Genomic DNA, 57,671 nt, shown 5'->3' with positions numbered 1-57,671 from the left:
TTCAAAATGAAACTGGTGAGGATTTATATACGAGAGATGGTGCATTTTCCAGAGACAATCAAGGAAATTTAACGACTAGTGATGGGTTGAAGGTCATGGGTCGAGCAGCAACAACGCCACTAACAGAATATACGGATGGAACTGATACAGATGCTGCACTCGCAGCTTCTGGTAATTTATCTGCATTAACGATTCCAAGCACAATTACAGTTAATGGTGAAACACTCAATTATGACTCTGTATCAGTTGATCAGAATGGTCTTGTTATTGGCAAGTATGGTAGTCAAAATTTCGTATTGGGGCAAATTTCATTGGCAACCTTCAATAATGCTGCGGGTCTTGAAAATGTCGGTGGAAACAATTATGCGGTTTCAGCAAACTCGGGAGCGGCCATTGTATCTAATCCAGGTGATACGGGTACAGGGACTGTTGTCTCTGGTGAACTAGAGATGTCTAATGTTGACTTATCCAGTGAATTCACGGAAATGATTATTGCAAATAGAGCGTACCAAGCGAACGCAAAGACGATTACCACATCGGATGAAATGTTACAAACACTGATTAACTTGAAGCAATCATAATGTTTATCAGTCGCTTAGTTAACGTTAAGGAGGTCAAGTTTTGATTGAATTAGTTGGTCTAAATGGTAAAACCTTTTTTCTGAATGCAGATTTAATTTTCAAAATCGAAGAGACTCCAGACACAATAATCACACTTGTGGATGATAGAAACATAATTGTAAGGAATAAAGCGGTCGAGATAAAAAAATTGATAATTGAGTATAGGAGAGAAATTCTTGCGGATTCACAGAACTTAGACTCCATCAATAAGGAGAGGTAGATAGTTACGCATGGCAAAAGAAAAAAGTGAGAAAAAAAAGAAAAGATGGATTTTGTGGGTACTAATACTGCTTTTAGTAGCAATTAGCGGTGGAGTAGTAGGTACAGTTGTTACACCAAAGATAATGAGTGCATTGAACTCGAAGAAAACGACAACTGTTAAGCATCATTCCAAGACAGTTGTCTCAGGGAAACAACAAATAGTTCCCGTTAAAAAATTTGTAATTAATTTGACCAATGAAGACGGATCAAATAACACAAGGTATGCACAAATCACTCTATCACTTTTGGTAGCAAATTCAGAACAAAAAGCCAAGGCCAAAAAGAATGTTGCGGTTATTAGAGATAGTGTTATTAACGTTATCAGGCAAAAAACGGCAAGTGATATTCTCGGATCTGCAGATAGTTTAGCAGGATTAAAAAATCAATTACGGGATACTATTAATAAGTCGTATGGGGCAAAGATTGTAGAAGATGTATTTATTACAGATTTAGTTATTCAATAGAAAAGGGAAAAGATGGATATATATATTACAGTTTTCAAGACAATTGTCTTTTTAATAATTATCATTTTCATGATTAATATTTGCCTAAAGCTTTTAGGAAAATACGCTAATCAGAGCAAAAAAAATTTTAGAATCATTCAAAAAATTGCGGTAAGTAAGACCTCTTCGATTGGCATAGTCCAAATTATTGATACTTACTATGTGATGAGTTTTTCAGAAAATCGCAACGAAATATTGAAGGAATTAAGTGACAATGAAGTGGCACAGCTATTGGACTCGATGGAGAATCCTAAGGAAAGTGAGAATAATGGTAAGAATTTCAAACAAATTCTTCAAGAAATGAACGATAAGATTCAAGAGCTTAAGAAGAGGAAAAGATAATGAAAAAGAAAATTGTCATGGGGCTGACTGTAATTAATATTTGTTTTTGGAAGTTATTCTTATTTCCAACAGTGGTTTCCGCTATTAGTACCAACGATATTACATCAACTGTTAATAATTTGCTGAACAATGATTCCAGCTCCACTACGACCATTAATACTTTTATCTTGCTGACTTTATTATCTATTACTCCAATATTGTTGGTAATGATGACATCTTTTACGAGAATCATAATGGTACTTTCGTTTGCAAGAAGTGCACTAGGGACACAGCAGAATCCACCTAATCAAGTTTTACTTGGATTGGCCTTGTTTTTAACATTTTTTACAATGCGACCGGTTTATACGGATATATACCAAGATGCAATCAAACCGTATAACCAAAACGAGATAACTCAGCAACAGGTGTTTGACCGTTCGGAGAACAGGATAAAGGAGTTCATGTATGGTCAGACAAGAAAAAAAGATATCAAACTTTTTGTTGCTGTATCTAAAGAAAAAGTCAACACTAAAAAGTACAAAGAAATACCATTGACAATAATTACTCCGGCTTTTGTTATTAGTGAGCTACGGACAGCCTTTAGTATTGGATTCTTGTTGTTTATCCCATTTTTGATTATTGATATGGTGGTTTCCAGCATCTTGATGTCGATGGGGATGGTGATGTTATCACCGGTCATGATTTCGTTACCATTTAAAATACTATTGTTTGTGCTTGTAGATGGTTGGTATTTGCTGGTAGAGTCGCTAATCAAAAGCTTTTATTAGGGAGTTAGGTAGATTTTATGACAATCGAAGTAGTTCTACAGGTTATCAGAGATGCTTTTATTCGGATTATTTTAATTTCGGGTCCTGCAGTTGGAATTGGAATGCTAGTTGGACTAATAATTAGTATCTTTCAAGCTACTACCCAAATTCAAGAGCAAACCTTGAGTTTTGTACCAAAACTGGTTGCAATTTTAATTACCTTAATTTTTGCGGGCAACTTCATGATGACGATTCTTCTTGAATTTACGAAAAATGTATTTAAGATAATTTCAAAATTGTGAGGTGGTCAAATGGTTCTGGTTCAAATAGGCGCCCTTCTGTTATGCAGAGTGATGTCATTTATTGTAATTTGTCCACTGTTCTCGCAAAAGGGTTTTCCTAATTTTGCAAAGCTTGTTGTTGGAGGAAGTCTAGTAATTTCAGCATACCCGGCAATTACAGGATACAAGGAAATCACTAATACGGTACTTTTGGGTGAAGTTGCTGTCAAAGAAGTTCTTTTTGGATTGGCAATGGGGTACTTAAGTCAGCTCGTTTTCAGTGGCGTTATGATGGCAGGGCAGATGATTGATTTTCAAGTAGGTTTTTCGATGGCACAAGCATACGATACGATGACAGATATCCAATCTGCTCAGTTCAGTAAACTTTATTATTGGTTGACTGTTTCTGCTTTTTTCTTGCTTGATCTGCAAGATTCTATGATTTACGGTGTCGTTAACTCCTTCAAAATAGTTCCGTTAGGTACTGAAAATATGGGCGGGGCATCAGTAGACGGTGTCGTGCAATTGTTTGAGAAGACGGTCGAGATGTCGGTTAGTCTGGCAGCACCACTAGTAGTAGCAGTGCTCGTGATTGATATCTTACTGGGAGTTATATCAAGATCAATTCCGCAGATTAATATTTTGATGATGAGCCTTTCTGTGAAAACGATTGTTAGCATCATAATATTCTTACTTGCCTTGTCAAGTTTATTAAGCTTTTTGGGGAATAATCTTTCTGAAGGAATAGAAAACATGCTTGAATTTATAAAATCTGTAAAGTAGGAGAGCAAGATGGCTAATAAAGATGGGAAAACAGAAAAACCAACTCCTAAAAGATTAAAAGATGCAAAAAAAAAGGGGGAAGTTCCCAAGACACCGGAACTGAATACCGCGATCTCTTTATTGGCTTTTGCGTTTGTTATTTTGCCCCTATGGGAATTTATTCTTAAAAATCTTTTACCCTACTTAACACAGATGATTGAGCAAATTGCGAATTTTAAGGTGGAGATGAACGACTTACCTAGAGTAGCAGTACAAGCCGTTTTGATGATACTTTTACTCGCAAGCCCATTTATGCTGATGAGCACGTTTCTCGGATCACTTACTAATATTTTGCAGGTCGGGTTATTGTTCACATGGAAACCATTAAAACCTGATTTTAAAAAACTAAATCCGCTGAATGGTTTTAAACAGATGGTAGGCCTTAGATCACTGGTTAACGTAGCAAAAACTCTTGCAAAGTTAAGTGTAATTGTTTATCTATGCTACCAGCAATTTATGTCAGAGATTCCGACAATAATTAATCTGAATGACGTGGGACTCCAAAAAATACTTTATTTTGTTCTGGATTTTACTAGATCATTAATTGAAAAAATATCTTTTTTTCTGGTAGTTGTGGCAATTTTCGATTACGGATATCAAAGGTATACGTATCGTAAGAACCTGAGAATGACTAAGCAGGAGATCAAGGATGAATTTAAACAGCAAGAAGGAGATCCAAAGATAAAGGCACAAAGGAAGGCCAAATATCAGGCAATGTCACGTAATGCAATATCAAAGGTCAAGGAAGCAACTGTTATGGTCACGAATCCGACACATTATGCAATTGCAATAAAGTATGATCCTCAAAAAGAGGGAATTCCGTTGCTTTTAGCAAAAGGTGCAGACGAATTGGCACAGCGAATGAAGGCAGAGGCCAAGAAAATGCATATACCAATGATTGAGAATAGACCTGTTGCTAGAGCTATCTATGCTAAAGTTGAGCCTGGCGAGTTTATACCAGCAGAGATGTATGAATCAGTTGCGGCAATTATCGCACTGGTTTATCAATTGGAAGAAAAAGAAAAAAATAAGATTTAGATCAAGTTTTGGGGGATTAGTAGATAAATGAGTAAAAAGAGGCTTAAGAAGAAAAGAACTTTAAATTATGCTGATGTAATTGTTTCTTTTTTAGTAATCAGTATTATTGGATTAATAATAATACCCTTACCTGCAATAGCGTTGGATATCCTTATTGTTATTAATTTAGCAGTTGCAATTAATATTTTACTTATTACGTTATTTACTAGGAGTGTCCTAGAATTTACAACTTTCCCGACGTTGTTATTAATTACAACAATGTTCAAGCTTGGTTTAAATATGTCTTCAACCCGTTTGATACTGACAGAAGGTAATGGTGGAAATGTGATTGCTGCTTTTGCAAATGTTGTAGCAGGCAGCAATTATATAGTTGGTATTATCTTGTTCATAATTATCATGGTTGTTCAATTAGTGGTCGTAACAAATGGTGCAGGTCGTGTTTCAGAGGTTTCTGCAAGATTTACGCTTGATGCAATGCCTGGAAAACAGATGGCAATTGATTCTGATTTGAATTCTGGATTAATAAATGAAGAAAAAGCTAGAAATCGTAGAAGAGATTTACAAAGAGAAGCTGATTTTTATGGTTCGATGGATGGGGCTAGTAAGTTTGTTAAGGGTGATGCAATAGCCAGCATTATGATAACTTTGATAAATCTGATAGCGGGGACCATCATTTTTACTATGAAAGGTGATATGTCAATAACTGATGCATTAGCCCAATTTGGGAAACTGTCAATTGGTGATGGACTAGTCAGTGCAATTCCTTCACTATTGATTTCGATTGCGTCTGGTATTATAGTCACTCGTTCAGATAACAATAGTTCTTTCGGATTAGATATTTCTTCTGATGTTGTAAGATATCCTATTTTGTTTAGAATCGTCGGTGTGATTTTACTTGTACTATCAATAGTACCAGGTTTTCCTTTCCTGCCGTTCCTGTTTATTGGAATAGGAATGTTTGTTGCAAGTATGGTCATTAAGCAAACAGAACAGAAAACAGCAATTAGAAAAAAAGAAGAAGAACAGAAATTGGCATTAAAACGTAAGAAAAAAGAGCAAGAAGAAGACGAATCTGTTTCCTCCTTTCAGGTTGAACCAATTGCCATTGAGATTGGTTATGGTCTGATTTCATTAGTAGATAGTACAGTGGACAATAGTTTAATGAGTAGAATAGTTGCTATTCGCAAACAAATTGCCAGGGAACTTGGAATTTTAGTACATCCTGTCAGAATTCGAGATAATTTATATCTTGAATCGAATGACTATTCAATCAAGATCAGGGGAAACGAAGTTGGGACAGGTCAGATTTATGCAGACAAATTAATGATTATCAGTCCTGATGATGAACCATTTCCGTTCAAGGGTATTCCAACAAAAGAACCAGCGTTTAATATTGACGCAATGTGGATTGATCAAAAAGATAAGGAAACTGCTGAAATACAGGGATTCACAATCATTGAACCTCTGACGGTAATCGCCACGCATTTAAAGGAAATAATTTCAGGAAATGCGCCAGAATTACTAGGTAGACAAGAGGTTCAAAAATTACTAGAGGGAATAAAAGATCAAAATAATGTCGTAATAGATGAACTAATACCAGATATTTTACGTCTCGGAGAAGTTGAGAAAGTTTTACAAAATTTGCTGGAAGAAAAAATTCCAATCAATGACTTAACAACAATTTTGGAAACATTGGCGGATTATGGATCGGTTACAAAGGATACAGAAGTATTAACTGAGTACGTGAGACAAGCACTAAGAAGAACGATTGCTGCTAAGTATGCTGACGAGCAAAAGAATATTAAGGTAGTAACAATTCATCCAAAGGTAGAGGAATTAATTACACAAAGTATTCAAAAAACGGCGACTGGATCATATCCTGTTTTGAAACCAGATTCGGTTAATCAAATTCTGGAAGCTATTAATAAGGTTCAGCAGGAACTTACACTTAAAAACATCGAGTTTGTAGTGTTAACTTCTCCTAAGATTAGACTGGCCTTCAGAAAGTTAGTTTCTTTTAACTTTCCTAACATGCCAATTTTGTCTTTAAACGAAGTACCTAATGAAATTTCAATTGAGACTGTAGGAACAATTAATGTTTAAAGATTTTTGATGAAGGGAGTATGGAGATAATATGTATGAAGCTAGTCCTGAAGATGAAGTTTTGAAATATCTTCCTTTGGTTGAAAAAGTTGCTAAAAGGGTTCCACTTAAGAGTACTGAGTATGAATACAGCGACTACTATAATATTGGTGTGATAGGTCTGATCGACGCCTTGCACAAGTTTGATGCGACGAAGAAAGTTCCTTTTGAGAGCTATGCAGCAATCAGAATAAGGGGTGCAATCATTGATGAAGTTCGAAAACATTCAAGAATTTCGAGATATAAGATGGTTGCGATTAATGATTTCTACAAGGCAAAACAGGTTCTTGAACAAGATCATAAAAGAGAAGTCACTGATAGTGAAATCTGCAAAAAGATGGGAATATCTATTACACAACTGAATGAGATATATGAAAACATTCATTATTTGGCTAGTATTTCCCTCGAAGGCACTATCTTTCCCACAGAAGGAGCAGGTGGGGTTTCACTAGGAGATGTTATTCCTGACAACGATGGAACTAATGCTGAACAGAAATTAATTGGAGAAGAACGCAAGGCTGCACTTACAAGATGTATACAGAGACTAAATGAACGTGAACAGTTAATTTTGAGTCTGTACTATAAAGAAGAAGCCACCTTGAAAGAAATAGCTGCTATCTTAGATATCTCAATAGCAAGGGTTTCACAGATTCATGGAAAAGTAATTGCAAAACTAAAATTATTGATGGAGGATGAATTGTCATGATACGAGGGTTGGATACGATAGAGCAAAGTCTAGACGTTTTACTCAAAAGACAAGAAAATACTAGCGGTAATATCGCTAATGTTAATACAACAGGATATCAGGCAAAACAGCTATTTCAATCAACCTTAAAAGAAGTTCAATTTGTGAATCATCAAGGAGGATCGACTGTTTCTGAGAAACAAAATATTGGTGGATTTACATTTGGAAATGCCATTGATGGTTCTTATATTGATAGAAGCAAAGGCACAATGAATGAGACTGGAAGAAACACTGATTTTGCGGTTAATAGTGATGGATATTTTACGGTTAGAATGAATGATGGCACGCTTGCGTATACAAGAAACGGTAACTTTAAGCTAAATGACCAAAACCAATATATAACACAAGAAGGATATCAAGTTGTTGGAGCAAATGGACAAGCAGTTAGCGCAAATGATAATCCGGATTTTAGAATAGTGAACGTTGCTAATGAGCAACAGCTAACTGACGCAGGGAATGGCTATTACACTACCAATCAAAATGTGCAAATTGATGCGAATCCTAATGTGATGCAAGGATACTTGGAACAATCAAATGTTTCAATGTCAGATGAAATGGTAACGTTAATGCAGACGGGAAGAGAGTTTGAAGCTAATCAAAAGGTTTTGAGTTCAACGAATGAAACACTAGATAAAGCAGTCAATAGTTTAGGGAAGGTGTAGGGGTGATGTAGATGAATATTTCAGGTATTTTGTCGATTAATAAGTCTGGAATGAATGGTTTACAAAATAATATGGACAACATTGCAAATAATATTGCAAATTCAGATACAACTGGTTACAAGAGTAGAAATACGGCTTTTCAAGAGTTAGTAAATAATCAAACAACCGCTGAAGAAGTAAACTTAACCTCTGGAACATCTCTGGGCTTAAATGCTGGAGTAGGTGTTAATGGAGAATCGATTGCCTTTACACAAGGAAGCTTACAGCAAACTGGGATCACAACTGATCTTGCGATACAAGGACAGGGTTTCTTTGGAGTATATGGTCAAGACGGTCAACTATTATTGACACGTGATGGTAGTTTTAAGCGAGATAGTACTGGACAGTTGGTGGATGCAAGTGGAAATAAAGTAGCAATTGATGCAACAATACCTGAAACAAGTTGGCCAAGCGGTGAGTTAAGTGTTGCTAGTGATGGCAGTATAAGTATTGTGAACAATGGAAACAGTACTGCAGTGGGCAAAATAAGAATGTATCTACCGCAGAACAATGAAGACTTGGTAAGTGCTGGGAATAATAACTATACTGTTGTGAATGGTGATCAGTTACAGGTGATGACAAATCCAAATATAAAGCAAGGATATTTGGAAACTTCAACTGTTGATTTGGCAGACTCCATGACAGACATGATTGCGACGCAAAGGGCATACCAGATGAATGCCAAGGCACTTCAGTCAACTGACGATATGTTTGAAGTGATTGACCGCTTAGCCGATTAATATTTCAAGAGGTGGGACATCAATTGATAGATGTAAGAAAGGTTTCAAAGATATATAAGGGTAACATTCAAGCTTTAAAAAATATCAACTTTTCAATTGACCAGGGTGAATTTGTCTATGTAATTGGTGCCAGTGGAGCGGGAAAATCGACTTTACTGAAACTTTTATATCGTGAAGAAGAACAGACTTCTGGAAGTATCAAGATGGGAAATACTTTTGTTGACCGAATTAACCACAAGCAGCTCTATCTTTTAAGAAGACAGCTGGGAGTTGTAATGCAAAAAGATCTGTTTTTATCTCAGCGCTCGGTATTTGAAAATGTTGCTGTGTGTGTCGAAGCCGTCAGTGGTGTTAATGACAGTGAGGTAGCTGTGAGAACAAAGGATGCGTTGGATGTTGCTGGCATACTGGATAAGAGTGGTAGAAAAGTCAATGAATTATCAATTGGACAGCAAAAAAGGGTCGCGATTGCTAGAGCAATTGTCAATCATCCATCAATTGTTTTAGCTGATGAACCAACCGCAAACTTGGATTCAAAAGCTGCATTAGAGATAATGAAGCTCTTTTTTAAGATTAATAGCATGGGAACAACAGTGATAATGGCGACGCATGATAGTACTATGGTAAATACAGTTCGTGAACGAGTACTTGAATTAAGACATGGAGCATTGATCAGGGACGAACAAGATGGGGGATATACTAGGTATCCTGATAATAAAGACGTATACATCTGGTGATGAAGTCTTAATAATTTTGATAAATTTCCGATATGAGAAGCATAGAGTTGCGTGAGTTTTTAATCATTCTTACTCGAATCTAAATATATGTTGTTCATATCGAAAGGGGTATTGAGTAGTGATGTCAAAAAAAAATTTAAAGAAAGTCCCTAAGAGAACTGCAAAGTTAAGAATAGGTGCGTTAAAGCCGATTCTTTTTACTTTGCTTGTGTTAATTGTTGCTTATTTAACACTGATTAGTGGGAGTAGCGATACCACAATAAGGGCTAAGTTTTTTGTTTTTGCAGTAGTCATTTTGGTGATGCACCTGATTCTGTGTGTTGCCCTGAACTATACCGCAGCAAGTCCTTATAAGAAAGAGCTTGAATATGTACATCAGAAGATCAGCCAAGTAGTTTCAGGAGATTTATCCAGTCTAGATGACCTGACACCATCAAAGAATGATGAACCATTGATCTCCGAAATAAAAGATGATGTACACAGCCTTGCAAATGTTTTTATGGCCGTAATCATCGGAATGAAGAGTGAAAGCACGAAAATGAGCGGAATGGCTGGAAATCTTGTTAAGGTCCTCCAAGACGCAAATAGTTCTGTTGATGGTGTTAAAGCAACGATGGGAAACATTGCAGAAGCTTCAGAATCACAGGCAGCAGAGGCCGAACAAACCTCAAATGATATGCAGGAGCTTTCTCAAAAGATAGAGAAAATATATAGTGAAATTGAATTAATGGACGGATACGTTGAAGAATCAAAGGAAACGAATGAAAGTAATTCAACCATGATGATTCAAGTGTCAAGCAACTGGGAAGAAGAACGAAAGGCCCAGGCACAATTAGTTACAGAGATGGATGAAATGAATAAAGACATTCAGAGTATTGGTAACATTGTTGCATTAATTACGGATATTTCTGAACAGACAAACCTTCTAGCACTCAATGCTTCAATTGAGGCGGCAAGAGCAGGAGAAGCAGGTCGAGGATTTGCAATCGTTGCAGAAGAAGTTAGAAGCCTTGCAGAACAAAGCAGTGAGTCAACTAAGAATATTAGAGAAATAATAACACTGATAAGAAATAAATCAGAACATATGGCCTCCTCTTTGAATACCTCATACGAGAGTGGCGAACAACAAACAAATTATATTGGACAGGCAATTAGCTCGACCGAACAAATTTCAGTCATAGTTAAGAAATTTGTTGATAGTATTCAAAAAATCGAGAAAAATGTATCAGCAGTAGTGGAAGAAAAGAATATGGTTGGGCATTCTGTGGAAAATATTTCTTCAGCTATCTCTGATACGTCAGCAGGAACGCAAGAAGTAACTGCAAACGTTGAAGAACTTCAGTTGAACGTTAGAGAATTTGAAAAGAATGTCAAAGAAATTGAAGATATTGCGGAAGTTCTGAAGTTCCAAGTTGGTAGTTTTAAACTTTAGAAAAGGTTAATTTGAGGGAGATGGCTTTAGGTGGTAGATCAGTATATTGTATTTAAAAGTCATGAGCAAATGTTTGCATTGCCAGTGAGCATAGTGAAAAGAGTAGTGGAATCTCCAAAATTTATAGTGCTTCCAGAGGTGCCCGAATACGTTCTAGGAGCGCTGGAATATAACAATACGATGGCACCTATTATTGATTTTAGAGATAAGCTTTTTGGTGAGAAGATTGAGGATAGTCCTAGTTCCAAGGTAATTCTATGCAATTGGCAAGACAATTCATTGGGATTATTGATTGAAGAGATAGTGGGAATTACGGAATTGACTGAGACAGAGTATGAAGTTGAAATTGAAAGAGCAAATCTAAAAAGAGGCTATGTGGATAAGTTCTTGAAACTTAAGGATGATATTGTAATTTCAATTGATCTAACATACCTCTTTGATAACAAGCAAGAAGATCAAATAATAGATGCACTTGAAGAAACTGCACCAGAAGGTACCTTTGATGACAGCGCTGGAGAATGAAATAAAAGTTGGAATTGCAGAATATAAGCTAGGAATGGAAAATTACAAGCTGGTAACCGTTGGCTTGGGCTCATGTGTTGGGACGATTGTCTATGATAAAAAGACAAGAATTGGAGGACTGAGTCACATAATGCTTCCAGATAGTGTGCCATTTGAAAATAAAGGCGCACTGAATAATGCTAAGTTTGCAAATCTAGCAATTCCAGAGATGGTTGCCCAAATCAAAAAGGAATCACCTAATGCGGATTTGGCTGCCAAAATCGTTGGTGGGGCCAATATGTTTAACTTCAATAATGGAACTGGGTTGAGCATTGGCCAACGTAATGTATTGGCTGTTAGAAATTCTTTAGCTAGTTTGAAAATACCAATTATTTCAGAACATGTTGGGGGAAATAGTGGAAGAACAATGGTAGTCGATTTGAAAGATTTTAAGACGATGGTACGAATTGTTAACCACGAAATCGTATATATATAGAAAGACGGATTTTATGAATATTTTAGTTGTTGATGATTCAGCATTCATGCGAAAGGTAATTACGGATATTGTTGAAAGACAAGCTAATTTGCACGTGGCAGATATGGCACGAGATGGTAAACAAGCGGTCGAATTGATTGACAAAAATAATTACGACTTAGTGCTAATGGATATAGAGATGCCAGTAATGAGTGGATTAGAAGCACTTAAAATCATTCGACGTACAAATGATGTTCCAGTAATTATTCTGAGTGCGTTAAGCAGAAAAGAGAATACAATCGATGCTTTAGCAACAGGGGCTACTGATTTTGTTGAAAAACCAAAAAATCTAATGAATTTGGAAAACGAATGGATAGAGGAGTTTGTAACAAAAGTCAGAGGAATTGATGGTGAAGTAGGAAGTAATTCAGACAATAAAGTGAATCTTTTTGTAAGCCCAAAGAAGACTGAGAAGGACTTTAGTATTCTCAAAGCCATAGTTATTGGTGCATCAACAGGCGGGCCCAAGACATTGCTTAAAATAATCAGTTCACTAAAAAAACCTACAAGGGTACCAATATTAATAGTTCAGCATATGCCTAAGGGATTTACAACATCATTTGCTGAGAGGCTGAACCAGGAAAGTAAAAGTGAAGTTATTGAAGCAAAAGATGGGATGAAAATCGAGTCTAAGATATATATTGCTCCAGGAGATTTTCACATGATAATTAAGAATGGCAAGATATCTCTAAATCAAGGACCTAAACAAAACGGAACGAGGCCGGCAGTTGATAATTTATTTATTTCGGCGGCAGATGTTTACAGAAACAGGCTTGCAGGGATTATCTTAACCGGTATGGGAAAAGATGGGACTATTGGTATGAGCAGAATAAAAGACTTTGGTGGTTATACAGTTTCGCAAGATGAAAAAAGTAGTGTGATTTTTGGGATGCCACGCAGCGCAATTGAAGCTGGGGTCGTAGATGAAGTTTTAAGCTTGGATGAAGTGTGTCAAAGATTGCAACAGATGATTGGGTGAGAGAATGGAACAGAATTTTATTTTCTTCAACAAATGGGTATTAAAAAATGTAGGAATTGATTTAAACAACTATAAGGAAAAACAAATGCAACGTAGGATAACAAACATCATGAATTCCACGGGTGCAAAAACAGTTGAGGAATATGCACGTATTCTTGAAAAAAATCGCGATGCATATAACGCATTTGTAAAACATATAACGATCAACGTTACAGATTTTTTTAGAAATAAAGAAATCTTTGACATATTTGAAAGGTGTTTTATGGAAAAGGTGGTCCCCGAATTTGACCATATAAAAATTTGGAGTGCAGCTTGTTCAACAGGTGCAGAACCTTATTCGCTAGCAATGATTTTAAATAAGAACAAGGTAAGAAATACTAGTATTCTTGCAACCGATATAGATAATAATATCCTCGCAAAGGCTAGACAAGGCGAGTATGCGAAAGCAGAATTAACTAACGTGGCTCCTTCTGACTTGGCGAAGTATTTTAATGAAATAGGATCCGACAAATACGTTGTAAAAAATGAGATCAAGAAATACGTTTCTTTTGAAAGACAGGATTTGTTGGGTACGCAATATCCTAAGAATGTTCAAGTAATAGTTTGCCGTAATGTCACTATTTATTTTAAGTTAGAGGCGCGTGATGATGTTTATCGGAAATTTAGCGAATCTCTTAACAGGGGTGGTCTGCTGTTTACGGGTGCAACTGAAACAATTAATGAACCTAGTAAGTTTAATCTTGAAAAAGTTGATACTTTTATATATAGAAAAATCTAATGTGGAAGGAGATTTGATTAATGGACGACAATAGTGTATATCGTAACCTATTTTTTGAAGAAAGTGATGATAATCTTCAAAAGTTAAACGATGATGTTCTGGAATTGGAAAGTGAACCTGAAAATATAGACTTGATCAATGAAATTTTTAGGGCGGCACATACATTAAAAGGAATGTCTGCAACAATGGGCTATAATGTGATGACTAAGCTCACGCATAAAATGGAAAATCTTTTTGACTTTTTTAAGTCTGGCAAATTGAAAGTCACAAGTGAATACATATCATTGATATTTGAATGCTTGGATAAGTTGTCAGAACTAGTAGAGGATTTACGTAATGACCAAGAGCTGTCAGAAGATCAAATTAGTGAATTACTAAAGAAATTAATCAATGTCGAAGAAAGTGTTAATGGTACAGCAACTGGGGAAGTTCAAAATACAAGTGGAAAAACTGAAAAACTGACTACAGCATTAGAAAGCAGCGAAGATGCGGATATTGATGTTGTGAAGAAGGCAAAATCGCAAGGATATAACGCATTTGTAGTAGCAATTCGAATAGATAAAGAATCAATGCTTAAAGGACCAAGAGCATTCTTGATCATTGAACATTTAGAGCAAGAAGGAGATGTTATTTATACAGAACCTACTGCTGATTTACTTGAAAATGGTGAATTTAATACTGATTTCAAACTGATTTATTTGACAAAGAATACAAAGGAACAAGTCGAGGCAAATATTGATATCAATAGTGAAATTGATACCTTTATCGTAGAAGAATTCGATAGCGCCAAGTCTGCAAATAGTAATGAACACAAACCTTCAGCGGAATCTGCACCTGTTAAACCAACTGAGAGTACTGCCAAAAAAACCAAATCTCCTGATAAAAAAGGAAAGAAAAGCAGTACACCAGGCAAACATCCTAGTGCGGCTAGGAATCAATCAATCAGGGTCGACTTATCACGTTTAGATTCATTCTTGAATTTGGTCTCGGAATTGGTTGTTTATCGTAATCAATTGGATGACGCGAACAAAAGAAATGATGCGATGGAGGTCAAGGATTCATTAGAACAAGTTTCACGTCTGACTTCTGAGCTGCAAGATTTGGTCTTGAAGATTAGAATGCAGCAAGTGAGTGTCGTCTTTAGTCGTTTTCCACGTATGGTTAGAGACTTGGCTAAAGAACTTGATAAAGATATGGAGCTGATAGTTGAAGGTGAAGAGACCGAATTGGACAAGACGGTGGTTTCGGAATTGAGCGAGCCTTTGATCCATTTATTGCGTAATTCTGCAGACCATGGAATTGAGAGCTCAGAAGCACGTAAGAAACTTGGAAAACCAGAAAAGGGAATAATTAAGTTATCTGCATATCAAGAAGGCAACCAAGTCAATATCACACTTGAAGATGACGGTAAGGGAATTGATCCACAGGTCATGAAGGAAAGTGCTGAGAGTAAAGGAATTGATACAACAGGGATGACAGATAATGAATTAATTAATTTGATTTTTCATCCCGGCTTTTCAACTGCTAAAAAGATTACCAATATTTCTGGGCGTGGTGTCGGATTAGATGCAGTAATGGCCAAAATCAATGATTTAGGCGGATCATTAGAGATGAAGACGGAACTGCATGTCGGGACAAGATTTGTAATTAAGTTACCGTTAACACTATCAATCATTCAGGCACTGATGGTAAGAGTTGCTAATGAAAGTTTTGCAATTCCGCTGGATGTTGTTGAACGTGTTGTTGTAATTCAAGAAAAAGAAATAATTACCAGCATGGATAGGGAAGTAGTAGAATATCAAGAAGGATTGATTCCAGTTATCAGGGTAGATAAGGTTTTAGGCTTAACGAATGAGGAGAATACCAAACAGTTTGCAATCGTTGTTAAGAGTGATAAACAATATTTTGCAGTATTGGTCAATGAATTAATTGGTCAACAAGAGATTGTGATTAAAAAAATCGATACCATTATTCAAAAACTTAACAAGTTTCAAGGTGCGACAATCTTTGGAAATGGATCGATTGCACTTATCCTAGATGTTAATGCCATTTGTCAAGGCAAGTTGGTTGAAAGCTAATGGAATATACTGATATTGAATTAGACGCGATAAAAGAAATCATAAATATTGGCGGCGGCAATGCAGCAACAAGTATTTCAAAGCTTGTTAATCAAAAAATCAATATGCATGTTCCTGAAATCAGTTTTCTAAGTTATCATGAATTATACAAAGAAATATATGCTGAGGACGAAGAGGTCCACGCTACTATTAGTAATTTTAGTGGTGATTATAGCGGGATTTTTCTTCTAGTAATACCAGATAAATCAATCCAAAAACTGATTAAGCTGTTACTAGGTGGTGTTTCGGCTTCAGATGAGCTGGAAGTATCGGCGATTAACGAGCTAACCAATATAATAACTAATTCATTTCTAAATGCAATTGAAGGATTGTTGAACACAGAGATGCAAACATCAGTACCACGAACGCAAGAAGATTACTTTGGTGCTATTATTAGCAGTTCTTACCTAGCATTGGAACACTATGATGATCAAATAATGATTATGAGAAATGAATTTATATACGCAGATGAAAAAATTGATTCATCGTTGTTTTTAATCCCAGAGCAGGGTGTTTTGGATAAAATGGTAGAGTCTTTACAAGTTTGAAAGGAGCAATAAAATGGCAAAAAGAGTTCTAATTGTTGATGATGCGGTTTTTATGAGAATGAAATTAAGAGATATTTTAGAAAAGAATGGGTATGAGGTTGCAGAAGAAGCCGAAAATGGACAAGATGCTTTTGATAAGTATCAAGCTGCAAAACCAGATTTAGTCACAATGGATATTACTATGCCCGAAGTAGATGGAATTGAGGCCTTGAAGTTAATTAAGAATTTTGATGGTAATGCAAAAGTTGTAATGTGCAGTGCAATGGGACAGCAGGGTATGGTTATGGAAGCAATTCGAGCAGGAGCTGTTGATTTTATTGTTAAGCCTTTTGATACGGATAGGGTTATCAAGGCTTTAGACAAGGCACTATCTTAAACGTTAGGAGATGTTTGACTGTGCAAATGATTCTCTTTAAAATGAACCAGCAAAATTTTATGGTTTCAGCTGAATCTGTTGAAGAAGTAATAGATACTGTCGAGATAACGGGGATACCCTTAGCACCAAAATGGGTACAGGGGTTGATAAACTTGAGAGGCAGTGTTTTGACGGTAATTGGGCTGGCAGAATTAATTGATCTACCACCAATCAAGAAAAAGATGAATATATTAATAATGAAGAACGAGGATAATCGTAAGGGATTATTGATAGACGAAGTATTGAAAGTTATCGATATAGAAAAAGATCAAATTCAGCTTGAAAGTACTTCAGATAAGAAATATTATATTGGTGCAACAACTGTTGAAGAAAATGTAGCAAGTGTTATAGAGATAAATCAACTGATTTTTTGATAAGTGAGGGATCAAAGTGGACCAAGTATTGACACAACAAGAAATTGATTCTCTGTTGAACGCAATGGACAACGGTGAAATCGTAGAAGAAAAAACTGAAAAAGAAGAAGAACTCAAGGTAAAGAGCTATGATTTCAGAAGACCAACAAAGCTGTCCAAAGAGTATGTCAATACGTTACATATGATTTTTGAAGACTTTTCTAAGGTCAGCAGTAATGTTCTTTCAACGCTCTTGCGGTCAAATATTAATTTTAGTCTGGCATCTATTGAACAAGTCAGTTATGATGAATTTATCCATTCAGTTCCACGTTTTACTTTACTAGGGCTTTTCCATTCCGACCCGCTAAAGGGAATTCAGATTTTAGAGATAAATCCACAGCTCTGCACGGTAATTGTGGAACTACTTTGTGGAGGAGCTGGTGTTGGCAAGCAAGAAAACTTATCTGTAAAAGGAAAGAATTCTTTTACAGATATTGAATTGATTCTTTTAAAAGAAATTGTTATTGAGATGACAAAGATTTATAAGAATGTCTGGAAGGATATTATTGAATTGCAGACTGAATTTGATGAGTTGGTTAGTAACCCTCAATTGCTTCAAAATATGTCACCAAATGAACCGGTTGTTATGATAACATTTACTGTTAAAGTAGGAGAGATTGATAGTTTTATTAATATTTGTGTTCCTTACGTGTTCTTTGAAGGACTTACAGATAAATTAAGCTTTCATAATTGGTTTGATTCGAACCAGGAATATAGTGCAAATGATGAACGTAAGTTAAAAGAAAGCTTGAATAACATTGCTCTTGATTTGCAAGTAGTCTTGGGAGAGTCGGAACTAGAACTATCAAACTTTTTGCACTTAGAGCCAGGTGATATTTTGAAGCTAGATAGTAAGATTAACGAACCGCTTGATTCATATGTTGAAGGCAGTCCGTATTATAATGTTAAATTGGGTAAGAAAAATAATCAGATTGCTGTAGAGTTAATCGATAAGTTGGAGGGGGAAACTCAATGAGTGACAGTCTATCACAAGAAGAAATTGATGCAATGATGGCTGGAGCAGTTACAGATGATACTGCTGAAGCAAAAGATGATATTGATGAAAAAACAAAACAAGATATTATTGGAGAAGTGGGCAACATATCGATGTCCCAGGCGGCAACAACTTTGTCATCTATTTTAAATAAGCGTGTGAGCATTACTACTCCAAGAGTTGAAGCAACGAAATTTGGTAATATTTTAAGTGCAGTAGATACACCTAAGGTTTCAACAGTTGTTGGTTTTAAGGAAGGATTAGTTGGTTCTAATCTGTTACTTCTTGAGGTTAAAGATGCAATTATAATTGCGGATTTGATGATGGGAGGGGACGGCAAAACTGAAAATAAACAGTTTACTGATTTGGAATTAAGTGCAGTAGCAGAAGCAATGAATCAAATGATTGGTTCTGCATCAACATCTATGGCAACGATGATAAATCGCAAAGTGGATATTTTACCTCCAAACGTTAAGTTGTGGGAAAATCCTGAATCCGTTCATTACGATAACCTTGATAAAGATGCTGATGTGTATCGTATTTCGTTTTCACTGTCAGTTGAGGGATTAATTGAAAGTGAAATTATGCAGATCTTTACTGCGGATATGGTGGAAGATATTGCTAAGGCAATGCTTTCTGATAAGGCAACAACTGTTAGAAACGATGAGGAACCTGAGACCAAAACTATTGTTGAGGCAAGTACTGAAGAGCCGATAAAGGCGGCCCCACAGCAACAACAGCAACAGGAAAAACCAACTGTTGAAAAACCAGTTGAAGTAAGTAAACCAGAATTTCAAGTATTGAATGATGAGCGCAAAGCTGAAGGCGACAATCTGGATTTATTACTAGATGTTCCATTGAACTTAAGTGTTGTTTTGGGTAGAAGCGAGAAAAAAGTGCGTGATATTTTATCTTTCGGCACAGGTTCTGTTATCGAATTAGATCGGTTAACCGATGAACCGCTTGAAATATTACTCAATGGTAAACCGATTGCAACTGGTGAAGTAGTAGTGATCAATGAGAACTTTGGTATTAGGATCACGAATATCTTATCACCGACGCAAAGAATAAAACGACTCAAGTAGAATAAAAAAAGTTAAACGAAAGAGGTTTAACTTTTTTTTGTTGTGCCGATACTAAATATATGATACTTTTTGAGGAAAGGAGTTGGACGTTTTGAAAATAGAAGGCTACCAAGGAACTAATATATATGGAGACCAAGCTGCTAAACTCACGAAACATACACAGTTAGCTGCAAGTAAAAATCAAACTAATAATGATTCAACCGGGGAGTCAACAAGCGTTGAATTGTCAGAGAAAGCACAGAAGATAATGCAAGGTGCTCAGGTTGAACCTGAGGTTGACTTGAAGAAAGTTGCGAATCTCAAGAATGCAATTAATAACGGAAATTATAAGATTTCGGCAGAAGATATCGCTAATCGAATGATGGCACAAGTGGACATGCAAAAGGAAGATTAGTATGCAGACAAAAGAATTTGAGCGTCACTTGGGAAGCTTTGTTAAGCTGTTAAAAAAAGAAAAAAACTATTTAATTAAGGACGATGGCGAGAGCCTCACAGATCTGCTACCAGAAAAAGAAGGTTTTGTGGAGATCCTAAAAGAATATCAAGGAGATGTCTCAGAAAAGGCACATGAATTGATTACTGAGATCAAGGCCCAGCAAGAGGAGAACCTTTTGCTTACAAGACAAGCAATTAGCTACCAAAATATGTTGATGGGGGCTGTTAAAAAGAACCTCAGTAGCCCGGCTGGTACATATTCAAAGAGTGCTCAAGTATATGCACAGCCACGCACTAATTTTGTTGATGAAGAAATTTGAGAGGTAATAACTATGGCAGGATTATTTGGAACATTAAATAATGCAACAAGCGGATTGAGCGCAAATCAAGTTGCACTGCAGACAAGCAGTAATAATATCGCAAATACAAGTACGGATGGTTACTCCCGTCAACGAGTCAATTTAGAGACAAACAGTGCATATACAGTTTCAGGAGTTGGAACGCTTGGGACAGGTGTGAAATCAGCAGGAGTCGAAAGAATTGTCGATGATTTTGTACGCGGACAAATTCGCAATGCCAATTCTAACTACCAATTTGCAGCAGAAAAATCAGATGTCTTAGGTGACTTGGAGAATATCTTTAATGAACCATCTGATAATGGACTCTTGACACAATTGTCGACTCTGACAAGTAGCTGGACTGAGCTTTCTAATAACCCTGAGTCCGACACGGCAAAAACATTAGTAGCAGAGAATGCCAGCACTTTCACAGATACACTTAATAGTATGGCAGATGATATTAACAGCCTTACCAACAGTACAGTTCAAAGCGTAAGTAAGAATGTGCTTGATTTCAATAATAAAGTCGAGCAACTGCAGAATTTAAACGATCAAATCTATAATATGTCCAGCAGAGGTGAATCACCTAATGACTTGCTGGACACAAGAGATTCCGTGTTGAAAGATTTATCTGGACTGGCTGATATAACCACTACAACTGATAATTACGGACGAGCTTTTGTTCAACTTGACGGTCAGGACATACTGACTAGTACAAGTATGTCGACTCTAAGTGTAGTTACCACAAGTAATTCAAGCGGATCAACGTTGGCAGTTGGGGGCGATACTAGTGAAGTAGGTACTACAGACACTCAGTATTCGTTGGGGACAGTTGTATTATCTAGTTCTGCAGACTCTACTGATTACCAGAAAATTGATATTTCTTCAGGAACTATTGGAGGTCTGCAAGCCGCGATTGGAGAAACACAGGATCGTTTACAAGATTTGAATGACTTTGCAGAAACAATTGCTAAGACAACGAATATGATATATACGGGTGGATCTTCAAGTACGACAGGTTTCTTTGATTTAGGAGCAGACGAAGGAAGCTATGCAGCAAATATTACACTCAACTCTGATATTAGTAATAATAGTACAGGAATTAGTGCAGGTAAGTCTACTGCATCAGGCGATGGAACAAAAGCTGCAGCAATTGCAGCATTAGCAAACACAAAGCTTGATTATCCTGTTTCTGACACGGAACTTGCAACGTATGATAGTGATTCAATGAGTTTTACTAGTAGCCAAACTGGTTCGACCTTTGCCAATGAATTCAACAATACAGTTACTAAGAATGGTATCTCTAAGCAGGCAGCCGATAACACTGCGACTGCACAACAAAGTGTTTTGACACAACTTGAAGAAAAAGACTCATCTGTTTCAGGGGTGTCTTTAAATGAAGAAATGTCTAACATTATTAAGTATCAGCAAGGTTTTCAAGCAAATGCACGGTTATTGTCAGTTGTTTCTGAGATGCTGGATACTTTAATTAATAATACTGGAGTGTGAGCATAATATGAGAATTTCTAGCAGCATGGTTTATAGTGATTTTTTATCCAACCTTTCTGTTAATTCCAATAAAGTTCAGAAGACAATGAGCCAATTATCAAGTTCTAAACAGGTTAGCAAGTCTTCAGATGACCCCCTTGCTGCTTCTCAGATAATGAATTTAAAGGATTTGATTTCACAAAATGAGAGCGATTCATCGACTATCTCGGATTCATTGACGTGGACTGAGACACAAGACTCTGCTTTAAGTGATGTTAATACTGCAATGTTGAGAATTAAAACATTGATTCAGTCTTCTGCTAACAGCACGGCTGATAGTGACGAATTTGAAGCGAATAAAGATGAAATCCAGCAAAATATTGAAAGTATTGTTGATTCTTTAAATACAAATTATGGTGGTAAATATGTCTTTTCTGGACAAAATACAACCACACAGCCTTTTTCGGTCGAAAAAGATGACAATGGTGATATTACAGGAATTAAATATAGTGGAACAACGGATAATTTGAGTCGTGAAATATCTAAAGGTACAACTGTGGATCTAGTAACTGATGGGAGTCAGTTCTTAGATGAATCAGGGACAACAACAGATCCCCAGAATCTGGGAACCTTTTTCAATGACTTGATTACGGCGCTAAATAATGGCGATACTACCTCGTTATCTGGAGATATAATGACAAAATTTGAAGATTATCGTCAGAACTTTGTTAATATCAGATCCAAACTGGGAGCACTTGAAAATCGGCTCACATCTGCACAATCGCGTAATGAGACAGAAAACACTAACTTGACAGATAGTTTGTCTGATAAACAAGATGTAGATGTTGCTGAAAAATATATTGAGTATACTAATCAAATGGCAACATACCAAGCAACTTTAGCGATGGGAACTAAGGTGATGCAGACATCTGTCATGGACTATATGAAGTAGTACTTGAATAAACTAATGCATATGGTATGGTCAGAGTTGAAACTCTGGCTTTTTTTGCGTATGAAAAAATTGTTGCATATACCTTGTTTTCAGCATATACTTTTCAAATATTAATTTTTACAAAGGAGAGCCATATGTTAACGAATATAACAAATATATATTTTGTTCGTCATGCACTACCTGATTATTCTTGGGCAGATGATGCAATGATGCCATTAACTCAAGTAGGAAAAGATGATTCTTTAGTGGTACTTGATTCTCTTAAGAATCTTTCTTTTGATTTTTGCATCTCGAGCCCCTACAAGAGAACCTTACAGACAATTGAACCACTGGTTTATGAAAAAAAACTTAAAGTACATATAGACGAACGTTTAAAAGAAAGGGTTCGAGGTGATATTGGTGAAAACGGGGATGTTCTGCTAAAAAAAAGATGGGGAAACTTTGATTTTCATGAAGAAAACGGTGAATCAATGAATAGTTTGCAGCAAAGAAATATGGAGGTACTTAGTAGGATCCTTGAACAGCATCGAGGAGAAACTATATTATTCTCAACCCATGGAGCAGCCTTAAGTTCTATGCTTAATCATTTTGATAATGAATTTGGATATCTAGATTTTATCAGATTACAGTGTTTTACTCCATATGTGCTGAAAATAAGCTTCGATAAGAATAACAAGATTGTCGATAAAGAGGAAATTTTAATTATAGACAAGAAATAAGATTATAACAGGTGTGATAGCATGTCTTTCTTGCGATTAGAATAGAGACACATTGATTTTGAGGAGGAGTATATATGGTTCCAAGATACCAGAACTCTTAAAACATAAGCGACAAGAAGATGGATTTACCTAAGCTGCTATTGAAAAAAATTACATGTTTCACGGCAAACAGTCTCCAACTGGAAAACTGGGAGACACTTACCAGATATCGTACTGATTAAAAGTTGGCGAATATTTACGAGACTACAACGGATGAATTAATCAGTGGAGGGGTAAAAAAAGATTAAAAAAGCAATTTTACTATAGCTTCAAATTCACGGGCATTGTTAGTACTCAAATTTTATCGACTCATATCACACTCTGTTTTTGTGATTAGTTCATGAGATAAAATTAGCTATTTTTTACGTTTTTAAAAAACAATGATATGATATAATGCATACTTTAATCAATAAGGAGAAAAATACATGAGAATTGATACATCAAAATACCCAGAAGGAGAAGATGCCGTATCTGCTGATAGAATTAGGCGTCTCAAATTATTAAGTAAATTGGCAACTGTTATGTGCATTGCGATGTATATTTCATATATTCCTCAAATTATCAGTAACTTTTCAGGACACCCAGTAGGGTTCCTGCAGCCATTTGTAGCTATGGTTAATGCTTCTTTATGGACGGGATATGGTTGGAATAAAACGTACAAGGATTGGCCGGTAATAATCTCCAATGTTCCTGGCATCTTTTTTGGATTATTTACAGTTATTACTATATATATTCACTAATACAAAAAAAGAAATATTTTACTGGGTTACCCAGTTAACTTACTATAAAAAACGCCTCAATATCCTGTATTGAGGCGTTTTTTATCTGCGAATCATAGTTTTCCTATGGTATTTATGAAATTGTGAATCAACCATTTATTACAGAGAAACTAAATTATACTTGTTTTAAAGCCTCATCAATATAAGTTTCACCATCACTCATTCGAATTATCTTTTTGGTAGTGTTGTCAAATTTGATAATAGCGGCCAATGTCTCAGCAACGTTTTGAATTGTATTTTTAACGCCACTATTTTCATTAATACTAATTTTGTGAGATCCCTCTTCATCAATTAATGCGGCGGCTTGCAAGATCGTATAGTCTAAGTTGCTTTGATTCACAAGGTAGTTATCTGCAAAAAATTTAGCAATATTATAATCCAAGAGATTTTCCATACCCTTATTCTTCCATTGCTCTGGTTCCATAGAAAAGGCAGAACTAAGCATAATAAAACGATTAATATGATTGTTTTTTGCCGCCAGCATTACTTTAACAGCACCGAAAGCATCAGTTTGCAACAAATCCCTTCCACGTGATCCGGCAACAAAGTAAATCACATCCACACCTTTGACGATTTTTGATAAGGTTTCAAGATCATCATGCAGATCTAATTTTAGCGGTGTAACATGGGGATCTTTTAAAACCTTTTCTGGAGATCTAGCACCAGCAAAAATTTCATAGTCTTCCAGAGCTAATTGTTTGATCAGTTTAGTAGCAACACGACCAGTAGAGCCAACAATAAATATCTTCATCTATACACCCCTTAACGTAGTTTATAAATTATATTTTAACATTTTTAGTTAACAACTGTTAACGATGTTACTTTGTCAAACACATTTTAGTTGCAAAGAAATTTAACGTGAAGGAATAACTGTACCATTTGAACACTGCAGATAAAATCAAAATTTATGAATATTTCTTGATGATAGTATTAAACAATCTATTACTCGACCGATATCTATAAACATGAGGGGGAAGCCTCAAAAAACATGTAAAAATGGAGGAATTAAATATGCGTATAAATACTAATATCTCTGCAATGGATACATTGCGTAACTTAAATGCTGCTACAACAGCTAAGAGTGATTCTTTAGCAAAACTTTCATCTGGTTCACGCATCAACAAGGCCGGTGATGATGCTGCCGGATTGGCTATCTCAGAAAACATGAAGTCACAAATCAGTGGGATGACGCAAGCAACTCGTAATGCTCAAGATGGTGTTTCATTGATTCAAACAGCTGAAGGTGCACTTAGTGAAAGTCAAACAATGATCGAACGTATGCGTGATCTCTCTGTCCAAAGTGCTAACAGTACTTTGTCAGACAGTGATCGTCAAGATATTCAAAAGGAATTCGGTGCTCTTCAAAGCGAAATTACACGTGTTAGCCAAGATACAGAGTTCAATAACAAGAGTCTTTTGAGTGGCAACAACACATTTAGCTTCCAAATTGGTGCAAATGCGGGTCAAACACTTTCAGTTTCGATTAGTGATATGAGTGCTGATACATTAGGAATTGGTAGCTCAACTTTATCATTGACAGCATCAGCTGATGATCTTTCATCAATGGCAAGTGCAGCTGACAAACTCCTTGCTGTTGCAGATACAAGTGCTGCATTGACTGATGGTGACTTAGATACGCTGAAAACATTGGGTGTAGATACGTCAACCTTAACTACGACATCCACATGGAGCTCGGTTTCAGGTTTATCAGACGTTTTAGCTAAGGCAGCAACATTGTCATCAGACGCTGGTAATACAGCGACGGCTACACAAAAACAAGAAGCTGCGGATACTATTAAGGCCTCTCAAGCAATCACAGCTCTTACAAAAGCTGTCAGCACGGTTTCTGGTCAACGTGCAGATCTTGGTGCCGCACAAAATCGCTTGACACATACAATCAACAACTTGGGAACAACTTCCGAGAACTTATCTGATGCAAATTCACAGATTCGTGATGTTGATATGGCTTCAGAAATGACAACATTTACAAAACAAAATATCCTGACACAGGCAGCCACATCAATGCTTTCTCAAGCTAACTCAATGCCTAATACTGTTCTTACTTTACTTCAAGGTTAAGATAATTATTTTAATTTCTAGTTACACAAAAGCGTGCAAAAGTCGAATTTGGATTCGGCTTTTGTCGTATACATAAGGAATACTTATAAACACATAATTTGTTTAATTTAAATACTATAGGACCAATAGAACGAAAGGATTGATATTATGACCAGCGTGACGACAACTGATGGAATTAGTACAACATTAGGGCAATATTCAGGTATCACAGCAAGTACTATTGAGTCTTTATTGCAAGCTGATTCTTCTTATGTAGCCAAGACAAAAGCGCAGACTCAAATTACGACAATCCAATCACAGCAGACAGCATGGGGTGATGTTAAAAGTCGTTTGACTAATTTCTTGACTGATATTCAAGCGCTCGAATCTGATGATGCCTTCAACACAAAGGTCGCGACAACTTCTGATTCGAGTATAGCCACCATTTCGGGAACTTCGGCTGCTGATGAGGGAACATATTCACTCAAAGTCGATCAACTGGCAACTAATACCAAGGTTATTGGTGGCCAAGTTTCTACTGACAAGGATACAGCCCTTGGTATTAGTGGAACCTTGACATTGAAGAGCAGTGATTCAACTTCGACAGATGATGACAGTTCTTCCACTTCGGTTGACATAAGTATCAGTGATACGGATTCATTAGACGACGTAGTTGATAAGATCAATGAACAAACTAAAACGTCGGGTGTCAAGGCTAGTCTAATAGATAATCACTTGGTTCTAACAGAACAAACTGCGGGAGCAAAGACACTTTCTGTTTCGGCAGATAGCGATAGTGTTCTGAGCTCATTAGGGATGAGTAGCGATGCAACAACGACGACAACGGGCCAGTCTGCTAAGTTTGAATTAGATGGAGTATCAATTGAACGTAATACTAATTCGGTTTCTGATGCGATTGATGGGGTTACAATCAATCTTTCTAAGGTCAGTAGTGACGCAGTGACCCTATCTTTGACAAATGATACTTCTAAAGCTGTTTCAGCTGTTAGCACATTGGTCAGCCAGTATAATAGTTTGATGAGTCTTATAAATGATGACTTAGATGTTGGTGATCCAAGCAGTTCAGATAATACACAAGGAGCGTTAGTTGGTGATAGTGAATTAACACGTCTCCAAAGCCAATTAAGCAGTTTAATGACTTCGGCTGCTACAAATGGCACAACTTTGAATGCCAGCAAATTAGGAATATCAATTACCGATAATGACGGGACGGTCGGATTTGACGAGGATAAGTTTAAGGAACAATTAGCTAGTGATCCTGAGGCAGTAAAGAACTTTTTCTATCAATCAACTAAGAGTGTTACTGGAACGACCACTTCAGAGTCGGGTTACGCTGCAAGCTTGGGAAGCCTAGCGAACAACTATCTATCAGACACATCAGCAAATAAGGGAGTTATTGCGGTTAAGCTAGCAGGATATACCTCTTCAATCTCTAGCTTAAATGACCAGATCGATAAATTTACCACGGCACTTGAGGCCAAGAAAGAACATTATGTTGATATCTATACACGACTTGATACTGCGATGATGAAGGCTGAAACACAGCTTAGTTATATAACTAGTCTGACATCTTCAACATCGAGCAGTAGTAGCAGTTAAGAGGTAAGCAAGTGAATGATTATAAGAAAACAATAACGCAGATAAACGAACTGATTGAAAACAGTTCGTATCAAGAAATATCTGAGTACGAGGAAGTACTTAATGAAACTAATACAATGTTAGATACTTTGAAAAGTCTTACTAGACCAGATGGGTTAGCTGATATGGCTGAGTATAAACGAGTGCAGCATAATTATGAATTGCTTATCTCACAACTTAAGGAAAAGAAACACGAGACTTTGAACCATATTCAGAAGTTAAATCAATCGCAAAAAAGTACTGTAATGACCTATTTGCAACAAGAAGAAGGACCATCGCTGATTGATATGGACTTATAGTATTAAAGGAGTATAAGTATATGTATACAGATAATCGCAGAGCAAAAGATGTTTACCTAGGCAGTCAGATTTTAGGAGCATCACCCGAGAAGTTAGTCATTTTCTTGTATGAGGGCGCAATCAAGAGTCTCAAACGTGCGGAGTTCGCATTGGATAATTCTGATAACAAGAGTGCTCATCATGAATTGGTTAAGGCACAGGATATTATTAATGAATTAAAGCAGAGTATTAATCAAGAGGTCGCTGGAGAGCTGCCAGCAAATCTCGTCAGTCTATACGACTTCATGCTAAATGAACTAGTCAAAGCAAATTTGGGTAAGGATAAGGAACCGATTGGACCAGTTATCGACATGCTAAGTGAATTGCTTGAATCGTGGCGGGAAGTGTTGTCTCAGCAAAATAATATTTGATAAAAGGAATGGGTTAGATGGAGCGAATTAAATGGAGTCAGCCAGTGTTAACAATTTCTTTACTTGTTTCCAATCACCTAGATAGTGTGCAAAAATGCATGGATTCATTATTGCCAATCTTGAACCAAGTCCCTAGTGAACTGATTGTGGTCGATACTGTTGGGGCTGAAAAAAGTGATGGATCGCTGCAAGTTGCAACAGAATATGCTGACTTAGTTGTGTCCTATGAATGGAATAATGACTTTGCGGCTGCACGTAATGCAGGTCTTAAAAAAGGACGGGGTAAATGGTTCCTCTTTCTAGATGATGACGAGTGGTTTGATGATGTTTCAGAGCTAGTTGCTTTTTTCAATAATGAAAAGGAATACTCAAAATATGGTTCACTTTCGTATATTAGAAGAAATTATCATAATTTAGAAGGTACAAATTATTCCAAGAACATTGAGACACGTTGTGTTCGACTGACTGAAAATACGGAATTTAAGAGTCCAATTCATGAATATTTGTCTCCTATCTATGTTCCCACCAAAGCTACAAATGTGTTTATGCATCATTTTGGATATGTGGGTAAGAGCCTTGATGGCAAACTTGAGCGTAATGAAAGCATTATGCGAGAAGGACTTGAGAGTAATCCTTATGATATGCATTTATGGGCACAGTTGGTTGCTGGTATGGGTAAGAATACCAAGAAACAACGAGATACCGTTTTTGAGACTGCACAAGAAGGGCTGAATAACTTCTTTGCAAAAGATAATAAGAATCCGATGAACAAAAATGATGCATTCACCCTCATGTGCTACATGATTCAGGCACGTTTGCGTAATGAACGTTGGCAAGATGTGCTGCATATTAAGGAAGAATATGCTGGTGAGTTTAAACTTAATCAATATCAAAGATGCGTCCTTGATCAATTAATCTTCGTTAACTTACTGAGTATGGAAGATTTCCCTCAGGCTGCTAACTATTTAGAAGACTATATGCTTAATATACGGTGGCTGAGTACTCATCAAAGTGAATTTGTTAATCAATCATCTTTTTACTTTAGAGAACTTGTCAGTGTTGAGATGGGGATAAAGATGATTATGAAGATCTTTATCAAGGCAATGGTCGAGAAGAATTATCGCACCGTAATTCATTTTGCCAGATATGTTCCTTGGAAGTATGATTTTAACAGTACTGCTAGATTGTTGGGGACCATATTAGAGGCATTATTTTTAGAGAATGATTCTAAGGGGTTACAGCAATTACATGATGTGCTGCTTAACAATGATGGACAGTTGCCAGATATTTTCGGGCGCGACATAGTTATCTTGAAGCAAAAGGATGTAACTGAAGCAAAAAAACTCGCAGCTTTTGTTGCTAAACTGAATTCAGATGATGATTTTGTATTGCTCCAGCGCTTATTGATTGCACGCAATCAAGGAGAATTTGATGTTCTTTTACGGACAATCAAAAAAAGAAATATAACATGCGCATTGCCTAATGAAGAATTATTTGTAGAACTGGTTACTAGAGGAATTGATCCGGCCTTTACGATTGACAGAATAAGTCAAGAAGATTGGTATGGGGCTTCACTTGCAATAGTACATAAGATGAGTTCGAAAAAGGGTGAGATTCCTGAGTTTGCGCGAAGTATCGAGAGTGCTTGGCCAAAATCACAACGCAGAGAGTCTTTATTGCAGCAGTTGTATCATGAATTTGTCTTCAGTGAAGAAATCCTACCGGAAAATATTGAAGAGCAGCTTCCCTTTTATGCGCGGAGTGTTGTGAATTGTGCACAGTACCTGTATCATAAAGAACTTTTGTCGGGGGAACCGTCTAATTTATTGCCTGCCGAAACAAGATTTGGTATCTTTCTTGCTCGAGCTTTGGAAGAACAGCAAGAGGGCAATTACTCATTGTACTTTGCCAATCTTAGATGGGGCCTGAATTGTTATCAGGATTCAAAAATAATTGTAGATCATCTTGTAAAGAAGTATCAAGGACTCGAAATAAAGCAGAAACAGATTGCTGCCGAAATGCAGCGCCTAGGTAATCAGGTTAAGACACAAATTTTGGATATGATCCGCCAAGGGAAAACCGAGGGCGTACTGTCCATGATTAATCAGTTAAAAGAATTGCTGCCAGAAGATAGAGATGTCGATCGATTACATGAATTGTACGAGAGGTTATTATAAATAAAGTGTATCTGCAAAACAATAGTAAAAAAAGCTTGCCGACTTGGCAGGCTTTTTCTAATTAACAAACAAGAAATCAATAAGATTGTTATTCATAAGACCTTGAATTAACCTTAAAAGTATCATAAACTAAGAGTAGTTCGTGAAACAATTGTGTTTCACAAAATGCAATCAGATATTAAAAAGGAGCAATATGAATCCAACAGAATTTAAACAGGCTCTTTTAGACCTGGGAATAAAACTAGATGCCCATCAGATGGAGCAATATGAAGATTATTTTCAGTTGCTGGTAGACTTCAATGCACATACTAACTTGACAGCAATTACCGAAAAAAATGAGGTGTATCTAAAACACTTTTTTGATTCAATCTTGACAGGTGTGGCCGTTTCACAGTTACAAAATATGCCACTGACCTTATGCGATGTCGGTGCTGGAGCTGGATTTCCGTCAATTCCATTAAAAATAGCCTTTCCGAACCTTGAGGTAACAATTGTTGATTCTTTGAACAAGCGCATTCTTTTTTTGGATCAGTTGGCCAATAATCTTGGATTGACAGGTGTGTCGTTCTATCATGCGCGTGCAGAAGAATTTGCAGGTAAAAAGAGTCAATACCGTGAAAGTTTTGATATTGTGACTGCTCGAGCCGTTGCGCGTCTCAATGTCTTAGCAGAGCTATGTTTGCCTTTAGTTAAGGTTGGCGGAAGTTTTGTTGCCCTAAAAGCTCAAAAAGCACACACAGAACTTGACGAAGCACAATTTGCAATTAAGACATTAGGTGGAGAATTCGTACAGGATAACAAGCTGGTACTTCCCATAACAAGCGATGAGCGTCATATTATTAAGATCGATAAAGTCAAAAAGACACCGGCAAAATATCCAAGAAAAGCAGGGACACCTGGAAAGCAGCCTCTAGTAGGATAGACTAGGATAGACATTCGGGGAGGAAACAATAGTGGCATTTTCATTTTGGAATAAGGATAAGAAACCAGAAGCCCAAACGCAATCTGTAAGAGAAATTGAACTCTCACAGATTGTGCCTAATAGATTTCAACCACGTAAGGTTTTTGAAGAAGAAAAAATAGTCGAATTAGCAAATACAATCCGTGATCATGGTTTGTTGCAGCCAATCATTGTAAGAGAATTTCAAGAAAATAAATTCGAGATTATCGCTGGTGAACGGCGCTTCAGAGCTGTATCGTTGCTACAATGGAATAAGATTCCGGCAATCGTCAAGAAAATGACAGACACTGAAGCTGCATCACTCGCTGTAATCGAGAACCTGCAGCGTGAGGGCTTGACTGCAATTGAAGAAGCCAAGGCTTATCGTGAACTGATGGAGTTAAACAAGCTGACACAAGTAGAGCTAGCCAAGGCACTTGGCAAGAGTCAATCATTTGTTGCAAATAAGTTGAGATTACTCAAGTTGGCACCTTATGTGCAGCGCGTAATCATGCAGCGCAAAATTCTGGAACGTCATGGACGCAGTGTATTGAGCTTGGATGATGAGAAACAGATTGCGATAATAAAGCGAGTTATTGATAACCAGCTGACAGTTAAGGAAACAGAAGCACTTGTTCTTAAAGAACTGGAAAAGGAAGAAAAGACTGTTAATAATACGACTAAGAAGCCACGGCGTAATAAGGCACTTCATGATACACGGATCGCAGTAAATACGATCAAGAAATCGGTTAAGCTGATTAAGGAGAATGGAATGAAGGTCAAGACACATGAAGAAGATGTTCCAGGGTTCCATCGAATCGTAATTGATATTCCAGTTGATAAAGAACAGCAAGACAATAAATAATGTCATAGGAGGGTCAGAAAACATGGGGATTGTAATAGCGCTTGCCAACCAAAAGGGTGGTGTAGGCAAGACAACAACAAGTGTCAATTTGGGAGCTTGTCTTGCAGACTTGGGCAAGAAAGTCTTATTGATTGATTCAGATGCACAGGGTAATGCAACTAGCGGTGTCGGAGTTAGAAAGACGGAGATTGAGAAAGATATTTATGATGTTTTAGTTAATGAATATCCAATTGCTGATACGATTATCGCTACAAGTCATGAAGGGCTTGAAATTGTTCCTGCAACAATTCAATTATCAGGTGCAGAGATTGAACTAACATCACAGATGGCACGTGAATCACGACTTTTGGATGCTATTAAGCAGATTAGGAATGATTATGATTATATTCTAATTGATTGTCCTCCTTCTCTTGGACTATTAACGATCAATGCATTTAGTGCTAGTGATTCAATCTTAATTCCAGTTCAAAGTGAGTACTATGCACTGGAAGGTTTGAGTCAGCTGATAAATACTATCAAATTAGTGCAGAAACATTTTAATCCACAACTGGCTATCGAGGGTGTTTTAATGACTATGTTGGATGCACGTACCAATCTTGGCTCACAAGTTGTTGAGGAAGTTCAGAAGTTCTTTAAGGACAAAGTCTATCAAACAGTGATACCAAGAAATGTCCGCTTATCAGAAGCACCAAGTCATGGGCTTGCAATTGTTGATTATGACCCCGCATCAAAAGGTGCCAAGGAATATATGGCATTGGCAAAGGAGGTTTTGGCTAATCATGGTGAATAAAAATAATAAAGGGCTCGGCAGAGGAATTGAGGCACTTTTCCAAGATTTAGAACAAGTTGATGATGGTCAAGAAGTTGTCACGGAATTAGCTTTGGACGATATTCGACCAAATCCCTATCAGCCTCGCAAAATATTTGATGAGGCATCATTGTCAGAGCTTTCGGTTTCAATTAAAAAGTCAGGTGTTTTTCAGCCAATTATTGTCCGTAAATCAAGCGTCAAAGGGTATGAGATAATCTCCGGCGAGCGACGCTTCAGAGCTTCTAAACTGGCAGAAAAGAAGAACATCCCTGCAATTATTCGTGAGATTGATGAGGCAAGCATGATGGAAATTGCAATCCTTGAAAATCTGCAGCGTGAAGATTTAACGCCGCTTGAAGAGGCACAGGCTTACAGCACTTTGATGGACAAACTGCAACTTACACAGGCACAAGTTTCTGAACGTCTTGGGAAAAGCAGGCCATATATTGCAAACTATTTGAGACTCCTTGGATTGCCAAAAGAAGTTAAGGATATGTTGCAAAATGAGGAATTATCAATGGGACAGGCTAGAACTTTACTAGCTTTAAAAGATAAGAAACACGTTATCTCTGTTGCGAAAAAGACAGTTGCTGAGAATTTAACTGTGCGACAGCTCGAACAATTGGTTGCTAAGATAAATGGTGATGAAACAAAAACTGCTAAAAAGGTAAAAAAAGATCCCAACGCAGTTTACTACGAGCAAAGTGAAAATGCACTACGTGAGAAGTTTGGGACAAAGGTTACAGTTAAAACAAGCTCTAGACAAGGCAAGGGCAGGATTGAAATTGATTACTTGTCGACATCTGATTTTAATCGAATTATGGATATACTTGGAGTAAATCTTGATTAACCATTAGAATAAATGGAGGTGTGAGAATGCAAGCTGAATACGAACTGCATGATGTTGTTGAGATGAAAAAGCCGCATCCTTGTGGTACCAATAGTTGGGAAATCATTAGGTTAGGGATGGACATTAAGATTAAATGCACGGGATGCGGTCATTTGGTAATGCTGCCTCGCCGGGAATTCAATCGCAAGTTAAAGAAGATACTAAAAAAAGCAAATATTGAAGAATAAGAAAGAGTGAAATAAATTATGTCATTAACAGCTGGAATTGTGGGATTACCCAATGTTGGAAAGTCAACATTGTTCAATGCTATTACTAACGCGGGAGCAGAGATGGCTAACTATCCGTTTGCTACAATTGATCCTAATGTGGGGATGGTTGAAGTACCTGATCAGCGTTTAGCAAGAATTGATGAACTTATCCCAGCAAAGAAAATCATTCGGACAACCTTTGAATTCACTGATATTGCGGGAATTGTCAAAGGTGCAAGTAAGGGTGAAGGTTTGGGCAACAAATTCTTGGAGAATATTCGTCAAGTTGATGCAATAGTTCATGTTGTCCGTGCCTTTGATGATGATAACATTACACATGTCAGCAATAAGGTCGATCCTTTAGATGACATTGATACTATTAATCTGGAATTAACTCTGGCAGACTTAGAAAGCATCAATAAGAGATATGCTAGGGTCGAGAAAGTTGCGCGAACAAAGGATAAGGAAGCAGTTGCTGAATTCAATGTACTGAAGAAAATTAAACCGGTTCTAGAAGCTGGGAAACCGGTTCGTTCACTTGAATTCGAGGAAGAAGAACAAAAAATTGTTAAGGGATTGTTCCTTCTTACATCGAAACCAGTCTTATATGTTGCTAATATTGCTGAGGAAGATATGGCAGATCCTAGTTCTAACAGCTATGTTCAGCAAATTCAGAAATTTACTGAAGAAGAAGGCTCACAGATGCTGGCAGTTAGTGCAAAGACAGAAGAAGAAATTGCTCAATTAGATGACGCGGATAAGAAAGACTTTTTAGAAGCAGAAGGTGTTGAGGAATCCGGCCTAGATCGACTGATTAAGGCAGCGTACAAGTTATTGGGACTTGCGACATTCTTCACTGCTGGTGGAAAAGAAACGCGTGCATGGACATTTAAACAGGGTATGAAAGCACCTCAGGTTGCAGGAATAATCCATTCGGACTTTGAACGTGGTTTTATCCGTGCCGAGACATTTTCATTTGAAGATTTGGATCAATATGGCAGTGTGGCTGCAGTACGTGAGGCTGGACGTCTCCGCTCTGAAGGAAAAGAATATGTGGTTCAGGACGGCGACATTATTGAATTTAGATTTAATGTGTAGTAATTATGTAAAAGGATGGGGATTATCTTGGCAGAAAATAATAAAGAAACTGAAAGTAAACAAACTCTTCCCAATACGGAAAATGTAACGGAAAAAGTTGAAAAAAAGGACACTGCTGATTTGACGAAACGCAATGTAGAATATTTGTTCAAAATAAAAAAGGTTCTCGAAGAAAAGAATGTTGCAAGTCAAAAGATCGAAGATGCTCTGCAGGCGATGGCCGAAGAACTTAAAGAAAAGCAGCGTCAGGGTATAACTGCTACAAAACTTTACGGAACTGTAAATGAAAAGGCTGAGGAAATTATCAAAGGGCCGAAGAAGGCACCCACAGCAACACCTTTTTGGAAAATCGCATTGGATAATGGATTGATGATGTTCATAATGTTTTGTATCATGTATGCAATCTTGCAACAATTTTCACCAAATTCTTCTCAAATTAATGGTGGATTCTTGACACTTATTGTAACATCGGTTATCGCCGGTGTTGCGATGGCATACTTTTATCGTGCTGCAGGTGATCGCAGAACTAAGGGCAAAAAAGTACCTTTTTGGAAGACCATGCTATTATCGCTTCTCTTGGTTATCATCTGGGTATCAGCGTACACGCTTGTCGTGAATGTCTCTGGTGTGATCAATCAGACACTTGAGCCTATTGTATATGTTATTTTAGCAGTCTTAGTGTTTGGGCTACGTTACTTCTTAAAGAAGAAGTATGACATTAAGAGCACACCATTTTAAAATGGTTATCCGTTTTTTGTCACACACTAAAAAAGCTTTCACTCATCAAATTATGTGGTTGATACCACTTTTGATTGAGTGGAAGCTTTTTATTTGTGCAAATTAACTGTCATCATAATAAGTTACATGAAAATCCGATTTTGATATTTAATTGTTAATCTCGACGACCTTGTTTATTTTCATCTTATTGTCGTGGCTAATCTCCTTATTTAGAAGGATTGCAATTACGATAGACAAGATTGCAAATACGCTTGCACCAGGACCGATTGCAGATAATCCATGACTTGCAACTAGAACCCCACCAGTTGCAGAACCGAGGGAAATTCCAAAGTTAAAAAAGATAGAGTTCAGAGAAGAGGAGAGAACCAACGATTGCGGGTAGTCCTTTTCCGCGACACTAAAGAAGTGTACTTGAATAGGTGAGTTTAATAGATACATTGTGGCTCCTAAGAGAAGAATTACTAGCAATCCCGGCCACTTCATATAAGGCAAGAATATCATCAGGATAAATAAGATTACCTGACAAGAATATACAAGTGGCATCTTCAAAAGCCCATTATTTTCTGCAAGATATCCACTAGCACGGTTACTGATGATTGACATCAACCCAAAAATAAACAATAGCATGCTTAGACTATCTGTTGAAAAATTCAGTTCGGTTGTCAAGATTGGACGTAAATAAGTGTAAAATACATAAATACCACTTGCACTGAGCATTACAAGTAAGGCTCCCAACCAGACACGAGAATCACGTACAAGACTAAGCTGTTCAAGTATTTTACTGCTCTTTGCAATAGGGGCTACAGGCATACTCAAAGTAAAGAGAGCCAATGTTATGATACTGACAACCGCGATTGCAGCAAAGGAAATGCGCCAATTAAAGGTAGTGCTGATCCAAGTACCTAACGGAACCCCGAAAACTGAGGCAATACTAAACCCCGAGAAAACCCATGAAACCAACCATGCACGTTTTTCCAGGGGTGCAATCAGATTGGCAAATGTTAGGGCAAGAGAAACAATAATACCCGAAACCAGCGCAGTCATAATCCGTGAGACTACTAGAATTTCATAATTGGGTGCTATAAAACTCAGTAGATTGCTTAGAATAAAAATAATCATAAACCAAAATAATGACCAAAAATAACGAAATTTTCCAATTAGAGCAGTCAATATGGGAGTTGAGAAGGCATAGACAAAAGCAAAGATCGTTACTAAATAACCAACAGTGGTTACTGGTTTATTAAATTGGTGTGCAAGGTCATTCAAAATGCCAACAATAATGAATTCACTACATCCTAAAACAAAGGCAATTAAAATAAGAATAATAGCTCTGAAATTAAAAGTTCTCACGACAGTGCTCCTCCTCTGAAAAATAATGACACAATCATAATAATATATTTTTTACTCACTAAAAGAAAGCTTTATTTTAATTTTATTGATTTTAGTCGTAAAGTTTCTATTTTTTGCGAAATATGTTGAAAATGTGCTCTTTTTATTATAATATTTTCATGTTATACGAATTATATTTGGCTTAATGGTTAATAATATATGTTTATTGGAGGATGTTTATGCATTTGTTATCAGATTTAATGGCTGCTATTGGAGTAGTATTAAATGGTATTCCACAAGGAATCATGGCAATGGGGCTGGGATTTGCCGTTTTTCCAACAACTTTTTCATTTGTTTTTGCCTCAGCAGTTAATGGAGCTTTTGGCTCAGTAGCCCCGATCTCGTTTCAGGCTGAATCGCTGGCTTTGACTGGGAACTTGGGGAAAGACTTACGGGAACGAACATCCATTATTTTTGGCGGTTCAATAATTATGGCTATTATTGGTTTTACAGGATTATTGCCTAAGATTGTCTCGGTATTAGGCAATAATATTATTGACGGTATGATGGCAGGTGTCGGACTAATGCTTGCCAAGATAGCCGTAGATATGAACAAAGAAAGTAAGAGCAAAACTGGTTGGATTTCAATTCTAGTTGCAGCTATTACATATGTAATTTCGAAAGATTTAGTTTGGACGATTGTTTTATCAGTAATTGTCTCGAGTGCATTTGCGGTTTTTGTAGAACATTATCGTAAAGAATTACCAACTAGCGTGACGGAACGCAGATTTAGATTTTTAAAGCCAACCTTTAGCATGCGAGTAGTCCGCGGAGCACTTGGATTGGCATGTCTCAATATTGGAGCAAATCTGTCATATGGTTTGATAACAGGGCAGATGACTGGAATCAAGCCAAATCCGGTAAACTTGAACCTGTTGACGATTACGCAGTCGCTTGCGGATATGGGAACTAGTCTCCTAGGAGGAGCACCAGTAGAAACAATTATTTCTGCGACGGCAAGTGCACCCGAACCCGTGATTGCTGGAATAATGATGATGCTCATCATGGCACTTATTTTATTTGCTGGCTGGTTGCCTAAAATCGGCAAGTTTGTTCCAAGTTCGTCGATTGCAGGTTTCTTATTTATTTTAGGTGCAGTTGTTATTTTCCCTGAGAATGCTGCAGCTGCATTGAATGGATCAAATAGTCTTGTAGCAGGGATTACATTAGTTGTAACCGCAATTTTTGATCCATTCGTTGGAATAACAACAGGAGCCTTCTTAAAATTCTTATTGCCGTTGATTGGATTGGGGTTATAGAGATGTCAAAATATTACGAATTAAAATTAGGTAATCTTACACGTAAATTGCCATTAATTAGGTTGAATCCGACTCTTACAATTGCTTCTTTTGTGTTGCTGGGGGATGCAGAATTAACTCATTATGCTGCTCAGAAGTTGAGCAAAATGATTAATGAACCATTCGACTATATAGTAACGATGGAGAGTAAGGGAATTCCATTGGCACAAGAACTAAGTCACTGTATGGGGAAAAAACGATACATAGTTCTTAGGAAAAAGGTTAAGGACTATATGAGAGATCCACGTGTTTTGGCGGTCAATGCTATTACCTCTAGTCAGGAGCAAGTCCTAGTGTTAGATGGTGAAGATGCACAAATGATTTCTGGAAAGAAAATTCTACTTTTGGATGATGTAATTAGCAGTGGCGGTTCAATGGCTACTGCAAAGAAATTAGTTGAGGATGCGGGAGGACATGTAATATCGGAAGCTGCTATTTTAGCAGAAGGTGAAGCCAGCGAGCGAAAAGATATTTTATATCTGGAAAAATTACCATTGTTTGATTAGTTCGTTATCAATTGTATTAGGTGAGGCATATTTACTATAAATTTATCTTTTTCGACTATGATTATATGTTAATCAAAAAAAGCGACTACTCACGTCGCTTTTTTTGATTCTCTAAATTTTAACTTCATTCGGATATAGTGTGGAATATGTGACAATGTACCTGAAACATTTCAGGTTCAAAGTTACAGCAATCTAAATATCTAAAATGAGCCAAAAAAGATATGAATTTAATTGTAGACGGATAACATGGTACCGCCTAGTAAATGTAGAGTTTCTCCAATATTTTTTCACCTAATTGTCATTAACAACTTTAATTTCAATCGATTATCTAATTGTGGGGATCAATAAACCTTGGATAACGCTTTATCAATTTAGTGAGGCGTGGAGCTAGCAAGGGATAAATAATAATGTTGCCAAACGCGTGCATTGCGTCAAATGGAATTCCGACTAACCAATAGGCGAATGCAGCAGGGAACCCACCGAGAATTGGTGCTTGAAACAGGCTAACGGCAAAACCATAGACAAAGCCCATGCATGCGGCTATTATGCTGTGAATCAAGAGTGGATGCGAACAATGCCATTGTCCTAACAATGCTACCAGCAAGACAACTGTGAAGTATGCAGCTAGTTGTGCTAATGTCCAATATCCCATACCCATAAACAGGTTGGTAATCAACATACTCAGCATGGAGACCACTGTACCGTCAAAAATACCCATCGTTAGTGTTAACCACACAACAATTGCCGTTATTGGTTGTACATTAGGAATAGAAACGAATGCAAAGCGGCCTACCACACAGAGCGCCGTCATCAAGGCCAAAAATGTTAGACGCCGTGTGCCTATGTGGTTACTTCTGTGCATTGAGTGTAAATGCAACCTTATCGCCCTTGTGTATGGTAGTAGCATCGGCACCTTTGGATGCAGTTTTACCGTTGACCTTATACATCCAATATTTATTTTTCTTCGTATTCTGTGTGTGACCATTGATTGAGGTAATGAATCCCTTTGTAGTTTTTACCTTAAATTTGGACCTAAGTGCTTTTATTATAGTTTCTTTTTTAACCACTACCACATGCTTCTTGGCAACTTGTTTGTGATTTACGATCAATACTATGGTGGCGTGATCGCTATTAGTTTTACTAGTTGATTGTTGAGTACAACCAGCGACACCTGTGGTTATCACCAAAATAGTGAGCATGGTAACGACGAGACGTTTCAAAAAAGACATAATACTATCCTCCATTCTTTAAAGTACACTTATTTAATTGGACATGAACCGTCAACACAATCCTGTTGGCCGACAATTTCCAGGTCCTGATTTTCCAGTCCATGTTCACGGGCATAGACCATTTCAACATCATCGGTAATTTTTGTCAGGCATGCTTTATATTCTGTATTTGTGATTGGTTGTTTCGGTGCCTGCTCGAAGGCATCACCAGCATATGGCAGTAATGATGTTGACTTAATGGCATTTCGATATTTAGCCAATAGGGGAGCAATTTGCTGTGTTTCGCTTGGTTGGAATGTAATCGTGCAGGAAACGGCATTATCTGACCAATATTTTTGTAAAAATGCTTGAGTGGCAAGCTGTTCAGCAATTGATACATTACCTGCACTAGCAAAATGTTCGCTGTCTGCATGTGCGGATTTTACTGGAAACTCGACACACTTAGTATTTTGGGTGTAAACATCTGGTTCAATGTGGTATCCACATTTTTGTAGTACCGGAAGAAGCGGATCACTTTCCTGAAAGCGGATTCTTTGAATCAGATAGTTACTATAGTGAAAGTGCATGCCCTCAGAGACACCAGCGAGTTTTGATACGGTTCCACTGGGTTTAACTGTGGTGTGCTTGATTGATCTATTGCAGGCCAACACAGCAGAATATTCATTGTCAGCTTGTACAACGTTATGGTAAAGCTCATCAATAGCATGAACAATTCGCTTATCAAAGATAGCGTCACCCTCAGTGTTAAATCCTGTCACAACTCGATTACCGAAGTCTTTTAGAAACCAATCTTGAATGCCGGAAAGGGAGACACCAATTCGCCGATTTTTGGCAATACTTTGCCGCGATACCTCCCAGTCGTAGTGACTGAAAGTTATTCTTTTAGTATAACGGGCAGCTAAAGTGACAACGTCTTTTAGTTTCCATCCTTGTTCTTCAGCTATGCTCGGGAATACTTCAAAAAGGTTGCAAGGCTCACCATTTGATAACGAAATTTCACCACAAGGGTTAGTCCCTTCTACAGATGCATCGACATTATTTTGCCGACCATCTGCGATCCGTCCGTAATTTCGTGACATATCTAGATTGAAGATTCCAGGTTCACCATTTTTTGCGACGGCTTCTGCTACGTCACCATAATTTGCGTACTTTTCGTCAGTGATAATACTATTGTTTGAAGCCCAGCGATGGTGATAAAGCTTATCTTTATTTTGTTTCATGGTAATAAAATTATAGTCATTACTATCCCCAAGAGCAATTTCGGCGGAACGTCGCACGTTACCAGCAACAACTGCTTTACCAATCAGGTTACTAATGTCTGTGCAGTCGACCGAGTTGAGCTTTGCGCTGACTTTGTTGTTAATGATGGCGTTTACATCCTTCAACATTTCAATTAATGGAGCAGGTCCTGATGCGGTTCCTCCGAACCCATGAATTCGTACACCCCGTGCACGAATTTTGCTTATGTCAAACACGATCTCCTTGTAATTTCCAATAAAGTGGGCATCAATGAGTTGGGCTAATGCCTCTACCCATCCTTCGCGCGTGTCTGGAAGCACATAAATAAGGGCATCACGGGCAATCAATGCTTTGTCACGGTCTTTAGCTCCTGTTGCCAGGGACTCATCATATGCAGCACTGTCGTGACTAATAATAATTTGCAAATTTATGGCATGATCAACGGCTGGAATCTTTGCAACATTATTTTTTTCAACTGAAAAACCAACGCCACCGCCTTTCATTAACTGGTCAAATAGAAAAGCGAAGGGCATTGAAACAGCTTTTTCGGTCTTTGATACCATAATTGGCTCAATATGGCTATTACCGTATGCTTGTGGACGAATCGCAATAAACCAGCAATTATTAAGTGAATCACCGTTACGCTGCTGATAATCAGTTCCAGAAATCCATAGATTTCGGCCGCTAGGTGTTGCTGCCAAACCATAGATCATCTTAAATAGTTGTTGTGCCTCCATAGACAAAGAATGGACAACTTCTGGGTTTGGATTGTCTTTATGCAAACGAGGATCTAGATTAATATTGCCTTCAACCACCCGTTTCACTGTTTCCGGCCACTCTTCACTGCGGTTTTTGTTAGATATCCAACGTGCATATGTTCGTTTGTATGTTACCCAACCAAGTGGGCCCCAATGTGGCGCAACGTTTTGCATAATGTTGTTAATGACAGTATCTGGTATGGTAATTATTTCTTTCATAACTGTTTCCTCCTAAATAAGCATTTTAATTAAATACAACATATTGTGTACAAAAATCATTATACACACAATATACTGTATTTAAAGTCTTGACTTTTAAAATAAATGCTTTTAACATGATACTGTTTGAAGTGAAATACAAAATATGATTGGAGGACTAAAGATGAAACTGTACACGAAACGTGGCGATCAAGGAACTACTATTCAAATAAAAGGTGGGCAGATACCTAAATATGACCCTCAAATTAAGGCTTTGGGTGATATTGATGAGTTAGATTCGTGGTTAGGTGTTGTTCGTGCTCATATAGATTATGATGGATATGCCAAGTGGTTAGGTAATGAACTTTTAATGTTGCAGACAGAATTATATGAGTTGCTAGCGGATATAGGTGTGCCACGCCATCAAACAATTACTGATACCCACGTAATGCGTTTGGAAGTTAAAATTGATAAATGGATGGGAGAAGTACCTCCATTGAAGGCCTTTGTGTTACCCGGTGGTAACTCAGTTGCTGCTGAAATTCAGTATGCTAGGACCCTTGCACGGCGGGCTGAACGATCAGTGGACTTTTTAGCTACTCAAGATGAATCAATAACAGCATCAATTTTACGGTATACAAATAGATTGTCTGATTACTTGTTTGCAATGGCTCGTTATGTGAATTGGCAAGCAGGTATATCGGAAAAACAGGTATAAATAAAGAACTTAGTTCAAAGGTTAGATAATTTACCTGTTGGATTATAAAGAAATCTAACAGTAGAGTTGGGTCATATTACAAAATAGAGGGGCCGGGTCAAAAGTTATAATTTGAACCGGCTCCCCTATTTACTCCATATAAATTTGTTCCATAAGTCAAAATTTTCCATCTGATTTTGAATTACTCATAGCAAAGTACGCGAAATGTTTGCAATTCTGTATTAATACTCAAGTTTCCCGACTTATGCCACACTTCTTCTTTTTTGTACTTTATCCATTTTATAAGATGGACATATTAGTAACAGGTAGATTTTCTGTCTTTGATCTTGTAGTCACCGAAATAGCATAGGCTAAGTGATATTATTGGGTCAAGTTAATTCATATAGTGATTTCGGTATTCAGTAGGAGATATCCCAGATATTTTAGTAAACACATGATCAAAGTGACTCAAACTATGAAAACCCATGTCAAAAGCAATATGTGTAACTGGATAATCTGGTTTACTGATTAATACTGTTTGTGCCTCCCCAATTCGTCTTGAAATCAGGTAGTTGATGGGTGTACGTAAAAAATTATTTTTAAATTGATGCTGAATATATGAACGTGAGGAATTATTTTCCGTAGACAGGCAAGCAATATCTATGTTCTCCTGAAAATGACGGTCAATATATTGTTTGATTAAGGTAATTTTTTGTGTACCTTCACTAGGAACAATCAATTTTAGTCTTGAATAATTTTGGTAAATTAGCGAATTCAATTGTTGAATAATTAAATTCAATACTAGACTTTCAGCCATTTCTACTTGATTTGACCTTACCAAATGATAGGCATTTTGGGCTAATTCGGCAAGAATAGCAAAATCTTCTTCATCAAGATGCAACAAAAAACTTTTACCAAGCGTTGAAAAAATGTCACCATACAATCCAATACATATCGAAGGTAGGCAGTTTCCTTCTTCGTGAATAACTTCCTTGTTGTAGAAGAGAACATCATTAGCGTATACATTGAAAAAAGTATCCTCTAAGAAATAAGTATTTTGGCCATCTAAAATAAAAGTGATCTCAGATACTGTTTCATGTGAATGAGCTCCACGAAAAAAATAGTGTTCCTCGGTAGTTATTTTATAAATATAAGCCAAACAGCCTTTATCATTATTAAATTCGATTTCTTTATCATTTTGCCAAAAAACTTGTTTCATGAAGTTTCATCTCCTTCTAAATTTGCATAACATAAAAAGATGATTTAGATAAGCATTCAATAATAAAATTAAATGCTCACTAATTAACAAAATGCACAATATAACAATACCATTTCACTGATTATGATACTATGTATCCGTTACCAAGTCCAATTTTTAAACACCTTTAGTTTTAGATTTTATTGTGATTTATTTAATATAGGAGGCGAGAGTATGGGTCTATTAATCGGTTTAATCCCAGCATTAGGTTGGGGATTTCAGTCAATTGTTATGCAAAAGGTTGGTGGCAAATTTACCAACAAAGTAATGGGAATGGTAATTGGCACAACTATTATGGCAATCATTATTTTTATGTTCCATCGACCAGTTGTCACTGCTGATTTGCTTTGGGGATCAATTTTATGTGGAGTTTTCTGGAGCATCGGGCAAATCCTACAGGTTAAATCCTTTGACTTGCTCGACATTTCAATGGCAATGCCAATTAGTACTGGGGAACAATTGGTGGGGGCCTCGCTTTTTGGAGCCATCGTTTTTCATGAATGGACTAGCGGTTGGCAGTATGTTTTGGGTATTGCATCATTAATTATTATTATTATTGGAATTTGGTTGACTACTTTTCAGGAAAGTAAGGTTAACAAAAATAAAAATGTTAAAAGTGGTGTGATTATTTTAACCGTTTCATCACTTGGTTTTGTGGGTTATGCATTACTACCACAAATCTTCAACTTAAATGGGTGGGATGTTTTAATGCCGCAAGCAATCGCAATGCTGATTTCTACAAGTATTCTAGTTGCTTTTCAAAAGGATAATCAAATGTTTGGTAAAAAGACGTTTCAAAACTTGCTAACAGGTGCTTGTTTTGCTGCAGCTAATCTAGCAATTTTGTTTAGTAACGCAATGAATGGTGTGGTAGTTGGTTGGACACTTTCACAATTAAATGTTGTCGTTGCTACTGTTGGTGGGTTACTGATACTGCATGAACATAAAACTAAAAAAGAGTTGAAGTTTACATTGTTTGGATTAAGTCTCGTTGTCCTTGGTGCAATTATGATTGGAGTTACTAAACAATAGATTTAAGGAGGAATTTTAAATGTTAAGACTAGGTTTAGTTGGTTGTGGTGCAATCGCGCACACTCATACAGCAAATATTGTTAATAAATTAAAAGGCGCACAAATTACGTTTGTATTTGATGTTTTCTCAGCCGCAGCTCAAAAAATTGTTCGTGATTATAATTTGACAGCAAAAATTGCTTCTTCAATTGATGAGTTGGTAAATTCTGAGGAAGTTGATGCTGTCTTGGTTTGCAGTCGAAATGATGCACATGTTGAGCCAATCCTAGCGGCAATTAAGGCCCATAAACCAGTTTTTTCTGAAAAACCATTGGCTACTACCTATGAAGATTGTCAAAAAATTGTGGCAGCCGAAATTGAGGAAAATCAGCGCTTTTTGCAGGTTGGTTTCATGCGGCGTTATGATCCGTTCTACCAACAGTTAAAACAAACTATTGATGGTGGGAAAATTGGAAAACCTTTAATGGGATATTGTCGGCATTTTACTGCTGAACCAGCAACAAATTACTTTGAAACACCTAATATGATCAATGATGCTTTTATCCATGAGATTGACATTATTCATTGGCTGTTTGGTGATGATTATGTTTCTGTCCAAGTACAGTATGCTAGACAAAATTCTTTAAACAAAAATGATAATCTTGTTGATCCGCAAATAGCTACAGTAAAAATGAAACAAGGGGCTATCGTCAATACCTATTTAACTCAAAATTCGCAGTATGGGTATGATGTTAAGTGCCAAATTATTGGTGAAAAGGGAATCGCTGAATTACCAGATATGCCGAAATTGGAGATGCATTCAGTAGGCAAAATTTATCATGAAATTGATCATGATTGGACTTATCGCTTTGAGGAAGCATATCAACTTGAAATGCAAGATTTTATTGATCAGGCAACAAGACATGAGGCACCTGCTGGACCAACCGCATGGGATGGACTAGTTGCAGCTTTAACAGCGGATAATGCGGTCGAAAGTCAGCAAAGTCAGCAAGTTGTTGAAATTAAATTACCTGAACGACCTGTACTTTATCAATAAGGAGGTAAAATTATGACTGAAAAAAAACTAAAAATTGCTGTTGTTGGTCTAGGAACCAATGGCTCGATGCACTTTAAGCAGTTACAACACATGGACTCAGTCGAAATCATTGCTGTTGCCGATCCTTTGATCGAATCGCGAAAAGAAACACTTAATTTGTCAGGGATTCCGTTGTTGACTAAGGATTATCATGATATTTTAGTTAATGATGAAGTTGCAGCCATTTTCTTCTTTACACCTTCGTCACAGCATCTACAAAATATTGCAGATGCAGCCAAAGCACACAAAAATATTTTTTGTGAAAAACCTCTTTCAAAAGATGGATCAATCGCGGAATGTAAAGCAACCCTAGAAAAAGTAAAAGAGGCGGGAATTAAACTCCAAATTGGTTTTAATCGTCGCTTTGATCCACAATTCAAACAGATTCATGAACGGGTTAAAAATGGCGAGATTGGAACACCGCAAATTGTTAAAGTTGTTGCGCGTGATCCGTTTGTTATTCCCTATGATTTCATCAAGAACTCTGGTGGATTGATTCAGGATTTTACTGCTCATGATTTTGACATGTTACGTTATCAGGCTGGGAGTGATATTGATGAGGTCTTTATTGAATCATCGATCCTTATAGATCCCAAACTTGCAGAATTTGACGATGTTGATACTCTAACAGCTTCAGTCAAGTTTAAAAACGGGGCTTTAGGTTTGATTGATGAAAGCCGTAAGGCAGTTTATGGGTATGATCAAAGAGTAGAGGTTTTTGGGCCAAAGGGTATGCTGAAGGCCGAAAATGTTTCTAAATCAACTGTTGAATATTATAATGAACAAAATGTTGCTTTGAAAAAACCGCTTGATTATTACTTAAATCGTTTTGAAGAAGCATATCTAGAAGAAAAATCATTATTTGTTAAATCAGTACTTGAAGACTTGTCAGTTATCTGTACTGGTGAAGATGCTCTAAAAGCAATGTGTTGTTCTAATGCGGCTTTAGAATCGCAAAAAATTGGTCGACCGGTAAAAATCCAATATTAATGATTTGAGGGGACTCGCTGTAGATTTACAACAATACTCCGGTTTTCTTCATGTAATTGAACCATTATTTAAGTTTCAACAATTGTGTAAAGTAAAACAAATCTGACTTGTTAGCAAGTAAAAAGTGAGGCCATTGTTATGAAAAAAATAAAAATTGCGGTAATAGGTACAGGTAGAATCGGACAAATGCATATTGAGAATATTGCTAATTTAAGGGAATACTTTGAATTGATAGCGATTGCGGATTCATATAATGATCATCTGGAAGAGATTGCTGAGAAATATCAGATTCCGGTATTCACAAAAAATTATCAAGATGTTCTTACTAATAAGGATGTGGAGGCAGTGTTGATAGCTTCTTCAACTGATACACATGCCGAGATCATAATGGCCGCTGCAGAAAATGGTAAACATATTTTGTGTGAAAAGCCAATTGATACTGAAATAGAAAGAATAAAGAAAGTACTTGCAGTAGTAAAAGAGAAAAATGTCTTTCTTCAAATTGGTTTCAATCGTCGATTTGATCACAACTTCCATAAAATTCACGAGTATGTCACGAATGGATCTTTGGGAGATCCCCAAATCATAAAAGTTTCTTCCAGGGATCCTGAACCCCCTTCGCTTGAATATGTTAAAATTTCCGGTGGACTGTTTAGTGATATGATGATTCATGATTTTGATATGGTAAGGTATCTGAGCAACAGTGAAGTTACCGAAGTTTTTGCTAATGGAGCAGTTTTAGTTGATCCTAAAATTGGAGATGCTGGGGATATTGATACTGCGATTGTAACTTTAAAATTTGCCAACGGGGCTCTTGGTGTTATCGACAATAGCCGCCAAGCTATTTATGGCTATGATCAAAGAGCTGAAGTTTTTGGTTCCAAAGGACAGGCTTTTTCTGAAAATGATCGTTTAAGTAATGTCGAACTTGATAATGCTACAGGTGGGCATGTAGATAAAATTCCAGTCTTTTTTATTGAACGTTATACCCAAGCATATGTTGATGAACTTAAGGCTTTTTATGCGACTGTTACTGAACGCAAGGAACCTGCGATAACAGGATTCGATGGGCTTCAGGCTGTTAAAATTGCACAAGCTTGCCTAGAATCATTGAACACACACAAACCTGTAGTACTTAAATGACGAAACTAAAGATAACGACAATGCAACATACAGCGTTACAAGCAGTAAATGTAGATTCAAATTTTTGATTATCTTTTTTCGTCGCAGCCAGACTTAAAATAAAAGTAATCAGTGGTACGATACATGTTGTTGATTAATGCAGCAAATTACTTCGTTAACTAATAAGCGGTTTTATGTAAATAAAAACTAAATTTTTAGGGCTATATTACTTTTACCGAGCTTGAATAATTTGCCTTCCTGTCTCATTGATAGGGGGGCTGTTTGTTTGGAAACAACTACATGTTTTAGCTTTTAATGATATTTATCTCGCTAATAAGAATATACATATATATCAAAGTCATCTCAAATAATAGTAGAAGAGGGATAAAAAGTGGTGAATTATGTCTTTTACTTTTTATATATAAATATGATGGATTTCAATATTGTGTACAAAGAAAATTATTTGCCCTAGAATTAAAGTAGTAGACTTTTATTTTATTGTTGTGTAATTGAGTTTATAACGGAGAGGCGATTATTGATGGATAGTGACAACCAAGATAAGAGTCAAACCAGTTTTTTGAAATATTGTGTGTATGTTATTTCGCTGGGAGGCTTTTTATTTGGATATGATACGGGAGTTATTAATGGAGCTTTAGCATTTATGAGTAAGTCAACTGAGCTTAATCTAAACCCAACATTACAAGGTGTAGTTTCAAGTTCATTGATTCTGGGAGCTTGCATTGGAGCGTTAGGATGCGGCCGAGTTGCCGATCATATCGGGCGTCGGCGAACATTAAGACTTATTGCCATCGTATTTACGATTTCTACGATTTTATGTGCGTTTGCAATAAATTTTTGGTTGATGGCATCTTTTAGATTTATTCTGGGTGTTGCGGTTGGTGCAGCATCAGGCATTTCGCCAATGTATTTGGCAGAGATTTCTCCCAGAGCCGTCAGGACGGTCAACGTTAATAAAAATGCTATTGCAATTGTTCTAGGTCAGCTCGTTGCTTTTGTTGTTAATGCGATTTTAGGAAATGTTTGGGGAGATTGGTCTCCTATCTGGCGAGTAATGATTTTTTCAGCAAGTATCCCTGCAGTAATTCTATGGATTGGATCATTCAAAATTGCTAATAGTCCAATTTGGATTATGGCTGAGAAACAGTATAAAAAGGCCAAGGGTATTTTTAAGAAATTAGGCTTTAACAAACTAGCTTACAATAAGTTAAAGGAAAATTCTGTAGAGGAAGAGGAGACCGAAGTTTCATGGAAAAATATTTTAAAGAATAAGAGTCTATGTTATCTGCTGGTTTGCGGAATGTTGATTGCTTTAATTCAGCAAATCTCAGGTGTTAACGCGGTGATGTATTACGGTACCATATTGATGGAAAAGGTAGGAATGGGGCAAGGTGATTCTTTATATGCCAATATTTTAATTGGTTTTGTTTCACTTATCGCAAGTCTTGCAGGCACAAGATTGATTGACAGGTATAATCACAGAAAGATGCTTGTAGTAGGTTTGATAGGTAACGTTTTATTCTTATTTTTACTTGGAATGACTATGAAAACTGCATTATTTTCACAGATGGTTACTAATGTTTTGGTTCTGGTATTCTTGGCACTCTTTCTTGCGTGCCATCAAGGAATTGTCAGTCCGGTTACATGGTTAATTTTGACTGAGATTTTTCCAAATAGGATTAAAGCACGACTAATGTCCGTTTCTACGGCGACAGTATGGCTTTCTAATTTTGTGATTAGTCTGATTTTCCCAGTTCTTATATCTGTTGTTGGGACTGCAACGGCCTTCTTTGCATTTGCAATCACAAATAGTATAAGTATTGTTTTTTCAACGCTTGTTTTAAAAAATAACAAATTACGAAAAGCATACAAGGCAGGTATGGAATTAAAATAGTTAGTATCAGTAGATAAAGAAAGTAGGAGATATTATGGTTGAATTCTACATTAAAGATGAAGTAACTCATGAATTGCCCGCAAATGATTTGCCAAAATTTTACTCTTTTGGTGTACCTACATATACTAATTTGGGTGATCAAGCGGTGTCTTTGGCCCAAAAAAAGTATATTGAACATGAGTTTCCAGAATATCAATTCATTGAGATTCTGGAAGATGATAATGATGAGGGAATTGAAATAGTCAAAAAGGCTATTAGACCAGGTGACATTGTTTCATTTGTTGGCGGAGGGAATATGGGCAGCTTGTATACTGACCATGAAGAGGCTCGTCGCAAAGTATTTTCAACATTTGTTGATAATCTGACAATTTCATTTCCACAATCAATGCATTTTGAAGATAACGAACATGGTAAGGCTGAAGAAAAGCTGAGTCAAGAAGCCTATGCAAAGAATCCGCATCTTTTTCTAATTGCACGGGATGCACAGAGCTATCATCGGATGCAGACAACTTTTAAAAATAAGGTCTTGTTTACACCTGATATGGTTTTGTATATGAAACCTGTGAAACATGAGGTTGAGAGGTCGAGTGCACTGATCGTGTTGCGGCATGACAGCGAAAAAATTGTGAAGCAAGAAACTGTTGATGGAATAAAAAATATGTTGAGTGAGAATCATAGCGTAGACGAAACAGACACAGTTCTTGACACGGTCAAGCGAATTACTCCGATTAATCGCGAAAAATTGTTCAAACAGGAGTTGGAACTCTTCGCAAAACAAGAGATTATTGTGACCGATAGGTGGCATGCAATGGTATTCTCTGTATTGACAGGTACGCCTTGCTTATTGTTTGGAAATAGTTATGGTAAAGGGAAACACGCTTATTTTGATTGGTTAGAGCATATTAATTGGGTAAGCTATACTGATGAGGACGATCTGGAGAGGATTCAACAGCAAATCAATGAGCTTATGCAAGTTCAAACACATGAATACGATATTAAGGATGATTTCAATCAACTAAGACATGTAATACAGTTAAATTCAAATAAGTATGATCTATAATTTTTCAGAGGAGAATCCATCTCTGATAAAGACCCAAAAAATACCATAAATAAATAATAGTAATAAATTCTGAGAAGTTTGGTAATTAAAGATGAGAATTAATTCACCGACAGCGAAGAAAACTGAGCAGGTAATATATGCGGATTTAAAATAATCACGATTTTTTGATTTGTAGGCATCATGTTTTTTCTCGAACAGATGAAAAAAGATGAGTAAAAATAAAATTAGAATTATAGATATAGCCAGGGCTAGGGAAATTGAATTTTTAAAAAAAAGTAGCATAGGAACAAAAGCCAGAAAGTATATATTAGCATAAAGGCCATATTTCCAATCAAATGTTACTTTTTTTCTATTGTTTTTCATTTATAACTCCCCCTTTAACCTATTCTATATTATATCTTTGGATTCAAAATTAGTGAAGTAATTATTTAAAGAAATAATTCTTTTCCGAGAGAATAAGAAATAAGATTCAGGTCAAAATGTAATTTCTTGACCTGAATCTTATTTCTTATATATGGATATGTTTCATAAGTTGAGTTTTCCAGTTAGTCTTCAATCACTCATACAACTCATACAATTAGTGAGGCATAACAACTATTAGTGGTTTATACCTATAAATTCTCCCAAGCAGCCGATCCGATTGTTGGGAAAATATGGATAATTCTTTCAACTTGTTCAGGGGTTAGCTTTAGTTCAATTGCCGGTAACAGAGTGTTAATAACATCCTCAGCATGATTACTTATTTCTGTCGCACCCACAAGCTGGTGAGACTTGGTGTAGATTAATTTATTTTCACCAAATGTTTCTTTTTCAACATTACGATACCAATTATCTAAAACATTGTTCGTTGAAACAGTTAAATTATCATCCTCGGCCGCTTCTTCCGGTGTAATACCAATTCTTGCAATTCTAGGGGTAGTGAAAACGGTTGAAGGAATTGCCGGATAGACAATCGGTTGTTTTGTTGCACCGGTGAAGGTCTTCATCAGATAAAGTGATTCGAAAATAGCAGTAGGAGTTAGCTTGGGCTGATTCTTCTTTATAACATCACCGCTCGCATAAATATGGGGAATAGTTGTTTGTAAGTAGTCGTTTACAATAATTCCATCCTTGTCATAGTCCACTCCAATTTCTTCTAGACCAAGACTTGTTGTGTTGGGAATGCGCCCAGTTGCATCTAAAATCCAATCAGCTTCGATTTTTTCCGTATCATTGTAATGAATGGTTTTATTACCAAAGTCATCTGAAAATGAGTTAATGTTTGCATTTTTGATAAAACCTACGCCAGCATCACTGAGTTTGGTAATTATTTTTTCTACAAAAGGTTGATGAAATCTTCTTAATGCTTTATCTGCACGCATAATAACTGTGACTTGAGAGCCAAATGCAGATGCGATTGAAGCAAATTCCATTCCAATGTATCCCGCACCAATAATAGCGATACGCTTAGGCAACTTTTTTAAATTCATAAAGGCATTGCTGTTATTTACAATTTGACGACCTGGTAAATCAAGTTGATGCGGATGCATGCCAGTAGCAATCACAAATTTTTCTGCAGAGATTTTCTTTCCATTCACTATAATAGTGTGAGAATCGATAAAATGTCCGCGACCTTTAATCAGGGTAATCCCGTTATTTTTCATTAAATCAGCGATAAATTCAGGAAGAGCATCGATTACTTCATGCTTGTGTGCAACTGTATTTTGCCAATTCAGCGTTAAAGATGGATTGACAAGCCCTTGCATCTCACTTACCTGATTAGCGAGTGCAGCGGGAGCTTCAAGTGTGATTTTTGCATTGCACCCTCGGTTAGGACAAGTACCACCAACCAATCCGCTTTCAACAACAGCAACTTTGACACCTTGTGCAGCTAGTGGAATTGCACCATCGAATGTACCATGACCACTTCCAAGATATAAGACATCGTAGTCATAAGAATTTGTGGACATAAAAAGACCTCCTCGCTTTAAACAGACAGTTACTAGTTAATATAACCATATCGCAGCGGGAGGTCTTAAACAAAATAAATGCCTAGTTATTTTGCTGATTGTGCACTCAAAAAAGTTATTGCGAAATCTTGATAAAAATCAATTGCTTTTAGGTAAGAATCAATAGCAACGTACTCGTTGCTTTGATGTGAAGTATTGGAACCTGGTCCTATAACGATACTGTTGAATGAACCTTTTGCCTGCAAGAACTCTGCACCATCATTAGCGCCTAAACTACCAGTAATTGCTGCTGGTTTTTCCCAATATTTTGAATGAACCTTCTTAGCAATTTGAATTATCGGTGAGTCAGGACTACCGGGAATGGCTTCTTCAGGAAAACTATATGTGATTGCGAGACTAAAGCCCTTCTGTTTATTTAGTTCGGCAATAATTTGCTCAAGTTCTGCATAAAATAATTTGTTCGGATATTGAGGAATCGTACGGATATTTCCCAAAAGTTCTGCGTAGGAAGGAATATTGTTAACCTGTTCGCCACCGTGGATAAACGTAATATTGTGGGTAACACCACCAAGAACTTCATCTGTTGCAGTAAATTTAGCCAAACGAGCTTTTGCAAGTTTGTAGAACTCAACTAAGTTATCGATTGCATTGATTCCATATTGTGGGCGAGCGCTATGAGCAGATTTCCCTTTGGAAGTTACTTTGTAATCAATCACCCCGCGGGCTGTATAAACAATTCTTTGCATGTTATCAGTTGGTTCTGCGATTAATAACCCGGCTAATTTATCTGCATAGCCCAGCTTGGTTAGCTGAGCAGCGCCATACTCGCCAGTTTCTTCACCGACTGTTGCTAGAAGTCGAATTTGGCCAGGAAGTTCGCTCTTTTTTTCGAGTAATTCAAGCAATGCAACAACCAAAGCTGCTAAGCCACCTTTCATGTCAGCAGCACCACGTCCAAAAACACAATTGTTCTTGATTGTTGGTTCGAAAGGTGCAGTTGACCAGTCAGTTAGATTGCCAGGTGCAACAACATCCATATGTCCAGAATATCCCAAGATGGGTCCAGAATTGCCAATAGTTATTACCAAATTATCACGGTGAGGAGCGTAAGAAACTTTTTCGATCTTTGCAGTCGAATAGTTAGCAAAAAGTGATGCAATATAATCGGCCACCTCTGTCTCATTATCATTAACTGACTCAATTGCCAAAATTTTTTTTAAAATTTCAATTTTTGCTTTTTTATCCATTTTTAATCACCAGTCATTCTTCATATTTGTATGATAGTATTATAGCACCTAAATGCATAAAAATTAATTTTAAAATCAATTTATCGATACTATTGAGTAAAAATGTCGTTTATCAAATTACATAGTGAATATATATGTAATCGACAAAAAACTGAATCAAAATATTATTCTTGATTCAGCTTCATTTTTGTTATTCTTTGTAGTTTTAAAAGACAGTAGCTATATTTTTAATGTTTGTCCAACATAAATTAGGCTAGTGTTGGAAATGCTGTTCAAAGAAGCCAGCTTGCTAACAGTAGTACCATATGCTTTAGCGATAGCAGACAGAGTATCACCCGATTTAACAGTGTAAGTTGACGCTGAACCGGAACTAGTTGACGAAGAAGACGAGCTAGCGCTGGATGATGTTGCTGTTGAACTACTGCTCAGTTTTAAGACTTGTCCAACATAAATCAGACTAGTATTAGAAATGCTGTTCAAAGAAGCAAGAGCACTAACGGTAGTGCCGTAAGTTTTGGCAATACTGGATAAGGTATCACCTGATTTTATTGTGTAGGTTGCCGAAGAACTAGAACTAGTTGCCGAAGAAGTCGTTGAACTAGAACCGGACGACGATGCTGAACTAGAACTACTGTTTAGTTTTAAGACTTGCCCAACGTAAATCAGACTAGTGTTAGAAATGCTGTTCAAGGAAGCAATAGTGCTAACAGTAGTGCCATAAGCTTTAGCAATGGCGGACAAGGTATCACCTGACTTAACGGTGTAAGTTGATGCCAAGCTAGTTGCCGAGGAAGTCGTTGAACTAGAACTGGATGTTGCTGAACTAGAACTACTGTTTAGTTTTAAGACTTGCCCGACGTAAATCAGACTAGTGTTAGAAATGCTGTTCAAGGAAGCGAGCGCACTAACGGTGGTTCCGTAAGTTTTAGCAATGGCGGACAAGGTATCACCTGACTTAACGGTGTAAGTAGATGCCGAGCTAGTTGCCGAGGAAGTCGTTGAACTAGAACTGGATGTTGTTGAACTAGAACTACTGTTTAATTTTAAGACTTGTCCAACATAAATCAGACTAGTGTTAGAAATGCTGTTCAAGGAAGCGAGCGCACTAACAGTAGTGCTGTAAGTTTTAGCAATGGCGGACAAGGTATCACCTGATTTAACAGTATAAGTAGATGCCGAACTAGTTGACGAAGAAGTCGTTGAACTAGAACTACTCTTTAGTTTCAAGACCTGCCCCACATAGATCAGATTCGTGTTAGAAATGCTGTTCAAGGAAGCGAGTGCACTAACAGTAGTGCTGTAAGTTTTAGCAATGGAAGACAAGGTATCTCCCGATTTGACAGTATAGGTAGTCGCTGAACTGGAACTAGACGCAGATGGCGTAGAAGTAGATGAACTGGATGAAGAAGTTGTTGTTCCACTGTATTCGAATGCCAATTCATCCCAAGCGGTCAAGTTATATTCCTCTATTAGTTCTTCAAGCTTTGAGGTATAGTCAACATCAGTTGCATATCCATCTTCATAAATCAATGTTGCAACGGTATCTGCATCGGTCTCTCCAACTAAGTTACTGTATCTGGAGCTACTTGCTAATAATTCAGAATGGTCAGTTATACTGTCATTGTCGCTATCGTATACACGAAATTCGGCATACACCGTATGATAAGAGCCACTGTAATATTCAGAAGTTTTCAGCGTTACTGTTGTTCCAGTCCAAGAACTACCAGCTTTGATACCAAATAAGTTGTGGTATGTACTAGCTAATGATGATGTTCCCCAGCTACTTTCGAGAATTGCTTGGGCTGCAGTTACCGACGGAAGTATCTTATATTTAATCCATCCTTCAATTGCACCAGAAATGATTTCGTTAAGGAAAGAAGAGACTTTTGAGCTGTAAGTAGAGGTATTGGAAGCCTGAATTTTTTCAATCGCTGCTTCAAGCTCACTTTCTGTTAACGTTCCTGTCGTACTGGTTGTACTAGAAGTGCTAGTTGTTTCAGAAGCTTTAGTCGCGGCAGAACTAGAAGTAGAACTTACACTGGAAGAAGTGGCAGCAGACTCAGTACTTTGAGAGCTGGCAGCGCTACTTGACTCAGAAGTTTGACTAGCATCGGAGCTAGAGGTATCCGCTGAACTAGAAGTAGAACTTACATCGGAAGAAGTGGCAGCAGACTCAGTACTTTGAGAGCTGGCAGCGCTACTTGACTCAGAAGTTTGACTAGCATCGGAGCTAGAGGTATCCGCTGAACTAGAAGTAGAACTTACATCGGAAGAAGTGGCAGCAGACTCAGTACTTTGAGAGCTGGCAGCGCTACTTGACTCAGAAGTTTGACT

The 57,671-nt window shown here is 37.1% G+C and carries 61 protein-coding genes (1 of these 61 running past the window's edge); 51 read left to right on the top strand and 10 right to left on the bottom strand.

Features of this window, described 5'->3' with window-relative positions; genetic code table 11:
* From IV36_RS04500 to IV36_RS04355, 30 genes are all read left to right on the top strand, one after another.
* A protein-coding gene (locus tag IV36_RS04500; RefSeq protein ID WP_056990994.1) for a flagellar hook-basal body complex protein crosses the window boundary here: on the top strand, positions 1-581 show its 3' portion. The gene continues 310 nt to the left of window position 1, outside the view; 581 of the gene's 891 nt are visible here — the last part of the coding sequence; its start codon lies beyond the left edge, outside the window; it ends in the stop codon at positions 579-581.
* A gap of 40 nt (positions 582-621) precedes the next feature.
* Entirely contained in the window at positions 622-840 is a 219-nt protein-coding gene (locus IV36_RS04495; protein WP_056990993.1) for a flagellar FlbD family protein, read from the top strand.
* Between the two features lie 10 nt (positions 841-850).
* Entirely contained in the window at positions 851-1,345 is a 495-nt protein-coding gene (locus IV36_RS04490; RefSeq protein WP_056990992.1) for a flagellar basal body-associated FliL family protein, read from the top strand.
* A gap of 12 nt (positions 1,346-1,357) precedes the next feature.
* Complete coding sequence (locus tag IV36_RS04485; protein WP_056990991.1) at positions 1,358-1,726, top strand: flagellar biosynthetic protein FliO; 369 nt, start codon at positions 1,358-1,360, stop codon at positions 1,724-1,726.
* Positions 1,726-2,493 carry a flagellar type III secretion system pore protein FliP gene (fliP, locus tag IV36_RS04480; RefSeq protein ID WP_156648633.1) on the top strand — a complete coding sequence of 256 codons (768 nt, stop codon included), beginning with the start codon at positions 1,726-1,728 and terminating at the stop codon, positions 2,491-2,493. The genes IV36_RS04485 and fliP overlap by 1 nt, the downstream gene beginning before the upstream one ends.
* 17 nt (positions 2,494-2,510) lie before the next feature.
* Positions 2,511-2,774 carry a flagellar biosynthesis protein FliQ gene (fliQ, locus tag IV36_RS04475; RefSeq protein ID WP_003686911.1) on the top strand — a complete coding sequence of 88 codons (264 nt, stop codon included), beginning with the start codon at positions 2,511-2,513 and terminating at the stop codon, positions 2,772-2,774.
* 9 nt (positions 2,775-2,783) lie between these two features.
* Positions 2,784-3,536, top strand: coding sequence for a flagellar biosynthetic protein FliR (locus IV36_RS04470; protein ID WP_056990990.1), 753 nt, complete (start codon positions 2,784-2,786; stop codon positions 3,534-3,536).
* A 9-nt stretch (positions 3,537-3,545) separates the two neighbouring features.
* Positions 3,546-4,613, top strand: a complete 1,068-nt coding sequence (gene flhB / locus IV36_RS04465; RefSeq protein ID WP_056990989.1) for a flagellar biosynthesis protein FlhB — start codon at positions 3,546-3,548, stop codon at positions 4,611-4,613.
* Between the two features lie 27 nt (positions 4,614-4,640).
* Positions 4,641-6,716 (top strand): flagellar biosynthesis protein FlhA, encoded by a 2,076-nt coding sequence (flhA, locus tag IV36_RS04460; protein ID WP_056990988.1) that lies wholly within the window; start codon positions 4,641-4,643, stop codon positions 6,714-6,716.
* Between the two features lie 31 nt (positions 6,717-6,747).
* On the top strand, positions 6,748-7,461 hold the full coding sequence (locus tag IV36_RS04455; RefSeq protein WP_056990987.1) for a sigma-70 family RNA polymerase sigma factor: 714 nt from the start codon (positions 6,748-6,750) through the stop codon (positions 7,459-7,461).
* Positions 7,458-8,162, top strand: coding sequence for a flagellar hook-basal body protein (locus IV36_RS04450; RefSeq protein ID WP_056990986.1), 705 nt, complete (start codon positions 7,458-7,460; stop codon positions 8,160-8,162). The genes IV36_RS04455 and IV36_RS04450 overlap by 4 nt, the downstream gene beginning before the upstream one ends.
* Before the next feature lie 11 nt (positions 8,163-8,173).
* Entirely contained in the window at positions 8,174-8,941 is a 768-nt protein-coding gene (locus IV36_RS04445) for a flagellar hook-basal body protein (RefSeq protein ID WP_056990985.1), read from the top strand.
* 23 nt (positions 8,942-8,964) lie between these two features.
* Entirely contained in the window at positions 8,965-9,678 is a 714-nt protein-coding gene (locus tag IV36_RS04440; RefSeq protein WP_056990984.1) for a cell division ATP-binding protein FtsE, read from the top strand.
* 121 nt (positions 9,679-9,799) lie between these two features.
* The gene (locus tag IV36_RS04435) at positions 9,800-11,110 is read left to right on the top strand and encodes a methyl-accepting chemotaxis protein (protein ID WP_056990983.1); all 1,311 of its coding nucleotides are present in this window, start codon (positions 9,800-9,802) and stop codon (positions 11,108-11,110) included.
* 84 nt (positions 11,111-11,194) lie between these two features.
* A complete protein-coding gene (locus IV36_RS04430; RefSeq protein WP_415586643.1) occupies positions 11,195-11,632 on the top strand; it encodes a chemotaxis protein CheW in 438 nt (145 codons plus the stop codon).
* Positions 11,613-12,107, top strand: coding sequence for a chemotaxis protein CheD (locus IV36_RS04425; RefSeq protein WP_056990981.1), 495 nt, complete (start codon positions 11,613-11,615; stop codon positions 12,105-12,107). The genes IV36_RS04430 and IV36_RS04425 overlap by 20 nt, the downstream gene beginning before the upstream one ends.
* A gap of 13 nt (positions 12,108-12,120) precedes the next feature.
* Complete coding sequence (gene cheB / locus IV36_RS04420) at positions 12,121-13,125, top strand: chemotaxis-specific protein-glutamate methyltransferase CheB (RefSeq protein ID WP_056990980.1); 1,005 nt, start codon at positions 12,121-12,123, stop codon at positions 13,123-13,125.
* A 4-nt stretch (positions 13,126-13,129) separates the two neighbouring features.
* Entirely contained in the window at positions 13,130-13,903 is a 774-nt protein-coding gene (locus IV36_RS04415; protein ID WP_056990979.1) for a CheR family methyltransferase, read from the top strand.
* A 20-nt stretch (positions 13,904-13,923) separates the two neighbouring features.
* A complete protein-coding gene (locus tag IV36_RS04410; protein WP_056990978.1) occupies positions 13,924-15,981 on the top strand; it encodes a chemotaxis protein CheA in 2,058 nt (685 codons plus the stop codon).
* Positions 15,981-16,568, top strand: a complete 588-nt coding sequence (locus IV36_RS04405; protein WP_056990977.1) for a chemotaxis protein CheC — start codon at positions 15,981-15,983, stop codon at positions 16,566-16,568. The genes IV36_RS04410 and IV36_RS04405 overlap by 1 nt, the downstream gene beginning before the upstream one ends.
* A 13-nt stretch (positions 16,569-16,581) precedes the next feature.
* On the top strand, positions 16,582-16,944 hold the full coding sequence (locus IV36_RS04400) for a response regulator (protein ID WP_056990976.1): 363 nt from the start codon (positions 16,582-16,584) through the stop codon (positions 16,942-16,944).
* Positions 16,945-16,964: 20 nt separating this feature from the next.
* A complete protein-coding gene (locus IV36_RS04395) occupies positions 16,965-17,357 on the top strand; it encodes a chemotaxis protein CheW (protein ID WP_056990975.1) in 393 nt (130 codons plus the stop codon).
* Between the two features lie 16 nt (positions 17,358-17,373).
* Positions 17,374-18,372: a flagellar motor switch protein FliM gene (gene fliM, locus IV36_RS04390; RefSeq protein WP_056990974.1), complete on the top strand. Its 999-nt coding sequence runs from the start codon at positions 17,374-17,376 to the stop codon at positions 18,370-18,372.
* Complete coding sequence (gene fliY / locus IV36_RS04385) at positions 18,369-19,475, top strand: flagellar motor switch phosphatase FliY (protein ID WP_056990973.1); 1,107 nt, start codon at positions 18,369-18,371, stop codon at positions 19,473-19,475. Before fliM ends, fliY begins: the two co-directional genes overlap by 4 nt.
* Before the next feature lie 91 nt (positions 19,476-19,566).
* Complete coding sequence (flgM, locus tag IV36_RS04380; protein WP_235810241.1) at positions 19,567-19,869, top strand: flagellar biosynthesis anti-sigma factor FlgM; 303 nt, start codon at positions 19,567-19,569, stop codon at positions 19,867-19,869.
* A 1-nt stretch (position 19,870) separates the two neighbouring features.
* The gene (locus IV36_RS04375; protein ID WP_056990971.1) at positions 19,871-20,230 is read left to right on the top strand and encodes a hypothetical protein; all 360 of its coding nucleotides are present in this window, start codon (positions 19,871-19,873) and stop codon (positions 20,228-20,230) included.
* 12 nt (positions 20,231-20,242) lie between these two features.
* Positions 20,243-21,757, top strand: coding sequence for a flagellar hook-associated protein FlgK (gene flgK / locus IV36_RS04370; protein WP_056990970.1), 1,515 nt, complete (start codon positions 20,243-20,245; stop codon positions 21,755-21,757).
* A 7-nt stretch (positions 21,758-21,764) separates the two neighbouring features.
* Complete coding sequence (gene flgL / locus IV36_RS04365) at positions 21,765-22,688, top strand: flagellar hook-associated protein FlgL (RefSeq protein WP_056990969.1); 924 nt, start codon at positions 21,765-21,767, stop codon at positions 22,686-22,688.
* Between the two features lie 134 nt (positions 22,689-22,822).
* The gene (locus IV36_RS04360) at positions 22,823-23,407 is read left to right on the top strand and encodes a histidine phosphatase family protein (protein ID WP_056990968.1); all 585 of its coding nucleotides are present in this window, start codon (positions 22,823-22,825) and stop codon (positions 23,405-23,407) included.
* Positions 23,408-23,871: 464 nt separating this feature from the next.
* On the top strand, positions 23,872-24,186 hold the full coding sequence (locus IV36_RS04355; RefSeq protein WP_056990967.1) for a SemiSWEET family transporter: 315 nt from the start codon (positions 23,872-23,874) through the stop codon (positions 24,184-24,186).
* 154 nt (positions 24,187-24,340) lie between these two features.
* Here the strand turns inward: IV36_RS04355 and IV36_RS04350 are convergent, their stop codons facing one another.
* Positions 24,341-24,976: an NAD(P)H-binding protein gene (locus IV36_RS04350; protein WP_056990966.1), complete on the bottom strand. Its 636-nt coding sequence runs from the start codon at positions 24,974-24,976 to the stop codon at positions 24,341-24,343.
* Positions 24,977-25,236: 260 nt separating this feature from the next.
* Between IV36_RS04350 and IV36_RS04345 the strand changes: the two genes are divergently transcribed.
* From IV36_RS04345 to IV36_RS04290, 12 genes are all read left to right on the top strand, one after another.
* Complete coding sequence (locus tag IV36_RS04345) at positions 25,237-26,304, top strand: flagellin N-terminal helical domain-containing protein (protein ID WP_056990965.1); 1,068 nt, start codon at positions 25,237-25,239, stop codon at positions 26,302-26,304.
* 147 nt (positions 26,305-26,451) lie between these two features.
* The gene (fliD, locus tag IV36_RS04340) at positions 26,452-27,903 is read left to right on the top strand and encodes a flagellar filament capping protein FliD (RefSeq protein WP_056990964.1); all 1,452 of its coding nucleotides are present in this window, start codon (positions 26,452-26,454) and stop codon (positions 27,901-27,903) included.
* Positions 27,904-27,914: 11 nt separating this feature from the next.
* The gene (locus IV36_RS04335; protein WP_056990963.1) at positions 27,915-28,241 is read left to right on the top strand and encodes a hypothetical protein; all 327 of its coding nucleotides are present in this window, start codon (positions 27,915-27,917) and stop codon (positions 28,239-28,241) included.
* Between the two features lie 20 nt (positions 28,242-28,261).
* Entirely contained in the window at positions 28,262-28,651 is a 390-nt protein-coding gene (fliS, locus tag IV36_RS04330) for a flagellar export chaperone FliS (RefSeq protein ID WP_056990962.1), read from the top strand.
* Between the two features lie 17 nt (positions 28,652-28,668).
* On the top strand, positions 28,669-30,828 hold the full coding sequence (locus IV36_RS04325) for a glycosyltransferase (RefSeq protein WP_056990961.1): 2,160 nt from the start codon (positions 28,669-28,671) through the stop codon (positions 30,826-30,828).
* Between the two features lie 193 nt (positions 30,829-31,021).
* Positions 31,022-31,750 carry a 16S rRNA (guanine(527)-N(7))-methyltransferase RsmG gene (gene rsmG, locus IV36_RS04320; RefSeq protein ID WP_056990960.1) on the top strand — a complete coding sequence of 243 codons (729 nt, stop codon included), beginning with the start codon at positions 31,022-31,024 and terminating at the stop codon, positions 31,748-31,750.
* Positions 31,751-31,781: 31 nt separating this feature from the next.
* Entirely contained in the window at positions 31,782-32,633 is an 852-nt protein-coding gene (gene noc / locus IV36_RS04315) for a nucleoid occlusion protein (protein WP_056990959.1), read from the top strand.
* A 22-nt stretch (positions 32,634-32,655) separates the two neighbouring features.
* Positions 32,656-33,423, top strand: coding sequence for a ParA family protein (locus tag IV36_RS04310; protein WP_056990958.1), 768 nt, complete (start codon positions 32,656-32,658; stop codon positions 33,421-33,423).
* A complete protein-coding gene (locus IV36_RS04305) occupies positions 33,413-34,294 on the top strand; it encodes a ParB/RepB/Spo0J family partition protein (protein WP_056990957.1) in 882 nt (293 codons plus the stop codon). Before IV36_RS04310 ends, IV36_RS04305 begins: the two co-directional genes overlap by 11 nt.
* 26 nt (positions 34,295-34,320) lie before the next feature.
* Positions 34,321-34,521, top strand: coding sequence for a DUF951 domain-containing protein (locus tag IV36_RS04300; RefSeq protein ID WP_010078087.1), 201 nt, complete (start codon positions 34,321-34,323; stop codon positions 34,519-34,521).
* A gap of 18 nt (positions 34,522-34,539) precedes the next feature.
* Complete coding sequence (ychF, locus tag IV36_RS04295) at positions 34,540-35,640, top strand: redox-regulated ATPase YchF (RefSeq protein WP_056990956.1); 1,101 nt, start codon at positions 34,540-34,542, stop codon at positions 35,638-35,640.
* Between the two features lie 27 nt (positions 35,641-35,667).
* Positions 35,668-36,378, top strand: coding sequence for a DUF1129 domain-containing protein (locus tag IV36_RS04290; protein WP_056990955.1), 711 nt, complete (start codon positions 35,668-35,670; stop codon positions 36,376-36,378).
* Between the two features lie 147 nt (positions 36,379-36,525).
* On the opposite strand, the gene IV36_RS04285 is transcribed toward IV36_RS04290, so the two are convergent.
* Positions 36,526-37,728, bottom strand: a complete 1,203-nt coding sequence (locus IV36_RS04285; RefSeq protein WP_056990954.1) for an MFS transporter — start codon at positions 37,726-37,728, stop codon at positions 36,526-36,528.
* Between the two features lie 218 nt (positions 37,729-37,946).
* Between IV36_RS04285 and IV36_RS04280 the strand changes: the two genes are divergently transcribed.
* On the top strand, positions 37,947-39,026 hold the full coding sequence (locus IV36_RS04280) for a hypothetical protein (RefSeq protein ID WP_056990953.1): 1,080 nt from the start codon (positions 37,947-37,949) through the stop codon (positions 39,024-39,026).
* Positions 39,027-39,028: 2 nt separating this feature from the next.
* Positions 39,029-39,571, top strand: coding sequence for a phosphoribosyltransferase family protein (locus IV36_RS04275; protein WP_056990952.1), 543 nt, complete (start codon positions 39,029-39,031; stop codon positions 39,569-39,571).
* A gap of 328 nt (positions 39,572-39,899) precedes the next feature.
* On the opposite strand, the gene IV36_RS12535 is transcribed toward IV36_RS04275, so the two are convergent.
* Genes IV36_RS12535 through nrdJ form a run of 3 tightly spaced genes read right to left on the bottom strand, consistent with a single transcriptional unit; the run spans position 39,900 to position 43,016 of the window.
* A complete protein-coding gene (locus IV36_RS12535; protein WP_056990951.1) occupies positions 39,900-40,433 on the bottom strand; it encodes an ECF transporter S component in 534 nt (177 codons plus the stop codon).
* On the bottom strand, positions 40,420-40,800 hold the full coding sequence (locus IV36_RS04265) for a DUF4430 domain-containing protein (RefSeq protein WP_010078094.1): 381 nt from the start codon (positions 40,798-40,800) through the stop codon (positions 40,420-40,422). Before IV36_RS04265 ends, IV36_RS12535 begins: the two co-directional genes overlap by 14 nt.
* 29 nt (positions 40,801-40,829) lie before the next feature.
* Positions 40,830-43,016 (bottom strand): ribonucleoside-triphosphate reductase, adenosylcobalamin-dependent, encoded by a 2,187-nt coding sequence (nrdJ, locus tag IV36_RS04260; protein WP_056990950.1) that lies wholly within the window; start codon positions 43,014-43,016, stop codon positions 40,830-40,832.
* Positions 43,017-43,179: 163 nt separating this feature from the next.
* Here nrdJ and IV36_RS04255 point away from each other — a divergent pair, with 163 nt between their 5' ends.
* Complete coding sequence (locus tag IV36_RS04255; RefSeq protein WP_056990949.1) at positions 43,180-43,713, top strand: cob(I)yrinic acid a,c-diamide adenosyltransferase; 534 nt, start codon at positions 43,180-43,182, stop codon at positions 43,711-43,713.
* 373 nt (positions 43,714-44,086) lie between these two features.
* Here the strand turns inward: IV36_RS04255 and IV36_RS04250 are convergent, their stop codons facing one another.
* A complete protein-coding gene (locus tag IV36_RS04250; protein WP_056990948.1) occupies positions 44,087-44,911 on the bottom strand; it encodes an AraC family transcriptional regulator in 825 nt (274 codons plus the stop codon).
* A gap of 213 nt (positions 44,912-45,124) precedes the next feature.
* Here IV36_RS04250 and IV36_RS04245 point away from each other — a divergent pair, with 213 nt between their 5' ends.
* The 6 genes from IV36_RS04245 (at position 45,125) to IV36_RS04220 (ending at position 52,141) form a co-directional block, all read left to right on the top strand.
* Positions 45,125-45,982 carry a GRP family sugar transporter gene (locus tag IV36_RS04245; RefSeq protein ID WP_010078098.1) on the top strand — a complete coding sequence of 286 codons (858 nt, stop codon included), beginning with the start codon at positions 45,125-45,127 and terminating at the stop codon, positions 45,980-45,982.
* A 19-nt stretch (positions 45,983-46,001) separates the two neighbouring features.
* Positions 46,002-47,018 (top strand): Gfo/Idh/MocA family protein, encoded by a 1,017-nt coding sequence (locus IV36_RS04240; protein ID WP_056990947.1) that lies wholly within the window; start codon positions 46,002-46,004, stop codon positions 47,016-47,018.
* Between the two features lie 12 nt (positions 47,019-47,030).
* Positions 47,031-48,047 (top strand): Gfo/Idh/MocA family protein, encoded by a 1,017-nt coding sequence (locus tag IV36_RS04235; protein ID WP_056990946.1) that lies wholly within the window; start codon positions 47,031-47,033, stop codon positions 48,045-48,047.
* Between the two features lie 138 nt (positions 48,048-48,185).
* Entirely contained in the window at positions 48,186-49,190 is a 1,005-nt protein-coding gene (gene iolG, locus IV36_RS04230) for an inositol 2-dehydrogenase (RefSeq protein ID WP_056990945.1), read from the top strand.
* A gap of 517 nt (positions 49,191-49,707) precedes the next feature.
* Entirely contained in the window at positions 49,708-51,081 is a 1,374-nt protein-coding gene (locus IV36_RS04225) for a sugar porter family MFS transporter (protein ID WP_056990944.1), read from the top strand.
* A 34-nt stretch (positions 51,082-51,115) separates the two neighbouring features.
* A complete protein-coding gene (locus IV36_RS04220; RefSeq protein WP_056990943.1) occupies positions 51,116-52,141 on the top strand; it encodes a polysaccharide pyruvyl transferase family protein in 1,026 nt (341 codons plus the stop codon).
* Here IV36_RS04220 and IV36_RS04215 read toward each other — a convergent pair.
* The 4 genes from IV36_RS04215 to IV36_RS12525 all read right to left on the bottom strand — a co-directional run.
* Positions 52,136-52,504, bottom strand: a complete 369-nt coding sequence (locus tag IV36_RS04215) for a hypothetical protein (RefSeq protein ID WP_056990942.1) — start codon at positions 52,502-52,504, stop codon at positions 52,136-52,138. The two genes, IV36_RS04220 and IV36_RS04215, sit on opposite strands and share 6 nt — an antisense overlap.
* Positions 52,505-52,752: 248 nt before the next feature.
* Complete coding sequence (locus tag IV36_RS04210) at positions 52,753-54,090, bottom strand: dihydrolipoyl dehydrogenase family protein (RefSeq protein WP_056990941.1); 1,338 nt, start codon at positions 54,088-54,090, stop codon at positions 52,753-52,755.
* A gap of 86 nt (positions 54,091-54,176) precedes the next feature.
* The gene (locus IV36_RS04205; RefSeq protein ID WP_056990940.1) at positions 54,177-55,337 is read right to left on the bottom strand and encodes an ArgE/DapE family deacylase; all 1,161 of its coding nucleotides are present in this window, start codon (positions 55,335-55,337) and stop codon (positions 54,177-54,179) included.
* A 219-nt stretch (positions 55,338-55,556) separates the two neighbouring features.
* Positions 55,557-57,671, bottom strand: a 2,115-nt coding sequence (locus IV36_RS12525; protein WP_082623711.1) for a LysM peptidoglycan-binding domain-containing protein, incomplete at its 5' end; no start/stop codon positions are given.

It is taken from the genome of Liquorilactobacillus mali, assembly GCF_001437155.1.
In the GTDB taxonomy this organism is placed as follows: Bacteria; Bacillota; Bacilli; order Lactobacillales; family Lactobacillaceae; genus Liquorilactobacillus; species Liquorilactobacillus mali_A.
Note: the sequence above shows the minus strand (reverse complement) of the source record. Positions and strands in the feature narration are given on the sequence as shown.

What these genes read in the sequence shown, in the direction of transcription:
- IV36_RS04490 (WP_056990992.1), top strand. Translation starts at nt 851, where the DNA reads ATGGCAAAAGAAAAAAGTGAGAAAAAAAAGAAAAGATGGATTTTGTGG.
- IV36_RS04485 (WP_056990991.1), top strand. Translation starts at nt 1,358, where the DNA reads ATGGATATATATATTACAGTTTTCAAGACAATTGTCTTTTTAATAATT.
- fliP (WP_156648633.1), top strand. Translation starts at nt 1,726, where the DNA reads ATGAAAAAGAAAATTGTCATGGGGCTGACTGTAATTAATATTTGTTTT.
- fliQ (WP_003686911.1), top strand. Translation starts at nt 2,511, where the DNA reads ATGACAATCGAAGTAGTTCTACAGGTTATCAGAGATGCTTTTATTCGG.
- IV36_RS04470 (WP_056990990.1), top strand. Translation starts at nt 2,784, where the DNA reads ATGGTTCTGGTTCAAATAGGCGCCCTTCTGTTATGCAGAGTGATGTCA.
- flhB (WP_056990989.1), top strand. Translation starts at nt 3,546, where the DNA reads ATGGCTAATAAAGATGGGAAAACAGAAAAACCAACTCCTAAAAGATTA.
- flhA (WP_056990988.1), top strand. Translation starts at nt 4,641, where the DNA reads ATGAGTAAAAAGAGGCTTAAGAAGAAAAGAACTTTAAATTATGCTGAT.
- IV36_RS04455 (WP_056990987.1), top strand. Translation starts at nt 6,748, where the DNA reads ATGTATGAAGCTAGTCCTGAAGATGAAGTTTTGAAATATCTTCCTTTG.
- IV36_RS04450 (WP_056990986.1), top strand. Translation starts at nt 7,458, where the DNA reads ATGATACGAGGGTTGGATACGATAGAGCAAAGTCTAGACGTTTTACTC.
- IV36_RS04445 (WP_056990985.1), top strand. Translation starts at nt 8,174, where the DNA reads ATGAATATTTCAGGTATTTTGTCGATTAATAAGTCTGGAATGAATGGT.
- IV36_RS04435 (WP_056990983.1), top strand. Translation starts at nt 9,800, where the DNA reads ATGTCAAAAAAAAATTTAAAGAAAGTCCCTAAGAGAACTGCAAAGTTA.
- IV36_RS04425 (WP_056990981.1), top strand. Translation starts at nt 11,613, where the DNA reads ATGACAGCGCTGGAGAATGAAATAAAAGTTGGAATTGCAGAATATAAG.
- cheB (WP_056990980.1), top strand. Translation starts at nt 12,121, where the DNA reads ATGAATATTTTAGTTGTTGATGATTCAGCATTCATGCGAAAGGTAATT.
- IV36_RS04415 (WP_056990979.1), top strand. Translation starts at nt 13,130, where the DNA reads ATGGAACAGAATTTTATTTTCTTCAACAAATGGGTATTAAAAAATGTA.
- IV36_RS04410 (WP_056990978.1), top strand. Translation starts at nt 13,924, where the DNA reads ATGGACGACAATAGTGTATATCGTAACCTATTTTTTGAAGAAAGTGAT.
- IV36_RS04405 (WP_056990977.1), top strand. Translation starts at nt 15,981, where the DNA reads ATGGAATATACTGATATTGAATTAGACGCGATAAAAGAAATCATAAAT.
- IV36_RS04400 (WP_056990976.1), top strand. Translation starts at nt 16,582, where the DNA reads ATGGCAAAAAGAGTTCTAATTGTTGATGATGCGGTTTTTATGAGAATG.
- fliY (WP_056990973.1), top strand. Translation starts at nt 18,369, where the DNA reads ATGAGTGACAGTCTATCACAAGAAGAAATTGATGCAATGATGGCTGGA.
- IV36_RS04375 (WP_056990971.1), top strand. Translation starts at nt 19,871, where the DNA reads ATGCAGACAAAAGAATTTGAGCGTCACTTGGGAAGCTTTGTTAAGCTG.
- flgK (WP_056990970.1), top strand. Translation starts at nt 20,243, where the DNA reads ATGGCAGGATTATTTGGAACATTAAATAATGCAACAAGCGGATTGAGC.
- flgL (WP_056990969.1), top strand. Translation starts at nt 21,765, where the DNA reads ATGAGAATTTCTAGCAGCATGGTTTATAGTGATTTTTTATCCAACCTT.
- IV36_RS04360 (WP_056990968.1), top strand. Translation starts at nt 22,823, where the DNA reads ATGTTAACGAATATAACAAATATATATTTTGTTCGTCATGCACTACCT.
- IV36_RS04355 (WP_056990967.1), top strand. Translation starts at nt 23,872, where the DNA reads ATGAGAATTGATACATCAAAATACCCAGAAGGAGAAGATGCCGTATCT.
- IV36_RS04350 (WP_056990966.1), bottom strand. Translation starts at nt 24,976, where the DNA reads ATGAAGATATTTATTGTTGGCTCTACTGGTCGTGTTGCTACTAAACTG.
- IV36_RS04345 (WP_056990965.1), top strand. Translation starts at nt 25,237, where the DNA reads ATGCGTATAAATACTAATATCTCTGCAATGGATACATTGCGTAACTTA.
- fliD (WP_056990964.1), top strand. Translation starts at nt 26,452, where the DNA reads ATGACCAGCGTGACGACAACTGATGGAATTAGTACAACATTAGGGCAA.
- fliS (WP_056990962.1), top strand. Translation starts at nt 28,262, where the DNA reads ATGTATACAGATAATCGCAGAGCAAAAGATGTTTACCTAGGCAGTCAG.
- IV36_RS04325 (WP_056990961.1), top strand. Translation starts at nt 28,669, where the DNA reads ATGGAGCGAATTAAATGGAGTCAGCCAGTGTTAACAATTTCTTTACTT.
- rsmG (WP_056990960.1), top strand. Translation starts at nt 31,022, where the DNA reads ATGAATCCAACAGAATTTAAACAGGCTCTTTTAGACCTGGGAATAAAA.
- IV36_RS04310 (WP_056990958.1), top strand. Translation starts at nt 32,656, where the DNA reads ATGGGGATTGTAATAGCGCTTGCCAACCAAAAGGGTGGTGTAGGCAAG.
- IV36_RS04305 (WP_056990957.1), top strand. Translation starts at nt 33,413, where the DNA reads ATGGTGAATAAAAATAATAAAGGGCTCGGCAGAGGAATTGAGGCACTT.
- IV36_RS04300 (WP_010078087.1), top strand. Translation starts at nt 34,321, where the DNA reads ATGCAAGCTGAATACGAACTGCATGATGTTGTTGAGATGAAAAAGCCG.
- ychF (WP_056990956.1), top strand. Translation starts at nt 34,540, where the DNA reads ATGTCATTAACAGCTGGAATTGTGGGATTACCCAATGTTGGAAAGTCA.
- IV36_RS04280 (WP_056990953.1), top strand. Translation starts at nt 37,947, where the DNA reads ATGCATTTGTTATCAGATTTAATGGCTGCTATTGGAGTAGTATTAAAT.
- IV36_RS04275 (WP_056990952.1), top strand. Translation starts at nt 39,029, where the DNA reads ATGTCAAAATATTACGAATTAAAATTAGGTAATCTTACACGTAAATTG.
- IV36_RS12535 (WP_056990951.1), bottom strand. Translation starts at nt 40,433, where the DNA reads ATGCACAGAAGTAACCACATAGGCACACGGCGTCTAACATTTTTGGCC.
- IV36_RS04265 (WP_010078094.1), bottom strand. Translation starts at nt 40,800, where the DNA reads ATGTCTTTTTTGAAACGTCTCGTCGTTACCATGCTCACTATTTTGGTG.
- nrdJ (WP_056990950.1), bottom strand. Translation starts at nt 43,016, where the DNA reads ATGAAAGAAATAATTACCATACCAGATACTGTCATTAACAACATTATG.
- IV36_RS04255 (WP_056990949.1), top strand. Translation starts at nt 43,180, where the DNA reads ATGAAACTGTACACGAAACGTGGCGATCAAGGAACTACTATTCAAATA.
- IV36_RS04250 (WP_056990948.1), bottom strand. Translation starts at nt 44,911, where the DNA reads ATGAAACAAGTTTTTTGGCAAAATGATAAAGAAATCGAATTTAATAAT.
- IV36_RS04245 (WP_010078098.1), top strand. Translation starts at nt 45,125, where the DNA reads ATGGGTCTATTAATCGGTTTAATCCCAGCATTAGGTTGGGGATTTCAG.
- IV36_RS04240 (WP_056990947.1), top strand. Translation starts at nt 46,002, where the DNA reads ATGTTAAGACTAGGTTTAGTTGGTTGTGGTGCAATCGCGCACACTCAT.
- IV36_RS04235 (WP_056990946.1), top strand. Translation starts at nt 47,031, where the DNA reads ATGACTGAAAAAAAACTAAAAATTGCTGTTGTTGGTCTAGGAACCAAT.
- iolG (WP_056990945.1), top strand. Translation starts at nt 48,186, where the DNA reads ATGAAAAAAATAAAAATTGCGGTAATAGGTACAGGTAGAATCGGACAA.
- IV36_RS04225 (WP_056990944.1), top strand. Translation starts at nt 49,708, where the DNA reads ATGGATAGTGACAACCAAGATAAGAGTCAAACCAGTTTTTTGAAATAT.
- IV36_RS04220 (WP_056990943.1), top strand. Translation starts at nt 51,116, where the DNA reads ATGGTTGAATTCTACATTAAAGATGAAGTAACTCATGAATTGCCCGCA.
- IV36_RS04215 (WP_056990942.1), bottom strand. Translation starts at nt 52,504, where the DNA reads ATGAAAAACAATAGAAAAAAAGTAACATTTGATTGGAAATATGGCCTT.
- IV36_RS04210 (WP_056990941.1), bottom strand. Translation starts at nt 54,090, where the DNA reads ATGTCCACAAATTCTTATGACTACGATGTCTTATATCTTGGAAGTGGT.
- IV36_RS04205 (WP_056990940.1), bottom strand. Translation starts at nt 55,337, where the DNA reads ATGGATAAAAAAGCAAAAATTGAAATTTTAAAAAAAATTTTGGCAATT.